51 protein-coding genes (1 of these 51 running past the window's edge) are annotated in these 56,720 nt (G+C 68.9%); 24 read left to right on the forward strand and 27 right to left on the reverse strand.

What is annotated here, in order from left to right; genetic code table 11:
* On the forward strand, positions 1-1,227 hold a 1,227-nt coding region (locus tag AC5Y6Y_RS22570; protein WP_499930445.1), incomplete at its 5' end, for a tetratricopeptide repeat protein.
* A 121-nt stretch (positions 1,228-1,348) separates the two neighbouring features.
* On the opposite strand, the gene AC5Y6Y_RS22575 is transcribed toward AC5Y6Y_RS22570, so the two are convergent.
* The 4 genes from AC5Y6Y_RS22575 to fgd all read right to left on the reverse strand — a co-directional run bounded on the left by AC5Y6Y_RS22575 (position 1,349) and on the right by fgd (position 6,527).
* On the reverse strand, positions 1,349-2,224 hold the full coding sequence (locus tag AC5Y6Y_RS22575; RefSeq protein ID WP_473139453.1) for a putative endonuclease domain-containing protein: 876 nt from the start codon (positions 2,222-2,224) through the stop codon (positions 1,349-1,351).
* 79 nt (positions 2,225-2,303) lie between these two features.
* Positions 2,304-3,452, reverse strand: coding sequence for an acetate kinase (locus AC5Y6Y_RS22580; protein WP_473139454.1), 1,149 nt, complete (start codon positions 3,450-3,452; stop codon positions 2,304-2,306).
* Positions 3,449-5,524: a phosphate acetyltransferase gene (gene pta, locus AC5Y6Y_RS22585; protein ID WP_473139455.1), complete on the reverse strand. Its 2,076-nt coding sequence runs from the start codon at positions 5,522-5,524 to the stop codon at positions 3,449-3,451. The genes AC5Y6Y_RS22580 and pta overlap by 4 nt, the downstream gene beginning before the upstream one ends.
* Positions 5,517-6,527 carry a glucose-6-phosphate dehydrogenase (coenzyme-F420) gene (gene fgd / locus AC5Y6Y_RS22590; protein ID WP_463825550.1) on the reverse strand — a complete coding sequence of 337 codons (1,011 nt, stop codon included), beginning with the start codon at positions 6,525-6,527 and terminating at the stop codon, positions 5,517-5,519. The genes pta and fgd overlap by 8 nt, the downstream gene beginning before the upstream one ends.
* Positions 6,528-6,606: 79 nt before the next feature.
* Between fgd and AC5Y6Y_RS22595 the strand changes: the two genes are divergently transcribed.
* Positions 6,607-7,344 carry an MBL fold metallo-hydrolase gene (locus tag AC5Y6Y_RS22595; RefSeq protein ID WP_473139456.1) on the forward strand — a complete coding sequence of 246 codons (738 nt, stop codon included), beginning with the start codon at positions 6,607-6,609 and terminating at the stop codon, positions 7,342-7,344.
* On the opposite strand, the gene AC5Y6Y_RS22600 is transcribed toward AC5Y6Y_RS22595, so the two are convergent.
* From AC5Y6Y_RS22600 to AC5Y6Y_RS22625, 6 genes are read right to left on the reverse strand one after another with little or no spacing between them, the layout of a single operon-like run.
* Positions 7,341-8,651: an NtaA/DmoA family FMN-dependent monooxygenase gene (locus AC5Y6Y_RS22600; RefSeq protein ID WP_499930449.1), complete on the reverse strand. Its 1,311-nt coding sequence runs from the start codon at positions 8,649-8,651 to the stop codon at positions 7,341-7,343. The two genes, AC5Y6Y_RS22595 and AC5Y6Y_RS22600, sit on opposite strands and share 4 nt — an antisense overlap.
* Positions 8,648-9,763, reverse strand: a complete 1,116-nt coding sequence (locus AC5Y6Y_RS22605) for an LLM class flavin-dependent oxidoreductase (protein ID WP_473139458.1) — start codon at positions 9,761-9,763, stop codon at positions 8,648-8,650. Before AC5Y6Y_RS22605 ends, AC5Y6Y_RS22600 begins: the two co-directional genes overlap by 4 nt.
* A complete protein-coding gene (locus AC5Y6Y_RS22610; protein WP_473139459.1) occupies positions 9,760-10,806 on the reverse strand; it encodes an LLM class flavin-dependent oxidoreductase in 1,047 nt (348 codons plus the stop codon). The genes AC5Y6Y_RS22605 and AC5Y6Y_RS22610 overlap by 4 nt, the downstream gene beginning before the upstream one ends.
* A complete protein-coding gene (locus tag AC5Y6Y_RS22615) occupies positions 10,803-11,300 on the reverse strand; it encodes a GNAT family N-acetyltransferase (protein ID WP_473139460.1) in 498 nt (165 codons plus the stop codon). The genes AC5Y6Y_RS22610 and AC5Y6Y_RS22615 overlap by 4 nt, the downstream gene beginning before the upstream one ends.
* An 11-nt stretch (positions 11,301-11,311) precedes the next feature.
* Positions 11,312-12,175, reverse strand: coding sequence for an SAM-dependent methyltransferase (locus AC5Y6Y_RS22620; RefSeq protein WP_473139510.1), 864 nt, complete (start codon positions 12,173-12,175; stop codon positions 11,312-11,314).
* Between the two features lie 60 nt (positions 12,176-12,235).
* Positions 12,236-12,601, reverse strand: a complete 366-nt coding sequence (locus AC5Y6Y_RS22625; protein WP_463825544.1) for a DUF3054 domain-containing protein — start codon at positions 12,599-12,601, stop codon at positions 12,236-12,238.
* A gap of 35 nt (positions 12,602-12,636) precedes the next feature.
* Here AC5Y6Y_RS22625 and AC5Y6Y_RS22630 point away from each other — a divergent pair, with 35 nt between their 5' ends.
* Both AC5Y6Y_RS22630 and AC5Y6Y_RS22635 read left to right on the forward strand, forming a co-directional pair.
* Complete coding sequence (locus tag AC5Y6Y_RS22630) at positions 12,637-13,824, forward strand: acyl-CoA dehydrogenase (RefSeq protein WP_463825543.1); 1,188 nt, start codon at positions 12,637-12,639, stop codon at positions 13,822-13,824.
* Positions 13,821-14,417, forward strand: a complete 597-nt coding sequence (locus AC5Y6Y_RS22635; RefSeq protein ID WP_473139461.1) for a hypothetical protein — start codon at positions 13,821-13,823, stop codon at positions 14,415-14,417. Before AC5Y6Y_RS22630 ends, AC5Y6Y_RS22635 begins: the two co-directional genes overlap by 4 nt.
* On the opposite strand, the gene AC5Y6Y_RS22640 is transcribed toward AC5Y6Y_RS22635, so the two are convergent.
* Positions 14,414-15,964 carry an HNH endonuclease signature motif containing protein gene (locus tag AC5Y6Y_RS22640; RefSeq protein ID WP_473139462.1) on the reverse strand — a complete coding sequence of 517 codons (1,551 nt, stop codon included), beginning with the start codon at positions 15,962-15,964 and terminating at the stop codon, positions 14,414-14,416. The two genes, AC5Y6Y_RS22635 and AC5Y6Y_RS22640, sit on opposite strands and share 4 nt — an antisense overlap.
* A gap of 64 nt (positions 15,965-16,028) precedes the next feature.
* On the opposite strand from AC5Y6Y_RS22640, the gene AC5Y6Y_RS22645 reads away from it, so the two are divergent.
* The 7 genes from AC5Y6Y_RS22645 (at position 16,029) to AC5Y6Y_RS22675 (ending at position 25,840) form a co-directional block, all read left to right on the forward strand.
* Entirely contained in the window at positions 16,029-16,403 is a 375-nt protein-coding gene (locus tag AC5Y6Y_RS22645; RefSeq protein WP_473139463.1) for a hypothetical protein, read from the forward strand.
* A gap of 15 nt (positions 16,404-16,418) precedes the next feature.
* The gene (locus AC5Y6Y_RS22650; RefSeq protein WP_473139464.1) at positions 16,419-17,540 is read left to right on the forward strand and encodes an FAD-dependent monooxygenase; all 1,122 of its coding nucleotides are present in this window, start codon (positions 16,419-16,421) and stop codon (positions 17,538-17,540) included.
* 72 nt (positions 17,541-17,612) lie between these two features.
* The gene (locus AC5Y6Y_RS22655; RefSeq protein WP_473139465.1) at positions 17,613-18,287 is read left to right on the forward strand and encodes an ABC transporter ATP-binding protein; all 675 of its coding nucleotides are present in this window, start codon (positions 17,613-17,615) and stop codon (positions 18,285-18,287) included.
* Complete coding sequence (locus AC5Y6Y_RS22660) at positions 18,284-20,773, forward strand: ABC transporter permease (protein ID WP_473139466.1); 2,490 nt, start codon at positions 18,284-18,286, stop codon at positions 20,771-20,773. The genes AC5Y6Y_RS22655 and AC5Y6Y_RS22660 overlap by 4 nt, the downstream gene beginning before the upstream one ends.
* 3 nt (positions 20,774-20,776) lie before the next feature.
* Entirely contained in the window at positions 20,777-21,844 is a 1,068-nt protein-coding gene (locus AC5Y6Y_RS22665; RefSeq protein ID WP_473139467.1) for a UbiA family prenyltransferase, read from the forward strand.
* The gene (locus AC5Y6Y_RS22670; RefSeq protein ID WP_463825535.1) at positions 21,841-22,890 is read left to right on the forward strand and encodes a pyridoxal phosphate-dependent aminotransferase; all 1,050 of its coding nucleotides are present in this window, start codon (positions 21,841-21,843) and stop codon (positions 22,888-22,890) included. Before AC5Y6Y_RS22665 ends, AC5Y6Y_RS22670 begins: the two co-directional genes overlap by 4 nt.
* Positions 22,883-25,840: a thiamine pyrophosphate-binding protein gene (locus AC5Y6Y_RS22675; RefSeq protein ID WP_473139468.1), complete on the forward strand. Its 2,958-nt coding sequence runs from the start codon at positions 22,883-22,885 to the stop codon at positions 25,838-25,840. Before AC5Y6Y_RS22670 ends, AC5Y6Y_RS22675 begins: the two co-directional genes overlap by 8 nt.
* 1 nt (position 25,841) lies before the next feature.
* Here AC5Y6Y_RS22675 and AC5Y6Y_RS22680 read toward each other — a convergent pair whose 3' ends face one another.
* Positions 25,842-27,350 carry a cytochrome P450 gene (locus AC5Y6Y_RS22680; protein ID WP_473139469.1) on the reverse strand — a complete coding sequence of 503 codons (1,509 nt, stop codon included), beginning with the start codon at positions 27,348-27,350 and terminating at the stop codon, positions 25,842-25,844.
* A gap of 28 nt (positions 27,351-27,378) precedes the next feature.
* Positions 27,379-28,698, reverse strand: a complete 1,320-nt coding sequence (locus tag AC5Y6Y_RS22685) for an aminotransferase class I/II-fold pyridoxal phosphate-dependent enzyme (protein ID WP_473139470.1) — start codon at positions 28,696-28,698, stop codon at positions 27,379-27,381.
* 109 nt (positions 28,699-28,807) lie between these two features.
* On the opposite strand from AC5Y6Y_RS22685, the gene AC5Y6Y_RS22690 reads away from it, so the two are divergent.
* The 3 genes from AC5Y6Y_RS22690 to AC5Y6Y_RS22700 are packed head-to-tail and all read left to right on the forward strand — an operon-like array spanning position 28,808 to position 31,668.
* Entirely contained in the window at positions 28,808-29,710 is a 903-nt protein-coding gene (locus AC5Y6Y_RS22690; RefSeq protein ID WP_499930466.1) for a Rieske (2Fe-2S) protein, read from the forward strand.
* Complete coding sequence (locus AC5Y6Y_RS22695; protein WP_463825530.1) at positions 29,707-30,192, forward strand: hemerythrin domain-containing protein; 486 nt, start codon at positions 29,707-29,709, stop codon at positions 30,190-30,192. Before AC5Y6Y_RS22690 ends, AC5Y6Y_RS22695 begins: the two co-directional genes overlap by 4 nt.
* Before the next feature lie 48 nt (positions 30,193-30,240).
* Positions 30,241-31,668, forward strand: a complete 1,428-nt coding sequence (locus tag AC5Y6Y_RS22700; RefSeq protein WP_463825529.1) for an NAD(P)/FAD-dependent oxidoreductase — start codon at positions 30,241-30,243, stop codon at positions 31,666-31,668.
* Here the strand turns inward: AC5Y6Y_RS22700 and AC5Y6Y_RS22705 are convergent.
* The 3 genes from AC5Y6Y_RS22705 to AC5Y6Y_RS22715 are packed head-to-tail and all read right to left on the reverse strand — an operon-like array spanning position 31,665 to position 34,399.
* Positions 31,665-32,858, reverse strand: a complete 1,194-nt coding sequence (locus AC5Y6Y_RS22705; RefSeq protein ID WP_463825528.1) for an O-succinylhomoserine sulfhydrylase — start codon at positions 32,856-32,858, stop codon at positions 31,665-31,667. The genes AC5Y6Y_RS22700 and AC5Y6Y_RS22705 overlap by 4 nt on opposite strands.
* Entirely contained in the window at positions 32,859-33,278 is a 420-nt protein-coding gene (locus AC5Y6Y_RS22710; protein ID WP_473139472.1) for a rhodanese-like domain-containing protein, read from the reverse strand. It abuts the gene before it with no gap.
* Complete coding sequence (locus AC5Y6Y_RS22715) at positions 33,275-34,399, reverse strand: ATP-grasp domain-containing protein (RefSeq protein WP_473139473.1); 1,125 nt, start codon at positions 34,397-34,399, stop codon at positions 33,275-33,277. The genes AC5Y6Y_RS22710 and AC5Y6Y_RS22715 overlap by 4 nt, the downstream gene beginning before the upstream one ends.
* A 123-nt stretch (positions 34,400-34,522) precedes the next feature.
* Here AC5Y6Y_RS22715 and AC5Y6Y_RS22720 point away from each other — a divergent pair, with 123 nt between their 5' ends.
* Positions 34,523-34,834 (forward strand): PE family protein, encoded by a 312-nt coding sequence (locus AC5Y6Y_RS22720; RefSeq protein WP_473139474.1) that lies wholly within the window; start codon positions 34,523-34,525, stop codon positions 34,832-34,834.
* Positions 34,835-34,847: 13 nt separating this feature from the next.
* Positions 34,848-36,107 carry a PPE family protein gene (locus AC5Y6Y_RS22725; RefSeq protein ID WP_473139511.1) on the forward strand — a complete coding sequence of 420 codons (1,260 nt, stop codon included), beginning with the start codon at positions 34,848-34,850 and terminating at the stop codon, positions 36,105-36,107.
* Between the two features lie 3 nt (positions 36,108-36,110).
* Here AC5Y6Y_RS22725 and AC5Y6Y_RS22730 read toward each other — a convergent pair whose 3' ends face one another.
* Complete coding sequence (locus AC5Y6Y_RS22730; RefSeq protein WP_473139475.1) at positions 36,111-36,749, reverse strand: PaaI family thioesterase; 639 nt, start codon at positions 36,747-36,749, stop codon at positions 36,111-36,113.
* On the reverse strand, positions 36,746-38,044 hold the full coding sequence (locus AC5Y6Y_RS22735; RefSeq protein WP_473139476.1) for an adenylosuccinate synthase: 1,299 nt from the start codon (positions 38,042-38,044) through the stop codon (positions 36,746-36,748). Before AC5Y6Y_RS22735 ends, AC5Y6Y_RS22730 begins: the two co-directional genes overlap by 4 nt.
* A gap of 89 nt (positions 38,045-38,133) precedes the next feature.
* Here AC5Y6Y_RS22735 and AC5Y6Y_RS22740 point away from each other — a divergent pair, with 89 nt between their 5' ends.
* The 3 genes from AC5Y6Y_RS22740 (at position 38,134) to AC5Y6Y_RS22750 (ending at position 40,599) form a co-directional block, all read left to right on the forward strand.
* Positions 38,134-38,787, forward strand: a complete 654-nt coding sequence (locus tag AC5Y6Y_RS22740; protein WP_473139477.1) for a peptidase M50 — start codon at positions 38,134-38,136, stop codon at positions 38,785-38,787.
* A gap of 9 nt (positions 38,788-38,796) precedes the next feature.
* Entirely contained in the window at positions 38,797-39,576 is a 780-nt protein-coding gene (locus AC5Y6Y_RS22745; protein ID WP_473139478.1) for a site-2 protease family protein, read from the forward strand.
* A 129-nt stretch (positions 39,577-39,705) separates the two neighbouring features.
* Positions 39,706-40,599, forward strand: a complete 894-nt coding sequence (locus tag AC5Y6Y_RS22750; protein ID WP_473139479.1) for a cation diffusion facilitator family transporter — start codon at positions 39,706-39,708, stop codon at positions 40,597-40,599.
* On the opposite strand, the gene AC5Y6Y_RS22755 is transcribed toward AC5Y6Y_RS22750, so the two are convergent.
* A complete protein-coding gene (locus AC5Y6Y_RS22755) occupies positions 40,600-41,013 on the reverse strand; it encodes a DUF3151 domain-containing protein (protein WP_463825519.1) in 414 nt (137 codons plus the stop codon).
* A gap of 70 nt (positions 41,014-41,083) precedes the next feature.
* On the opposite strand from AC5Y6Y_RS22755, the gene AC5Y6Y_RS22760 reads away from it, so the two are divergent.
* Positions 41,084-41,884 (forward strand): Rv0361 family membrane protein, encoded by an 801-nt coding sequence (locus AC5Y6Y_RS22760; RefSeq protein WP_463825518.1) that lies wholly within the window; start codon positions 41,084-41,086, stop codon positions 41,882-41,884.
* Here the strand turns inward: AC5Y6Y_RS22760 and fbaA are convergent.
* The gene (gene fbaA / locus AC5Y6Y_RS22765) at positions 41,881-42,915 is read right to left on the reverse strand and encodes a class II fructose-bisphosphate aldolase (RefSeq protein WP_463825517.1); all 1,035 of its coding nucleotides are present in this window, start codon (positions 42,913-42,915) and stop codon (positions 41,881-41,883) included. The two genes, AC5Y6Y_RS22760 and fbaA, sit on opposite strands and share 4 nt — an antisense overlap.
* 84 nt (positions 42,916-42,999) lie before the next feature.
* Here fbaA and AC5Y6Y_RS22770 point away from each other — a divergent pair, with 84 nt between their 5' ends.
* Positions 43,000-43,689, forward strand: coding sequence for a VTT domain-containing protein (locus AC5Y6Y_RS22770; RefSeq protein WP_463825516.1), 690 nt, complete (start codon positions 43,000-43,002; stop codon positions 43,687-43,689).
* Here the strand turns inward: AC5Y6Y_RS22770 and AC5Y6Y_RS22775 are convergent.
* The 6 genes from AC5Y6Y_RS22775 to ttfA are packed head-to-tail and all read right to left on the reverse strand — an operon-like array spanning position 43,672 to position 48,559.
* Entirely contained in the window at positions 43,672-44,784 is a 1,113-nt protein-coding gene (locus AC5Y6Y_RS22775) for a glycoside hydrolase family 76 protein (RefSeq protein ID WP_473139480.1), read from the reverse strand. The two genes, AC5Y6Y_RS22770 and AC5Y6Y_RS22775, sit on opposite strands and share 18 nt — an antisense overlap.
* A 16-nt stretch (positions 44,785-44,800) precedes the next feature.
* The gene (locus tag AC5Y6Y_RS22780) at positions 44,801-45,445 is read right to left on the reverse strand and encodes a TrmH family RNA methyltransferase (RefSeq protein WP_473139481.1); all 645 of its coding nucleotides are present in this window, start codon (positions 45,443-45,445) and stop codon (positions 44,801-44,803) included.
* Positions 45,442-46,350, reverse strand: coding sequence for a hypothetical protein (locus tag AC5Y6Y_RS22785; protein ID WP_473139482.1), 909 nt, complete (start codon positions 46,348-46,350; stop codon positions 45,442-45,444). Before AC5Y6Y_RS22785 ends, AC5Y6Y_RS22780 begins: the two co-directional genes overlap by 4 nt.
* Positions 46,351-46,359: 9 nt before the next feature.
* Complete coding sequence (gene pyrE, locus AC5Y6Y_RS22790) at positions 46,360-46,899, reverse strand: orotate phosphoribosyltransferase (protein ID WP_463825512.1); 540 nt, start codon at positions 46,897-46,899, stop codon at positions 46,360-46,362.
* The gene (locus AC5Y6Y_RS22795) at positions 46,886-47,698 is read right to left on the reverse strand and encodes an SDR family NAD(P)-dependent oxidoreductase (protein WP_473139483.1); all 813 of its coding nucleotides are present in this window, start codon (positions 47,696-47,698) and stop codon (positions 46,886-46,888) included. The genes pyrE and AC5Y6Y_RS22795 overlap by 14 nt, the downstream gene beginning before the upstream one ends.
* Positions 47,699-47,704: 6 nt before the next feature.
* A complete protein-coding gene (gene ttfA, locus AC5Y6Y_RS22800) occupies positions 47,705-48,559 on the reverse strand; it encodes a trehalose monomycolate transport factor TtfA (RefSeq protein ID WP_463825510.1) in 855 nt (284 codons plus the stop codon).
* A 290-nt stretch (positions 48,560-48,849) separates the two neighbouring features.
* Between ttfA and AC5Y6Y_RS22805 the strand changes: the two genes are divergently transcribed.
* Together AC5Y6Y_RS22805 and AC5Y6Y_RS22810 are read left to right on the forward strand one after the other, a co-directional pair.
* Positions 48,850-51,756, forward strand: a complete 2,907-nt coding sequence (locus tag AC5Y6Y_RS22805) for a PE family protein (protein WP_473139484.1) — start codon at positions 48,850-48,852, stop codon at positions 51,754-51,756.
* An 11-nt stretch (positions 51,757-51,767) separates the two neighbouring features.
* Positions 51,768-52,577, forward strand: coding sequence for an enoyl-CoA hydratase/isomerase family protein (locus tag AC5Y6Y_RS22810; RefSeq protein ID WP_463825508.1), 810 nt, complete (start codon positions 51,768-51,770; stop codon positions 52,575-52,577).
* On the opposite strand, the gene clpB is transcribed toward AC5Y6Y_RS22810, so the two are convergent.
* On the reverse strand, positions 52,543-55,089 hold the full coding sequence (gene clpB, locus AC5Y6Y_RS22815) for an ATP-dependent chaperone ClpB (protein WP_463825507.1): 2,547 nt from the start codon (positions 55,087-55,089) through the stop codon (positions 52,543-52,545). The two genes, AC5Y6Y_RS22810 and clpB, sit on opposite strands and share 35 nt — an antisense overlap.
* A gap of 246 nt (positions 55,090-55,335) precedes the next feature.
* Between clpB and AC5Y6Y_RS22820 the strand changes: the two genes are divergently transcribed.
* Positions 55,336-56,720: the 5' end (the start) of a PE family protein gene (locus AC5Y6Y_RS22820; protein ID WP_499930460.1), read on the forward strand. Its footprint extends 5,737 nt past the window's final position; 1,385 of the gene's 7,122 nt are visible here — the first part of the coding sequence; the start codon lies at positions 55,336-55,338; its stop codon lies off the right edge, out of view.

A 56,720-nucleotide genomic window follows, 5' to 3' on the forward strand; every position in this document is an offset into this window, starting at 1 on the left:
CGCACCCGCAACGGCCGCTACGTGGACGGCCTGCCCGACGACGACCCGGTACTTGCCGAGTACGACTCGTTCGGCCGGTTGTTGCGCCGCGCCATCGACCCGGACCCCCGGCGGCGATTCGCCAGCGCCGAGGAGATGTCCGCGCAGCTGATGGGGGTGTTGCGGGAGGTGGTCGCGGCCGACACCGGGGTGCCGCGACCCGGCCTGTCCACCATCTTCAGCCCGAGCCGCTCCACCTTCGGGGTGGACCTGCTGGTCGCCCACACCGACGTTTACCTGGACGGACAGGTGCATTCGGAGAAGCTGACCGCCAAGGAGATCGTCACCGCGTTGTCGGTCCCCCTGGTCGATCCGGCTGACGTGGCCGCACCGGTGCTGCAGGCCACCGTCTTGTCCCAGCCGGTGCAGACGCTGGATTCGCTGCGGGCGGCGCGCCACGGTTCGCTGGACGCCGACGGCGCCGACGTCTCGGAGTCGGTGGAACTGCCGCTGATGGAAGTCCGGGCCCTGCTGGACCTCGGCGATGTCAGCAAAGCCACGCGCAAGCTCAACGACCTCGCCGCGCGGGTCGGCTGGCGGTGGCGGCTGGTCTGGTACCGGGCCGTGTCCGAGCTGCTCACCGGCGACTATGACTCGGCCATCAAGGACTTCACCGACGTGCTGGACACCTTCCCGGGCGAGCTGGCCCCCAAGCTGGCGCTGGCCGCCACCGCTGAACTGGCCGGCAAACCGGACGAGCAGAAGTTCTACCGGACGGTGTGGAACACCAACGACGGCGTGATCTCGGCCGCTTTCGGATTGGCGAGATCGCTGTCCGCGCAAGGTGATCGGAGTGGGGCGGTGCAGACGCTCGATGAAGTACCGCCCACCTCGCGGCACTTCACCACCGCGCGGCTGACCAGCGCGGTGACGCTGCTGTCCGGGCGGTCGCAGAACGAGATCACCGAGGAGCAGATCCGCGATGCGGCGCGCCGGGTGGAGGCGCTGCCGGCCACCGAACCCCGCGTGTTGCAGATCCGCGCGCTGGTGCTCGGCGGCGCGATGGACTGGCTGCAGGACAACGAGGCGAGCACCAACCACATCCTGGGTTTTCCGTTCACCGACCACGGCCTGCGGTTGGGTGTCGAGGCGTCGCTGCGCAACCTCGCCCGCGTCGCGCCCACCCAGCGGCACCGGTACACGCTGGTGGATATGGCCAACAAGGTGCGGCCCATCAGTACTTTCTGAAGCCCGGGCGCCGAGCGTGAACCCTGGGCGCCGGGTGTGAACCCTGGGCGGGAATTCGCCGGCCGGAATCCCGCCCTCCGCTCACTTTCAAAACCACTGTTGCACAACGGACGCCACCAGCTCACACCCAACGCTGTAGCTCCGAATCCGGCGCAGGCCACCCGCGCTCTACCATCGCCACCCGCACTCGCCGAGTAATGCTCGCCGGGCGGTCCTCGGCGACTACCCGCACCATCAGCCAACCCTGCTGCTGAACGTCCTCCAGTCGGTGGATGTCGTAGACGTAGCGCCCCCGCACGGTCTGATGGTGCATGCCCTCGTATTCGACGCCGACCTTGAACTTCTCCCACCCGACGTCGATGTGAGCGAACGGAATCCCGTTGGCGCCCAATACGGGTATCTGGGTCTGCGGCCGGGGAAACCCGGCTTCGATCAGCAGCATCCGTAGATAGCTCTCCCTGGGCGACTGCGCACCCGCGTCGACGAGTTCGAGCGCCGTCTCCAACCGTCGCAGGCCCGGCGACCCGGGGTGCCGTTGCGCGATGTCCAGGACATCGTCGACCGTGAAAGACGTCGCGGCAGCCAGTGCGTCCAACCGCGCGACCGCCGAATGCAGGGCGCCACCCCGACCGATGTCGAAGGCGGTGCGCGCCGCGGTGGTGACGAAGCGGCCGTCGATCAGCTGCACCTCACCCTCCAGCAGCCGGCACCGCCGAGTCACGACACCGCGCGGTGGCCGGGAGTTGTTGCAGACCAGTTCGATTGGCACGGCACGCGGAACCCACCCGGCACCGTGCAACCCTGCCGCGGCCGCACCCGCGATGACGGCGGTACCTTTCGCCCATAGCCAGGCCGCCGCAATGCGCTGCTCAAACGAAGGTTCGCCGGCCGCAGGCAGATAGATTCCGGGCAGCACCGCCCGGTATCGCGTGCGCAATTGATGACGGTTCAACACTCCGCGCTGCAGCGCGTCGCTGCCGACGAATGGTTCCTGCACGCCGCGAAGAATCGCACGACCGGCGCATCCCCCGAATACGTTGATCCACAGCTGCTCCGCAGGCGGGCACCGCCCACGTCTATCCGTTCAGCAGGCCGATGCAGTCGCGCGCAATCGCCAACTCCTCGTCGGTCGGCACCACCAGCACCGCGATCCGCGAACCGTCGGCGGAGATCCGCCGCGCGCCGCTCCCGGTCGTGTTGCGCTCGTCGTCCAGCTCGATCCCCAACTCGCCGAGTCCGGCCAGCGCCTCCCGGCGCACTACCGCGTCGTGCTCGCCGATCCCGGCGGTGAAGCTGATGACATCGCAGTGCCCGAGCACCGCCAGATAGGCACCGATGTATTTGCGCAGTCGGTGGATGAACACGTCGTAGGCCAATTTTGCTGCGGCATCGCCGGATTCGATCATGGACCGCAGCCGGCGGAAGTCGCGTTCGCCCGCCAGGCCCTGCACCCCGGACTGCTTGTTCAGCATGGTTTCGATCTCCTCGACACCGAGGTCCGCCGCGCGCCACAGATAGCTGAACACGCCCGGATCGATATCACCGCTGCGGGTGCCCATCACCAGGCCCTCCAGCGGGGTCAGGCCCATCGATGTCTCGACCGGCCGGCCGCCCACCACCGCCGAAGCGGACGCGCCGTTACCCAGATGCAGCACGATCTGGTTCACATCGGACCACGGCCGGCCCAGGAACTCAGCGGCCTGCCGGCTGACGAATTCGTGTGAGGTGCCGTGGAATCCGTACCGGCGGATCTGCCACCTCTCGGCCAGCTCGCGGTCGATCGCATAGGTCTGCGCCGCCGCGGGCAGTTCGTGGAAGAAGGCGGTGTCGAACACGGCGACGTGCGGCACGTCCGGTAGCAGTTTGCGGGCCACCCCGATACCCGCCAGCGCGGGCGGGTTGTGCAGCGGAGCCAGCGGCGAAAGTTTCTTCAGCTCCGCGATCACCTGGTCGTCGAGCCGCGTCGGCTCGTGAAACCGGTTGCCGCCGTGCACAACCCGATGACCGACCGCGACCAGCCCACAGTCGTGCAGGTCGATTCCGTCGTCGTCCAGCATGTCGAAGGCACGACGCAGCGCAGCTTCGTGGTCGGGGACTTCGGCGGATTTCTCCCCGATCTGTTCGACGACGCCGGCGGCCCGGGAGACCCCGGAGTCGGGATCGACGAGCTGGAACTTCAGCGAGGAGGATCCGGAGTTGATCACCAACACCGACCGGTCACTCATCGCTGCCCCTGCCCCTGAATCGCCGTGATTGCCACGGTGTTGACGATGTCTTCGACCAGCGCACCCCGGGACAGGTCGTTGACCGGCTTGCGCAGGCCCTGCAGCACCGGGCCGATCGCGATGGCGCCCGCGGAGCGCTGGACCGCCTTGTAGGTGTTGTTGCCGGTGTTGAGGTCCGGGAAGATCAGCACCGTGGCGCGACCGGCCACCGGCGAGTCGCGCATCTTGGTCGCCGCGACCGACGGGTCCACCGCGGCGTCGTATTGGATCGGGCCCTCGACCAACAGCTCCGGTTCTCGGGAGCGCACCAATTCCGTTGCAGCCCTGACTTTTTCCACGTCTGCGCCAGAGCCGGAGTCACCGGTGGAGTAGGACAGCAAGGCCACCCGCGGGTCGATGCCGAACTGGGCTGCGGTGCGCGCCGAGCTGATGGCGATGTCGGCCAGCTGCTCGGGTGTCGGGTTGGGGACGATCGCGCAGTCTCCGTAGGCCAGCACCTTGTCCGGCAGACACATCAGGAAGATGCTGGACACGGTCGACACGTCCGGCACCGTGCGGATGATCTCCAGCGCCGGACGGACGGTGTGCGCCGTCGTGTGCACCGCGCCGGACACCATGCCGTCGACCATGTCGTGATACACCAGCATGGTGCCGAAATACGTTGCGTCATTCATGATTTCGCGTGCCTGCTCCAGGGTGACGCCCTTGGCCTCGCGCAACTCGGCGTACTTCTCGGCGAACTGCTCGTGCAGGTCGCTGGTGCGTGGGTCGATCACCTGCGCATCGTCGAGGCTGACGCCGAGTTCGGCGGCGCGCCCCCGGACCTGCCCCTCGTCGCCCAGGATCGTCAGCTCGGCGACCGAGCGCTGCAGCAGGCGTCCCGCAGAGCGCAGGATCCGGTCGTCCTCGCCCTCGGGCAGCACGATGCGCTTGCGGTCGGCTCGGGCCCGCTCCTGCAACTGGTGGGTGAACATCTGCGGCGTGGTGACCGTCGGGATGGGCAGGGCGAGTTGCTCGAGCAGATCGGTGACGTCGACGTGGCGGTGCATCATCGCCAGCGCGGTGTCGATCTTGCGCTGCGAGGCGACGGTGACCCGCCCGCGTGCCGAACCCGCCGCGCTGGCGGTGTCGTACGTGCCGAGCTTGGTGGCGATGATCGGCAGTCGCAGCTTCAGGCCGGCCACCAGCGCCGCGATCGAGGGGTGCAGGTCGAAGCCACCGTTGAGCACGATGCACGACAACGACGGAAAGCCTTCGGCCGCATGGGCACTCGCAACGGCGAGCACCACGTCCGAGCGGTCACCGGGGGTGATGACCGCCATGCCGTCGCGCAGCCGCTCCAGCACGTGGTCTGCCGTCATTCCGGCCACCATCACCCCGGTCACCTCGCGCTGGGCCAGCTGTTCGTCGCCGCGCACCGGCGTCCCGCGCACGGCGGTGGTGAGCTCGGCCACCGTCGGCGCGGCCAGCAGCGGCTCCTCGGGCAGCACGTAGCTGCGCGGGGTGAACCGCCGCAGCGCGTCCGACACCGCCGCCAGCTCGGCCGGATCGCAGCGGTTGGCCACCACCGCCGCGGTGTGCGCGCGCTGCGCGGACAGCTCGGCCAGACACACCTCGACGACGGCGGCGATCTCGGCAGGTGTGCGCCCCTTGCCGCGTACCGCAAGCAACACCGGGGCACCGAGATTCACGGCGATGCGCGCGTTGACGGAAAGCTCGGCCGGACTCGCCACGTCGGAGTAGTCACTGCCCACGATCACCACGACGTCGCATTTCGCGGCCATCGCGTGGTAGGTGTCGACGATGGTGGCGATGGCGGCGTCGCCGTCCTCATGCAGCTGCTGGTAGGTGACGCCGGCGCATTGTTCGTACGGCAGTCCCGCACTGCTGTGCGCCAGCAACAGCTCCAGGATGTAGTCCCGGCCGGCCTCGGCGCGCGTGATCGGCCGGAACACACCAACTTTGGCGACGGTGGCCGCCAACCGGTGAATCAGTCCGAGCGCGATCGTCGACTTACCGGTCTCCGACTCGGGCGCCGCGATGTAGATCGCCCTCGACGCGGTGTCAGCCAAGTTTGCGCAGCCTGGGCGCGAGGTCCTTGTCGAACAGCTCCAGGAAGCGGCGCTGGTCGTGACCGGGAGCGTGGAAAACCAGGTGATTGAGACCCCAGTCCACGTAGTCCTTGACCTTGGCGACGGCCTCGTCGGGGTCCGAGGCCACGATCCAACGCTTGGCGATCTGCTCGATCGGCAGTGCGTCGGCGGCCTTCTCCATCTCGATCGGGTCGTCGATGCTGTGCTTCTGCTCGGCGGACAACGACAGCGGCGCCCAGAAGCGGGTGTTCTCGCGGGCCAACTCCGGGTCGGTGTCGTAGGAGATCTTGATCTCGATCATCTTGTCGATGTCGTCGAGGTTGCGGTCGTTGATCTGCGCGCCTTCTTTGACGGCCGGGATCAGCTTCTCGGTGTAGAGCTCCTCGCCTTTTCCAGAGGTGCAGATGAAACCGTCGCCGGCGCGTCCGGCGTACTTGGCCACCGCCGGGCCGCCGGCGGCGATGTACACCGGGACGCCGCCCTCGGGTACGTCGTAGATCGAGGCGCCTTTGGTGCGGTAGTACTCGCCGTCGAAGTCGACGCGATCCCCGCGCCACAACTCGCGCATCAGCCGCACCGATTCCCGCAGCCGCGCGAACCGCTCTTTGAACTCCGGCCAGTCGCCCTCGTACCCGGTGGCGATCTCGTTGAGCGCTTCCCCGGTGCCGACGCCGAGGAACACGCGGCCGGGGTATAGGCACGCCATGGTCGCGAACGCCTGCGCGATGACGGCCGGGTTATACCGGAAGGTGGGGGTGAGCACCGAGGTGCCCAACTGCAGCCGCTCGGTGCGCTCGCCGACGGCGGTCATCCAGGCCAGCGAGAACGGGGCGTGCCCGCCCTTGTGCCGCCACGGCTGGAAATGGTCGCTGACGGTGGCGCTGTCCATGCCGTGCGCCTCGGCGAGAACGGCGAGTTCGACGAGCTCTCGGGGTGCGAATTGTTCGGCGGACGCCTTGTATCCGAGTTTCAGTTCAGCCACTAGTTCTTTCTACTCCTGACGGTCGCGACCCGCTGCGCCCGGCATCGCCGGGCTTGCGATCGCTCCTAGACTCACGACCATGACGGAGCTGGTGCAGATCACCGACAAGGTCCACCTCGCCCAGGGTCCCGCGGTCAACTGGACACTGGTCGCCGACGACACCGGCGTCATGTTGATCGATGCCGGTTACCCCGCCGACCGGGCGGAGGTGCTGGCCTCGCTGCGCAGGCTGGGCTACGAACCCGCCGACCTGCGCGCAATCCTGCTCACCCACGCCCACATCGACCATCTGGGCAGCGCGATCTGGTTCGCGCGCGAGCACGGCACCCCGGTGTACTGCCATGCCGACGAGGTCGGTCATGCGAAGCGCGAATACCTGGAGCAGGTGTCGATACCCGCGCTGGCTTTACGGTTGTGGCGGCCCCGCTGGGCGGTGTGGACCGCGCATGTGGTGCGCAGCGGTGGCCTGATTCGTGCGGGCATCCCGACTGCCAGGCCGCTGACGGCCGACATCGCCGCCGGGCTGCCGGGTCGCCCGGCAGCGGTCTTCAGTCCCGGCCACACGAACGGCCACTGCTCGTATCTGGTCGACGGCGTCCTGGCCAGTGGTGACGCGCTGGTCACCGGGCATCCGCTGCTCCCGCACGACGGCCCCCAGTTGTTGCCGGCGATCTTCAGCTACAGCCAGCAGGAGTGCATCCGCACCCTGTCCGCGCTGGCCCGGGTGGAGTCCGAGCTGCTCGCCCCCGGTCATGGCCCGCTGTGGCGCGGCCCGATCCGCGAGGCGACCGATGCCGCGCTGCGCAAAGCGGGCTAATCGGCCAGCTGCTCGCGCAGCGTCACGCCGGTGTATTCGGTGCGGTAGGCGCCGCGCTCCTGCAGTAGCGGCACCACCCGGTCGACGAACTCGTCGAGGCCGTGCGGGGTGAGGTGCGGCACCAGGATGAATCCGTCGCAGGCGTCGGCCTGCACGTAGCGGTCGATCTCGTCGGCGATATGCGTTGCGGTGCCGACGAATTGCTCACGGCTGGTCACCGCGATGATCAGTTCGCGGATCAACAGGCCGTCGGCAGCGGCCCGCTCCCGCCAGCGACGTGCCACCGCGACCGGGTCGCCGTGCCGGACGCGCCCCTGGGAGATGTCGCTGTCGACGACGGGATCGACGTCGGGCAGCGGACCGTCCGGGTCGTAGTCGGAGAGTTCGCGGCCCCACACCTGCTCCAGCATCGCGATTGCGGTGGCGCCGCTGACCTGTTGGTGGCGGATGTGGTGAGCCTTATCGCGGGCGTCGTCGTCGGAGTCACCGAGCACGAACGTCGCGGCCGGAAAAACCTTGAGCTCGTCCGGGTTTCGGCCTTGCTTGCGGGCCCGGTCTTTGACGTCGAGGTAGTAGCGCCGGCCGTCGTCCAGGGAGCCGTGCAGGGTGAACAGTGCGTCGGCATGGCGGGCACCGAAGTTGCGGCCTTCATCGGAGTCGCCGGCCTGCAGCAGCACCGGATGCCCCTGCGGGCCGGCGGGCAGTGTCGCGAACCCCGTTACGTCGAAGTGGGATCCGGTGAATTCGACGCTGTGGATTTTGTCCGGATCGACGTAGGCGCCGTCGCGGCGCACCACCGCATCCGGGGCCCAGCTGTCCCAGAATTTGCGGGCCACGGTGACGAATTCCTCCGCCCGAGCGTAGCGCTCGGAGTGCGCCAGGAAACCGCCGCGGCGAAAGTTGGCCCCGGTGAACGCATCTGAGGAAGTCACGATGTTCCAGCCGGCCCGTCCCCCGGACAGGTGATCCAGGGTGGCGAATTGCCTTGCCACTTCGAATGGTTCGTTGAAGGTGGTGTTGATGGTTCCGGTCAGGCCGATTCGTTCGGTGACACCGGCCAGTGCCGCCAGCAGGGTGAACGTGTCCGGCCGGCCGACCACGTCCAGGTCGTAGATCTGCCCGCGATGTTCGCGCAACCGCAACCCTTCGGCCAGGAAGAAGAAGTCGAACAGACCGCGTTCGGCGGTGCGGGCCAGGTGCACGAACGAGTCGAAGTCGATCTGGCTTCCGGACGCGGGATCGCTCCACACGGTGGTGTTGTTGACGCCGGGAAAATGCGCGGCCAGATGAATGGGCTTGCGACTCATGGCGTCAGCCCCCAGCGTCGGGCGATCAGTTCGTGGGACCGCAACCGGTCTTCGTGCCGGTGGGTGACCGAGGTGACGACGAGTTCGTCGGCGCCGGTCACCCGCTGCAGTGCCGCCAGGCGTTCGGCGACCTCGTCTGGGTTGCCGACGAATTGTGTTGCGAGCCGATCCTTAACCAGGTCGAACTGCGCTGCGGTGAGCGTTGGCAGGTGGTCCGATTCCGGGTAGGGCATGGCGCCCACCCCGGTGCGGATGGAGTACACCCAATGCCCGTAGCCGGCCGCCAGCCGCTGCGCGGTCTCGGTGTCGTCGGCAACCACGATATCGGCCGAGACCACCACATACGGCTTGTCCAGTGCCGCCGACGGCACGAACGTTTCGCGGTAAGCCTCGATGGCCTCCAGCGCGGTGGCCGGCGTGATGTGGTAGCTGGCGACGAACGGCAATCCCAACGCGCCGGCGACGCGCGCGCTCTGCCCCCGGGTGCTGCCGAAGACCCACGGCCGCAGGCCGCTGCCCTCGCCGGGCACCGCGTGCACGTCGAACCCGCCGGCGCGGTAGCTTCCGTCCAGCAGCGCGAGAATGTCGTGGATCTGCTCGGCGAAGTCCGGCGAAATCGCTTCGGGCTGCTGCAGGATCGCCATGGTGGCCTGCAGCCGGTCGACATCGAGCAGTCCGCGCAGATCGAACGGGGTGGGGATCACGACGCCGTCAGTCTCATGCCAGACGCGCGGGGGCCGCGGCTGCCGGGGGCGCTTCGGTTTGCCTTCGTCGGAGCGACGTTGCCCGGACCGGCCGACGCCGAGATCGATGCGACCCGGGTAGAACGCATCGAGCATGCCGAAGTTCTCGACGACCGCGACCGCGGTGGTGTAGCCCAGCTGGACCGCCGCCGCGCCCACCCGAATCGTGTTGGTGGCAGCGGCAATCTGGCCGATCAGCACCGCCGGCGACGAACTGGCGACGCTGACGAAATGATGCTCGGCGACCCAGTAGCGGCGAAAGCCCCACCGCTCGGCCCGCTGCGCCAGGTCGATGGTGTTGCGCAGCGCGGTGGCTGCATCGCTGCCGGCGCTGATCGGCGCCAGGTCCAGGATCGAGAGCGGAATCATGTTGTCAGACCGATCCTTTCGCGCAGGGATTCGCCGTCGCGGTAGTGGGTGCGGAACCGGTCGGCGCGCTGCAGCAGCGGCACCACCTCGTCGACGATCACCGCCAGGTCGGTGGCATGCACCGCCGGGCGCAGTCGCACGCCGTCGAAACCCAGGCGCTGCCAGCCGAGCAACATGTTTACCAGTTCGGCCGGAGTGCCCGACCAGACCCAGGTATCCGAGCGGAAATCGTTCTGGCCGTGAAACGAAACCACAATGTCGGCAAAGACTTTCAGGTGTGCGCCGATGCCACGCACCTCATCGTGCAGTGCGCCCGCGGCGGCGTCGTCGCTGGGCGTGACGAACACGACATCGGCGGTAGCGGCCGCGAACTCATAGACGGGGGTCGCGTGGGCCAGCACGGCCACCACCGGCTGTCCCTGCGGCGGGCGCGGTGTGATCGAGGGCCCCTTGACCGAGAAGTACTTGCCGGTGAAGTCGATGTAGTGCAACTTGTCCCGGTCGATGAAACGACCGGTGGCCACGTCGCGGATCACCGCGTCGTCCTCCCAGCTGTCCCACAACCGGCGCACCACTTCGACGTAGTCGCGCGCCTCGTCGAACAGCTCATCGGGGTTGATGCTGCGTCGGCCGAACAGTGCCGCCTCGTGCGCGGTGCCGCTGACCCGCGGTTGCCAGCCCGCCCGCCCGCGGGACACAAAATCAAGGGTGGCAATGGCTTTGGAGATGTGGAACGGCTCGGTGTGGGTGACGGTGGCGACCGGGATCAGGCCGATGTGTCGGGTGGCCGGGGCGATCCGGGCGGCGGTCAGCACCGCGTCACCGCGTCCGGTCAGCCGGTCGGGATGGATACGGGAGCTGCGCCCGATCTGCGGCATCAGTGTGTCGTCGATGGTGAGGAAATCGAGCAAGCCGCGTTCGGCGGTGACAGCGAGATCGGCCCAGTAGCCACCGCTGAGCACCGAACGCGATTCGGCGACCAGCGCCCACGCCTGCGGGTGCCAGCCATACCCGTCGAGCGCAACCCCCAGGTGCAGGGTCACTGCAACGCCTTCAAGAAGGCGATCGGGAGTACCGGCCCGCGCGTCGGCAGCGGCTCGGACAGCTGGGTGTAGCCCAGCGAGCGGTACAACTGCACGGCCTCTGGCTGACGGTCGCCGGTGACCAGATACACGCGGCGGTAACCGCTGGCCGCGATGTCGGCCTCCAGCGCAGCCACCAGCGCGGCCGCATACCCTCGGCGGCGGTGGTCGCGGTGCGTCCAGACCCGTTTGATCTCGGCGGTCTGATCGTCGTAACGACAGAACGCGCCCCCGGTCACCGACCGGCCGTCCACCAGGCCGACGAGCATGCCGCCGTCCGGGGCGGCGAACTCCCCGGCCGGCCCGTCGACCAGCCAGTTCCGGATCAGCGGGCGTTCCATCCCGTACCGAACCGAGTACTCGTCGGCCAACTCCTCCAGCAGCGGCTGCGCGTGCGGATCGTCGAGCGTGACCGGCACGAAGCGCAGCCCGGGGCGGGTTGAGGGGGTGGGCATCACGTAACTGTCTAACGCTTGTCGCGAGAAAGCATTCCGGTGAGATATCGGGGGCTGGCCGCGACATCGCGCGGACTCATCCGTCGGCGTCCCGCAAAGCCGCCGGCGGCGAGCAGCTCGAGGATGCTGCGATCGTTGACCACCCAGCGATGCGCCGCCAGGTTCTCCGGGACCGAGCGGAATTCGGCTGTGTAGGTCAATTTGGTCAGGTCGACATCCAGACCCTGATCACGCCACTGGTCGATGAACGCCCGCCCCTCGGTGAGCTGGACGGGGGTCCAGGGCAGATGGTCCGCGGCGAACCAGCTGCCCGGGGCGCTGACCTCACTGGCCTCGCGCAGCAACCGGTCCTGCGCGTGCGGCGGCAGATAGCCCACGAGCAGGTTCTCGGCGACCCAGACAGTGCGCTGGGCCGGGTCGAAGCCGGCGCGGCACAGCGCCGTCAGCCAGTCGCAGCGCAGATCGACGCCCAGCGCGCGCCGGTGCGCGGCCAGCTTGACGCCCATGTCGCGCAGTACTTTCCCCCCGAACTCGACCACGTCGGGCTGGTCGAGTTCGTACAGCGTGGTCCCCGGTGGCCACCACAGCCGGTACGCGCGAGTGTCCAGACCCGAGCCCAGGTTCACCACCTGGCGGATGCCGGCCCGCGCCGCGCCGGTGAGGAACTCGTCCAGGAACCGGCCGTGTATCGCGAGGACACTGATCATCCCGGACATCACCGGGTCGCCGCCGTCGGCCGCGTACTGCTCGTCCCCGATCAACCGGATGAAGTACTCCACCCCGGCGGCGCGGACCAGCGGCTCAGCGAACGGATCGTTGATCAACCCCTTGTTGGTGGCCACCGCCCGAGCGGTCGCCCCGAACGTCGCGGTCATCCCGACGCCGGTCGCCGGATCCCAGGTGTCGTTGTCCTCGCGTACCACGTGTCGGACCTGTCAGCCGCGACGACGTGCGACCGATTGGACGGCGGCCCGCCATCCGAGCAGCAACACCGCGGTCACCGTCGAGGCGACCGCCACGAAGGCCAGGGCCACACTGGCCGAACTTGCCTTGCGCAACAACATCCCGACCAGCACGGTCGACACCCAGACGAGCACCCCGGTGGGCGCCACCTCGGTAGGCCGCCGCCAGGCCCGGGCCACCAGCCAGCCCAGCACCGTCCCACTCAGAAACGGCCACGCCGTGCCGGCCAGGCCGCTGACGGTGACGCCTTCGTCGTGGCTGCGCCGGCCGAGGGCGCAGAAAACAAGCACGGCCACGACGTCAATGCCCAGCCAGACGGGCCCCCGCCGCGGTTGCATGCAGCGAGACTACCGGTCCCGGGCAGGATTGAGGCATGAACACCGACGCGCCGCCGACCTTTGATCCCACCGACCCGCTGGGGCTGGACGCATCCCTGTCCAGCGACGAGATAGCCGTGCGGGACACGGTCCGCGCATTCTGCGCCGAGCACGTGACCCCGCACGTGGCCGGGTGGTTCGAGGACGGCGACCTGCCGGTGGCGCGGGAACTGGCCAAGCAGTTCGGCGAATTGGGCCTGCTGGGGATGCACCTGGACGGTTACGGCTGTGGCGGGGCGTCGGCGGTGCACTACGGGCTGGCCTGCCTGGAACTGGAAGCGGCCGACTCCGGCATCCGGTCGCTGGTGTCGGTGCAGGGGTCGCTGGCGATGTTCGCGATCTGGAACAACGGCTCGGAGGAGCAGAAGCAACAGTGGTTGCCCGGCATGGCGGCCGGGGAGCTGATCGGCTGTTTCGGGTTGACCGAACCCGATGCCGGCTCCGACCCGGCCGCGATGAAGACCCGGGCGCGCCGCGACGGGTCGGACTGGGTGCTCAACGGCCGCAAGATGTGGATCACCAACGGCTCGATCGCTGACGTCGCGGTGGTGTGGGCCGCCACCGACGACGGGATTCGCGGGTTCTTGGTGCCGGCCGAGACCCGCGGTTTCTCCGCCAACACCATCCACCACAAGTTGTCGCTGCGCGCCTCGATCACCAGCGAGCTGGTGCTGGACGACGTGCGGTTGCCGGCGTCGGCGATGCTGCCCGACGCCACCGGGTTGAAGGGCCCGCTGGCATGTCTGTCGGAGGCGCGGTACGGGATTGTGTGGGGCTCGATGGGTGCGGCCCGCTCGGCGTGGCAGGCCGCGCTGGACTATGCCCTGCAACGCACTCAGTTCGACCGGCCGATTGCCGGATTCCAGCTGACGCAGGCAAAGTTGGTCGACATGGCGGTGGAATTGCACAAGGGGCAGTTGCTGTCGCTGCACCTGGGCCGGCTCAAGGACAGTGTGGGTCTGCGGCCCGATCAGGTGAGCTTCGGCAAGCTGAACAACACCCGAGAGGCCATCGAGATCTGCCGGACAGCGCGAACGATATTGGGCGGCAACGGCATATCGCTGGAGTACCCGGTGATCCGGCACATGGTGAACCTGGAGTCGGTGCTGACCTACGAGGGCACCCCCGAGATGCACCAGCTGGTCCTGGGCCAGGCGTTCACCGGTCTGGGAGCATTCCGATGATGGTCGCGTTTCGCGTTCTGATTGCCGTTGCGTTGTCGCTGGCTTTGGCGCCGGCAGCGCACGCCGATGCCGCGCTGCCCCCGATGACGTCCACCGGCAGCGGCCCCGTGGTGGGTGGCGGCGCCAACGCGGCAATCGCGCAGCAGCTCTTCAGCTTTCGCGATGCCAACATCCAAGAGGTCGACGGCTCCGACGCAGCCCAATTCATCACGGCCGCAGCCGGTGTCGCGAATCGCGACGTTGCGACGGTGTTCCAGCCTTTGCAGCGGGCGTTGGGGTGCCAGGTGAACGGGACCGGGTTCGGAGCACGCGCCTACCGCCGCAACGACGGGCAATGGGGTGGCGGCATGCTGGTCATCGCCAAGAGTGGCGTCACCAATATCGAAGCCCTGACAGCGTGCGCAAAGTCGAGTTGGCGCCGGGCGACGGTAGGCACGCCGACGTCGATGTGCAACAGCGGGTGGAGTTATCCCCCGTACAGCGACATCAAGCGCGGCGAGGGTTATTTCGTGCTGCTGGCCGGAACCAACTCGGATTTCTGCTCTGGTCCGAACGCGAACTTCCGGACGAACGCGAGTTCCTGGCCCACCTAGAACGGTGGGGGGTCGTCGTCTGGGTTGGGTGGTGGGTTGTCCTCGGTCCACCAGCCGGTGACCACTGCTTGGCGGGCTTGGGTGCGGGCTTGGTGGTTCTGGCGTCGTTCGGCGGCGACGCGGGCGGTGCGGTTTTGCGCGCGGGTGCGGCGGCGTTTGGGCATCATCGCGGCCCGGTCGCCGCAGTGGTCGTTTGGCGGTGTGGTGTCGGGGGTGGGCATTCCCCCGACCGGAGCGCACAAGCTGGGGAACAGCAGCGCGCTGCCGGGGGTGGTGACATAGATGTCCCCGGCGGGGGAGGTGAGTATCAGGGTGGCGTCGGCGAGTTGTGTGTCGGTCCAGCCCCAGAACGTCTTTACCAGATGATGCTGGCGGCAGTAGCACTTGAGGTTGGCGGCGTGGGTGGGACCACCCTGGCTGTAGGGGATGCTGTGATCGAGGTCGCAATCGGTGGCGGGGACGTCGCAGCCGGGCCAGCGGCAAGTCAGGTCTCGGGCGCGGACGAAGTCGGCCAGGATTTTGGACGGTGTGTAGCGGGGTTCGGGGTCGCAGCAGCCCGGGTGTGTCAGCGGTGTCAGCGTGGCTGTCTGGGCCAGTTCTCGCAGTAGTTCCGCGGTGACGAGTCCCTCAGCGCCGATCTGTACGGCCGGGGCGTCGTTGTGGCCGGTGAGAGTGGCGTGCTCGGCGATGAGATGGATCACCGCCGGGGAAGCCGGTTTGCGGTCGGCGGCGGTGCAGTCCGGCCGCGCGCAGCGACAGCTCAGCCGGTCGGCGCCGGCGGCTAACGCGCCGACCGCGTCGGCGCGGCGTTGTTCACGGGTGCGCGGGTCGTGCGGGCAGACGGTGGCCGCCAGTTTCGTCAGCCGGCTGTCCAGGGCGTGCGCATCCGTGCTGGCTAACTGCCCTCGAATCTCACAGATCCCGTCGCAGTCGTCGCCGATCGAGATGTCGCGATCCTGGCGGCGTTTCTTGCGGCGCCGCACGGCGTCGATGTCGATGCGGGTCACGATTTTGTCGACTTGGGCTGACAGCCGCCAGGTGCTCAGGGAGGGCCAGCGCAGGATCTGGGCCGCGACCAGTGCATCAACCCGGGCGAGCACCTGTGGTTCCACGATCAAATCGGTGCGAGAGACGACGGTGGTGAACGCCGAGATGTCGATGTCCCCGCTGCAGAACAACGCCGCAGTGCGGGGCAGGCGTTCGCGCATCGCGCGGGCGTAGTGGACCTTGCCCGCGGCCCAGGACTGGCTGATCTTGAGGCCCGCTGCGACCTCGGCGGCCACGGCTGCCATGGTGTCCATCGCCCAGTCTTCGGTGTCAGCACTGCGCGAAAGCCGGTAGCTGAACAATTCCCCGATCGCCATCAACTGCGCAGCCTCGCCCTGGTTGGCCACCCGACCCGACTCCTGGATACGACTCATCCAACTCGTGGCCGCCGGAGTGGTCGCTATCAGGCCCTCCCGGTGCGCGAACGCCGCCCCCATCGACCGGTCAAAGCGCGCCAACTTCTCCGCGGCGGTAACCTCCGATTGGGCGTATTCGCACATATGTTCGATAGTAGCACAGATCGGCCCTGGTGTAGCGGCCCGCGTCCAGCTAACGTCAACGCCTATGAAAGGCGTGGTCGCAGCTGCCGTCGCAATCGCGGCCGGTACCGTCCTGGCAACCCCGGCCACCGCCGATCCGGGCAGCCAACCCGTCCCCAACATGGCGGACAATGCCGTCCTGGGCCAGCCGTGCTACTCGAACACCGGGCGCTACATCTTCGGCTGGGACGCCAATGGCAAAGTTCTCAGATGCAGATCCGGAGTGTGGGCGAACGCCGGGACACTGCTCGGAGTGCGGCAAATCGGGGCGAAGTGCGTCGCGGAAGTTCACACCGCGTTCCCCGACGACACCGGTGGCCCCGTCGCTGCCCAATCGCCCGACGGCGTCGCGCTGTTCTGCGCCTATCCGACCGACTCCTGGGAACCGAACCGTTCCTGACTACGCTTTCGGCGCATGAAAGCTGTCGTGGTCGGCGCCGGGATCGCAGGGCTCGCGGTCGCCAACGGACTGCAACAGGCGGGATGGGACACGACCGTGCTGGAACGGTCGTCCGATTCCCAACCGCCGCGGGCCGGATTGTCCTTGTTCGGCAACGGGTTTCGCGCGCTGGACCAACTCGGTCTCGGCCCGGCCGTCCGGGCGATCTGCGCCGACGCGCCCCCGTACACCCGGTCCGGAATCCGCAAGCCGAACGGCCGCTTCCTGGTCACCTTCGCCCCGGCCACGTATGCGAACCTGCGCGCCGTGGACCGCACCGAATTGCACGCCACCCTGTTCGCCGGCCTCGCCGCGGGCACGGTGCAGTGGGGTCATCGGGTCGCCGCGGTCACCGACGGCGCCGTGCACACCGACCACGGCGACGTGACCGCCGGCGCCGACCTGGTCATCGGAGCCGACGGGATCCGCAGCCGCGTGCGCGCCAGCCTGCCGCAGGACCGTCCCACCCGCCGCAGCGGCTACGGCGTGTGGCGGGCGATCACGTCCCGGCCGGTAACCGTCGAGGCCGGCGGGGAAACGTGGGGCGCCGGGCAGAGATTCGGCCTGGTTCCACTCAAAGACGGCCGGGTGTACTGGTTCGGCGTGGTGGCCAGCGCCCGCAACGAAACCGGTGTCGCTGCGCTGCAGGAGATCCGGGCCCGGTTCGGTGGCTGGCACGAGCCCATCGCCGAGCTGCTCGACGCGACAGATCCCGAAGCCGTTCACTACACCCACAGCGAGGAACTCGAGGGCCCCCTGAGGTCTTACGTGCACCGCAACACCGTGCTGATCGGTGACGCGGCGCACGCGATGTCGCCGAACCTCGGCCAAGGCGCCAATCAGGCCCTGGAGGACGCCGCCACGCTGTGCGCCCTGATCACCAGGCACCGCGACCTGAGCGCGGCGTTACGGGAGTACGACCGGGTGCGCCGCCCGCGCACCCAGCGCATTGCGCGGGAATCACGCGGCATCGGCGTCGCCGGCCAGTGGGGTCATCCGCTGCTGGTCTGGGCGCGCGAGACAGGCCTGACCCTGGCGCCGAACTGGATTTTCAGCCGTCGCACCAGCCGGCTGCAGGAATGGGAAACGCCCGCGTAAGAAATTGACGGTGTGTAAGGTTAGCCTGTCCTGCACTCAGTCTGTGCACCGCTAGCGCCCAGGGGCTTTCTCATGCTGATCGAGATCACTGCTGTGAGCAGGACTTATCAGCGGGGTCAGGAGCTGGTCAAAGCGGTCGACGATGTCACCCTGTCGTTGGGCAACGAGAAGCTGGTCGCCATCACCGGACAGTCCGGGTCGGGCAAGAGCACCCTATTGCACCTGATCGGCGGGATCGACCGCCCCGACCAGGGTTCGATCAAGGTCGACGGCGAAGAACTGTCCCAGAAGAGCGACGACGAACAGTCCGAGTACCGCCGGCGCAAGGTCTCCTTCATCTTTCAGTTCTTCAACCTGCTGCCCACCCTGACCGCCTGGGAGAACGTGGCGATGCCCCGGGTGCTCGACGGGTCGTCGATGAAGCTCGCCCGCCGGGACGCCTGCGAGTTGCTGGAGATGGTCGGCCTCGGCGACCGCATCGACCACAAGCCTTCGCAGCTTTCCGGTGGCCAGATGCAGCGCGTCGCCATCGCCCGCGCGCTGATCATGAAGCCGGGCGTGGTGCTGGCCGACGAGCCGACCGGGAACCTGGACTCAGAGTCCGGCAAGAACATTCTTACGCTGCTCCGCAAAATCGCCGACGACGGCGACTGCTCGGTGATCATGGTCACGCACGACCCGTCGATCGCGGCCGCCGCCGATCGCGAAATCGTCATGCGCGACGGCAAAGTCGTCGAAGACCCATGATCGCCCCCGCCGTCCGGTTCAGGCTGCTCAATCTGCGCTACGCGATCGCGCACTGGAAGCGATCGCTGAGCTGCGTGGCAGCCGTGATGATCGCGACCGCGCTGCTGGTGGCCATCGCCGGCATCTACACCTCGATGACCGAATCGGTGGCGACGATGGCCGAAGACCTCTACGGCAGAGCCGCTTTCGAGGTCACCGGTGCCGCCGACAGCGGAATGCCCGAATCGTTGGTCGCCGAGTTGCGCAGCGTCGACGGGGTGGCCGCTGCCGAACCGATCGTGAAGGCGACAGTCAACGCTCCGCGTTCCGGCACCACGCTTTTGGGGGTCAGCCCCAGCATCCGGGTGCTGGACAACAGGGTGGGCAACGAGCTGGTGCAGCAGGCCGACAAGGACAAGCTGGCCGGCGGGGCGATCGCCGGCCCGGGCCTGGGCACGGGCCCCGGCGGATCGGTGGAAGTCAACAACACCCGCGTCAACGTGGTGTTCGTACCCACGGGTGAGCTTGCCGAGAAATACAACGCGGGCGATTACCTGATCGTCCCGTTGCCGTTGGCGCAGCAGCTGTTACATCAGCCCGGTCGGGTGAGTTCGGTGTTCGTGGTGGCCAAGCCCGGGGTCGATCTGAGATCCCTGGGTGCCGATCTGGTGCGGGTGGTCGACCACCGTGCGGTGGTCGCCGAACCGCAGTTCCGGGTCGCCCAGACCGACAACTCCGTCTCGCTCACCCGCGACACCCTGCTGCTGGTCGGATCGATCGCGCTGGTAGTGGCGATGTTCATCGTCTTCAACACCATGAATATGGCTGTGGTGCAACGTCGTCCGATGATCGCCACGCTGCGGGCCCTGGGCGCCGAGCGGGGGCAACTGGCCAGGGACCTGCTGCTCGAGGTGTCCCTGCTGGGGCTACTCGGCGGCCTGCTGGGGGCACCGCTGGGCGCGGCCATGAGCTACCTCGCAATCAAGCGGCTGCCGCCGCTGATGCTGCAGTCCGTCGACGTCAAGCCAGACTATTTCTTTCCCGGCACCGCGATCGCGGTGGTGGTGACGGTGGGCGTCGTCGCTTGCGTCTTGGGCGCCGCCTGGCCGGCGATGGTGGTGTTCCGGGCGTCACCCATCGCGGCGATGCGGCCGGTGGAACTGGAGAGCCTGGGCACCGACCGGACCCGACCGCACTGGCTCGGGGTGGTGGTCGGTGCGCTGCTGATGTTCGCGGCGTTCTTCATCGCGCTGCGGTTGCACGACGAAAAGACTTTCGCCGGAGGCATTTTGGTGCTGGTCGCGGTGCTGACCCTGTGCTGGGCGCTGGGGCCGACGCTGGTGGCGCTGGCCAGCCGGATCGCGGCGCTGATGGGGCCGAGCGGGCAGGTCAGCAGGTCGACGATGACGGCGGCCGCCAAACGCACCTGGGCGAGTCTGATGATCGTCACAATCGCGGTGGCGCTGGGCAGCGTGACCAGCGGGGTGCTGACCGACGTGGTCGACTCCACCGGTAACGCCTTCTCCTCCCTCGCCGGTGCGGACATGTACCTGTCCGCGGCGTCCAAGGAAGTGGTGCCGATCAGCCCGCTGATCCCGAAGGGAACAGACGAACAGGTGCGGGCGATCCCGGGCGTCGTCGCCGTCCGGCCGGTCCAGTACGCCTTCGTCAACGTCGGCAGCGACCGGGTTCTGGTGGTGGGATCCGACCCGCAGACAGTGACGCCCGCCTTCGCCGCCATGCCGCCGTCGGTGCGGGCCGAGGTCGAAGCCGGTGCGGGTGTGGTGGTCTCCCGGCAGCTGGCCCGGCACCTGCACCGTGGGGTCGGGGACCAGCTGACGTTGAGCACCCCGTCCGGTGAGCAGACCGTGCAGATCCTCGGCATCGTGGACTACCTCACCACTGAACGCGGCATGATCGCGATGTCGCTGACGCACATGAAGACGTGGTTCCAGCGCGACGGTGCCACCTACCTGGAAGTCCACGTCGACAACCCGGCGAACGCGCCCGCCGCGTTGGACCAGCTCGAAAAGCTCGCTGCGGCAACGGGTTTGTATGCGTTCAGTGGGCAGGACGCCGTCGACTCGGGCAAAGGCGCGGTCGCCCAGATCGGGTCGCTGGCGGTGTTCGTGCAGTGGATCGTGGCGCTGTTGGCGGCGATGGCGCTGTTCAACGCGTTCATGATCTCGGTGATCGAACGCACACGGGAGATCGGCGTGCTGCGCGCGATGGGGGCCTCGCGCAACTACATCACTAAGTCGATCCTGGTCGAATCGACCAGCATCGCGCTACTGGGCGGCGTGATCGGGATGCTGACCAGCGTGGTGGTGCACCGGCTGGGCACCCTGATCATGAGTTCGGTCACCGCCATCACGGTGCGGTATTCGTTCTCGCCGCTGGACTTACTCACCGTCGCAGTGGCGGTGATTCTTTGTTGGAGCGGGGCTTTGCTCCCCGCGTCTCGCGCCGCGAAATCGACAATCGTGGACGCATTGGAAGTGGAGTAGGCCATGGAGGAGCGTCAACTGAAGACCGACACCCGCCCATTCCTGGAACTGCCCAGCGAGCAACGGCTGGAACTGGTGCGCACCTCGCCGGGTATCGCCGCGCCGGCCAGCTGGCGGATCGCACAGTTCGTCGCGTTCTCCCGGCCCCGGACGTGCATTCCGGGCATGTTGGGTTTCTATCTGGCCAGTGTCGTCGCCGGCGAGGTGAGTTCGCTGGCCCTGGTCGTCGGAATGGTGGTGTCCTACCACATCGCAGCGATCGCGAACCTGTACAACATCTACACCGACGTCGCGGAGGACAACGAGAACATCCCGTCGCGGGTGTACGAACTGAGCCGGTACGGCCGGGACCGGCTGCTGCGCCACACCCACCTGCTGGCCGTGTTCAACTTTGCGCTCTCGTTGCTGGTGAATCCGTGGTTCGCCGGCTTGACCCTGCTGGCTTTGATTGGCTGCCAACAGTATTCATTCCGACCGCTGCGGATGAAGGCGCGGGCACGGATCGGGATCCTGTACTTCGCCAATGCGGTGGCCTATCCGTATGTGAGCGCGGTGCTGGCCTCCGATCTGAGATGGGACGTGCTGACCGATCCGCAGTACTGCGCGCTGGCCCTGTACCTGTTCGTCTGGTTCTGCGCCAAAGGCCTGACCAAGAACGTGCCCGATTACGAAGGGGACAAACGAGTCCACGTCACCACCTCGGCGACGTTGAGCGCCACCAGACACCGTGCCGCGTTGATCGCCGCGGTGGCGACGGTACTGGTGTATGCCGCCGTCGTGGTTCCGGTTGTGCTCGGCTTCCTGGCTCCCACGTACCTGATTGCCCTGATCTGGCTTCCGGTGTCGTGCATCCAGGCGTGGCGCCTGGTGCGCACGGTTGACCAGAAGTCGTCCAACGACATGCTGCGCGACGACATGTTCGTCTCGGTGGGCTATCTGTCGACTCTCATCCTGATCGAGCGGATCTCGGTGGTGTCGGTCGCGGTGGTGGTTGCCGGATTCGCGGTCATGCTGATCACCGACCGGTTGCGTCTGGATACCAGACGAGCCGAAGACTTCGAATTGCCATGAGGGCCAAGCGCATTTCGATGCACGACCACGCCAGGAACCCGCTGCGGATCAGGTTCGACCTGTCCCGCAACGAGTTGGCGTTCGACCCGCTCCCGGAGGTGCGGGAGATCCTGTCCAGCAGTGCGGCCACCCTCTGCCACTACCCCCACAATCACCATGTCGCCGAACTGACCGCGGAGATCAGTGCCCTGCACGGAGTTTCGCGAGACCGGGTCGTCATCGGTCCCGGCAGCGTCGGCGTCCTGGACGCCGTCCTGCACGCCGCACCGGTACGGGGGTCGACGGTCTTCGGGCTACCGGCCTTCGACGAATACGCGGTGCTGGTGTCGCGGGCCGGCGGTGTCCCGGCCGGGGTGGCCAGCGACCCGCCGGGAAACCAATCGCTACAGGGCATCTTGTCGCGCGCCGATGCGTCGACCCGTCAGGTGATCGTCGGCGCGCCGCACAGCCCGACCGGCGCCACGGTGAGCGTGACCGACCTGACCGCGCTGCGCGACGCGCTGCCCGAAACCGTGCTGCTGGTGGTCGATCAGGCGTACGCAGAGTTCGACGAGACGTTGCCGGACGACGCGGTGCGGCGCCTAGTGAGCGGTCCGGACGACGTGGTGGTGCTGCGCAGCTTCTCCAAGGCCTACGGACTGGCCGGGCTGCGGATCGGATACGGCGTGTTCAGCAGCGCCGCCCTGGCCGCGCGCGCCCGGAACGCCGTCCCGACATACTCGGTGAACTCGATCGGCATCACCGCGGCCGCAGAGTCGCTGCGACATCAACACCAGCTGCAGCGCCGGGTGGCCGGCGTCATCGAGGACCGGAACAGGTTGGAAGAGTTCCTGATTCGTCACAACCTGCACTGCGGGACGCGGTCGCAGGGCAACTTCGTATGGGTACCCGCGCCGGATGCGCACGCCCTGTTTCAGCGGGCACTCAGCGACGGCATCCTGGTGCGCGAGTATCCCGGGCTGGGGGTGCGGATCACCGTTCAATCCGGCGCATCCGTGGACGCCGTGATCCATTGTCTGACCGAACACAGCCGGATCCATGCATAACCGGCACCTGTTCTCCAATGCGCTCGGGCGGCAACGCTTCGCCGACGAGCTGGTGGACTATCTGATCGCCCTCGGCGTGGAATACCTCTTCGGCATGCCGGCGGAGTCGGTGAACTCGCTGGTCCATGCGGCGAGCAAGCGCACCGAGATCCGGGTCGTCACCACCCGCCACGAGACCGCCGCGGCACTGATGGCGGTGGGGTACGCCAAGGCATCCGGCCGGCTGGGCGTGTGCTTCGGCACCGCCGGGCCCGGCGCGACCAACCTGGTGGCCGGAGCCTACGAGGCCTTCGTGAGCCGGGTTCCGTTGCTGGCCATCACCGGTCAGGTTCCGGTGGCCAACATCGGCCGGGACTCGTTCCAGGAGATCGACTCCGAGGCGCTGTTCAGGTGCTGCACCTCGTCCTCGGTGCAGATCCATGCGGCCAGTCAATTCGAGCGATTCGCCCGCTCCGCGGTGCTGGCCGTACACGAGTCCACCGCCTGTCACGTCGCGATCCCCGGGGACGTGCTCTACGCGCCGATCGCCGCCGACAACACGAGCCTTTTCGTTCCGCGGCCGCCGGCACCGGCCCTGCCGAGCAAGGAGGAGTTCAGCTCGATCGCCGAGTTCCTGGAATCCGACGACCTGGCCATCCTGCGGTCCTGCCCGGACGCCACCTATGACGAACTGGCCCAACAGCTTTCGGTACGACTGGGCTGTCCGTTACATGACGTGCGGGATGCCGGTGTGATCCCGTCCGGCGACGTGCTGGTGCTGGGGCGATCGAGTCCGTTGCTGCGCCGGCGCGTGCAAGCGCACGCGAACCTGTTGGAGCTGACCGACCGGCGTTTCACGGCCAAGCAGATGCCCTACACCCGTCAGATCGTCTGCGACGTCGCAGCCACCCTGAATACCCTCCTGGAATCGGAACCTGCACCGGACGACGACGCCGCCACCGCCCCCGAATCAGTGTTCACCGACCTGGCCGACGTGGCTGGATCATCCAGCCTGGCAGGCATTCCCGGTGCCGCCCTACCCCTGGGTATCGGCGCGGCGCTGGCCGGCCGGTCGCGGTGCAAGGTGGTCACCGACCGTGCGCAACTGAGCCAGTTCGCCCCGGATCTGTCCAGCCTGGCCGGTGCCGATCTCGACGTGGTCTGCACCGACGCCCCTGCGAATCTGGCCGGGATATCGCTGCTAGGCCAGGCGTTCTCATTGCCTGGCGGCATCACTGCGGCAGTTCGGGAGACCCGCCCGCCGGATCGGCCGCCGCGCCCCGGCGAGCGGTCACTGGCCGCCAGTCTGGCGGCGAATCTGGCTGCACCGGTGCAGATCAGCGAATTCTGCGCGCCGCTGCTGCCCGCGTTCGGCAGCGCACAGCGCAGCGCCAACGCCCAGGCGCCGTCGATGAGCGCGTCCGCCCTGCGCAAGGCCGGCAGCCCGTCAGCCGGGACCGTCGCAGCCACCGGTCCGGCGCTGCTGTTGCAGCTCAACGGCATCTATGACGCGGCGCTCGACCACGCCCGAATCCTGGTCACCACGGTGGAAACCGAGGAGTGGCTGGTCGATGCGGGCCGGGTGCTCGACGAGGTCAGTGTCGCGCGCTACGTCGTCGACAACCCGGCGACGGCCGCAGCCATAGTGCGGCGGGCATGTGCTACTGCAGCGGACTCCGGCACCGGCGTGGTGCACCTGCAGGTGCGGGCCGCCGCGCTCGCTGCGGAATGGCACGAAACCGGCGCTGCCCCAGTCGAATCAGTGCCGTTGCGGCCCACCGCGCCCGACGAATCGGCGCTCGCCGCGGCGATTGCTGCACTGCGCGGCGCACAGCGGGTGGCCATCGTCGCGGGTCGCGGCGCGGCGGGCTGTGCGGAGTTGCTGACCGCGCTGTCCGGGGCGCTGGGTTGCTCGGTGCACCTGACGATGGGCGGCGATTCGGTGGTCGACGACCCGGCACTGCGCACGCCGGGACGGGTCGGCGGATCCGGCGACCTGCGGGCATTCCGCGACGTCGCCCAGGCCGATGTGCTGCTGCTGGTCGGGGTTTCGAATCGGGGTTCGGCTTTCGATCTGGGCGCTACCGGTCGAACCGTGGTGGTGAATGTCGATCCGAACGCGATGCTGCGCCTCGGCGAGCAGGACGTCTGCGTCCTCGGTGACGCCATGGCCACGTTGGAGGCACTGGTCGGTGCGCTCCGCGGGGAGGCTACCAACCACCAACGGCCACAACGCAAGCCGCGCACCCGTCGGCGTCGTCGGCGCGCCGAGCGTGCTCCACTTCGGGCGTCCGCACTGACCAAGGCGATCAACGAGGAACTGGCCCGCTTCGGCGGCTCGGCCACGGTGTGCGCGGATGTCGGCGTCAATACGCTGTGGGTGTACCGCTACATCACCGCGATGACGCGCAGCATCTGGTCAGCGTCCTTCGGCACCATGGGATTTGCGGTGCCCGCGGCGATCACGGCGGCGCGCAACACCGAAACCCAGCTGGCGGTGGCGGTGGCCGGTGACGGCGGCACCTCGGTGACGCTCAGCCAGATCCGGTCGGCAGTGGGCCTCACCAAGCCGGTGGTGTTCGTCGTCGTCAACAATCTGGCGCTGGCGGCGATCAAGTACGAAAGCGAGATCATGGGCTGGCCGGACCGCGGTTCGGCGATCCCGGACATCAACTTCGCGGACTACGCCGCGTCCGTCGGCGTCGCGTCGCGGCGCGTGCACACCCTGGGTGAGTTCCGGGCCGCGTTCACCGAGGCCATCGGCGCACCCCGGCCGTACCTGATCGACGCCCGCTGTGTGCTCAACGACGCCCCGGTGCAGGCCGGCCGCAAGCACTGGCGCCAGGTCGCCGGGTTCTTCGTGGCGTGGACGAAGGAGGGGCGCCAGGCCGGCGGTGCGTCGTTCCGCGAAGTACTGCGCGCCGTGGTGCGCGGCAAGCTGTACGAGGCGGGCCTGCGGCGCGTCGGGTGATTCACACTCGCGAAACCGTGGCCGGCAGACCGCCCTTGACCATCACCGAGAAGGTGAACTGCGGCTCGGGGTGCCAGCCGTCGGGCACGCTCAGCCGGTAGCGCTGGAACAGGATCGTCAGGAAGAACTGCGCGGCCAGGTAGGCCATGCTGGTGCCCAGGCAGAAGTGCTGCCCGGAGCTGAACGGCATGAACGCCAGCCGCGGCCGCTCCCGCACCTGGTCGGCATCGATGAACCGCATCGGGTCGAAGCGGTCCGGTTCCGGCCACCACCGCGGGTCGCGGTGCACCACCGACATCGACGCGCCCACCAGGGTGAACTTGGGCAGCCGGTAGCCGCCGAGCTCGTTGTCGGTCATGCAGAACCGCGGGAAGAACGGGTGACCCTGCATCCGCTGGCCCTCGTCGAAGCACGCCTTGGCCCAGGTCAGGCGGGACAGGTCGTCGAACGTGGGCAGGGCGCCGCCCAACGCGTCGACCTCCGCGTAGAGCCTGGCCAGGCTGTCGGGGTTCTTCAGCAGCAGCGCCACCGTCCAGGTCAGCGCCGCACCGGTGGGGTCGTATGCACCCCCGAGCAGGCCGACGATCTCGGCTGCCAGGTCGGCCCGGTTGATCGGCGAACCGTCCTCGTAACGCGCGTCCAGCAGGGTGTCCAGGAAGTCCGGCGTCTCCAGGGGGTTCTTCCTGCGGTCCTTGATCAGCCGCCCGACCAGCCGGTAGATCCGCGCCAGCGCCGGGAACAAGCTCGACTTACCTTTGCGCGGAAGCACATTGGGGAACGGCACCATCAGCGTGGTCAGGCCGAGCAGGCCGGTGATCGCCCGCATGTCGGCGTCCAGCCGGCGCAGTTCCTGCTCCCCGATCGAAGCGGAGAACAGCGTCTTGAGGTACACCTTCAACGTCAGCAGAGTGATCTCGTACTGCAGGTCCACCGGACGCCCGGCGCCGACGAACGACGACCAGCCGGCCAGGCGCTCGTCGAACTCGCTGCAGAAGATGTCCGCCATGGTCGTCATGTGCCGACGGGTGAACATCGGCATCAGCATCTTGCGTCGTTCCCGCAGCTTCGGGCCTTCCAGCATGATGCTGTTGGCCCCGATGACCTTGAGCAGCGGACCGAGCAGGTCGTAGCGGCTGTACCGGCCGTCCTGGTCGTCCATGAACTCGCGCAGCAGGTCCGGGTGGGTCACCGCGACCATGTCGAGCAGCGGCATCGGGATCCGGAACATGTCGCCGTAGCCGGCCGCGCCACGACTGATCAGCTCGAACGGGTCCCGGCGCAGCTCGAAGAAGGAGCCGACGACGGGCAACCCCCTGGGCCCCGGCGGCAGCGGCAGGGGGCGGCCGTAGCCGCGGGCCGCGCCGAGCAAGGTGGGCACCGAGAGCCGGGTGGGCCAGAGGGGGTCTTCGCGCAGCGCGCCGACCGCGCTGAGCCGACCGGACGCCAACTTCCCGGCATCGCCATCCTGCGGCTCGACCGGCCGGTACAGCGGCTCTTCCGCAGCGGTCAACGCGTCACACCCTTTCGGTTAGGCAGGCCTAAGTTACCGCGCTGGCCAGGTCGGTCGCGAATCGCGTCGCCATCCTGCTGGTGACGGTCGACGAGGTGATCCGGATGCCGTACCGGGGCCGGTACGGGTCGACGGCGAAGATGTCACCCGGCTGCACCGCCCACCCGGCCCGCGTCAACCGGCCCACCGTCGCATCCACCGCCTGCGCATCGGCAAGGTCGACCCAGAGGTTCAGACCGTCCGGACTGCCCAGCGGCGAAATACCTTTGGCCACCAGAGCTTCCGCCAGAATAAGGCTGCGCCTGGCGTAACTGCGCCGGGCCCGGCCGAGTTGCGCGGCCGTCCCCGGATCGGTGAGCAGGTGCGCCGCGGCGGCCTGCAGCAGATGACTGACCCAGGTCTTGCCCGCGCGCAGCCGGGCACCGATCAGTTGAGCGGTCTGCGGATTCGCGGCCACCATGGCTACCCGCAGGTCCGGACCCAGGAATTTGGCGACGGAACGTACCAGCGCCCAGTTGTTCGTCGACGGCGGAGTCACCCGGCAGTACGGCGCCGACGACACCAGCGAGAAGTAGTCGTCCTCGATCACCAGCACCTCGGGATAGTCGGCCAATACCGCGCGCAACGCGGCGGCGCGGCGGTGGTCGATGCTCACTCCGGTCGGGTTGTGCGCCCGGGGGGTGACGATCACGGCACGGGCACCCCGGTTGGCGATCGCGTTGCGCAGCCCGGCCACCGTCATGCCGCTTTCGTCGACCGGGACGGGTACCCGCTGGTAACCGTTGAGCCGCACGGTGCCGATGCTGGCCAGGAAACAGGGATCCTCGACAGCGACCGCGTCCCCGCGGGCCAGACAGGTACTCAGCACGCGCTCGACGGCGTCGACGGCGCCGTGTGTCACCACGATCTGCACCGCGCCGGTTCCGCAAGCGCCGACATCCGGCGTGAGCAACCGCTCGGCCACCGTCATCAACCGGTCTTCGACGGCCGGCGCCCCGTACATCGTCGGGTGGTAGCGGGCCCGGCGAATCGCCGCGAGCGGGTCCGGCAGCAACCGGGGGTCGGGATTTCCACTGGCCAGGTCGACCAGCCCGGAACCAGGGGTCTGCTCGGCGCCGAGATCGGGGATCTCGGCGATCGCCGTGCCCCGCCGGCCGCCGGCCTGCGCCACCCCCGCGGAGACCAACTGCCGGTACGCCGCGGCCACGGTGTTGCGGTTGACCTGCAACTCGGTCGCCAGCGTGCGGATCGGGGGCAGCAGCGCACCGGGAGCCAGGTCGCCGCGCGACACCAGGTCACGCACGCTGTCGGCGATGGCACTGGCGGTCGACCCGGATATCGGCGGCACGGCAGTCAATGTACCGGCCGACCGGTGATCAACAGCGTGATTTTGTCCTATGACAAACGATGCTAGATTTAATTTCACGATGAGAGGAAAGCTGCCAATGGTGGATCAACTGGTGCGGCCCCACGAGGGGATCGGGAAACGAGTTCTTACGTTCATCGGACGCCAGGAGTGGCTGGACAGACCCAGCTACCGTCTCGAGAACGTGCTCAGCTTCGTGTTCAATTCCTTTGGCGCGGCGCGCAATCGGGTCACAAACCTGCTCAACGGCGTCTGGCTCGGGCATCCCGCCCATCCGCCGCTGGCGTCGCTGGCCAGCGGCGCGATCGGCACGACCGTGGCCCTCGACGTCCTGCATGCGCTGCCGAGCCGGCCCGCCACCGAACGGCGCGACTCGGCACGATTCGCCCAGCGCGCGCTCGGCATCGGCATCCTGGCCAACCTCGGCTCCGCCGTCACCGGCGTCACCGACTGGCAACACACCCATGAAGAAGACCGCCGGGTCGGACTGGTGCACGGCGTGCTGAACCTGCTCGCCACCTCGCTGTACATCGCATCGTGGCGCGACCGGCAGCAGGGCCGGAATCTGCGCGGCATGGTGGTCAGCGCGGTCGGCTACGGCATCGCATCCGGCAGCGGCTACCTCGGCGGGTCGCTGGTGTTCGGCTCCGGCATCGGCATCGACCAGTCCGGCCCACGACTGGACCTGCCCGACTGGACACCGGTGCTGGCCGAGACGGAATTGCCGCAGGGAGCGCTGCAGCGCGTCGAGGTGGACGGTGTCGGCGTGATCGTCTGCCGCACCGGTGACGACGAGGTGTCCGCAGTCGGCGAGTTCTGCCCGCACCTGGCCGCACCGATGTCCGACGGCTGGCTGGACCGCGGCCGGATCGTCTGCCCTTGGCACGGTTCACAATTCGACGTCGAGTCCGGACACGTGGTGCGCGGGCCCGCGGCCGCGTCGCTGCCCTGCTACCAGGCTCGGCTGAACGAGGGCAAGGTCGAAATCCGATGAACGCCTACGACGTACTCAAAGACCACCACAACCTGCTCCGCTCGTTGGGCTCCCGACTGCGCGAGGCCCCGGTGGGCACGCCCGAGCGGCAGAAGTGCATCGACGATCTGCTGCTCGAGTTCGACATCCACATGCGCATCGAGGACGACCTGTACTACCCCGCGATGGCGGCCGCGACCACCCTGATCGCGATCGCGCACGCCGAGCACCGGCAGATCTACGACCAGCTGGCCGTGGCGCTGCGCACCTCGCCCAAATCGCCGGACTACGAAGCGGAATGGAACTCCTTCTTGACCGTGCTGGAGGCGCACGCCGACGAGGAGGAAAGGGACCTCGTCCCGCCGCCGGCACCGGTGGATCTGAGCGACGAAGAACTCGATCGGCTGGGCCGCGACATGTCCGAACGGATGCGCCAGCTCCGCAACTCCAAGATCCAGCGAATGCACGTCAGAGGCAGGGCGGCACTGTTGCGGGCGTTCTGATCGCACCGATAACGTTTACCGGATGGAGTCGTACGGTATAGGAGGACCATGACGCCATCCAGCGAGGCCTCGACTGCCGACAAGCGCCACCACGTCGTCATCATCGGAAGCGGGTTCGGCGGCCTGAACGCGGCCAGGAAGCTCAAGCGGGCCGACGTCGACATCACCCTGATCTCCAAGACCACCACCCACCTGTTCCAGCCGTTGCTGTACCAGGTGGCCACCGGCATCCTCTCCGAAGGCGACATCGCCCCGACCACCCGGTTGATCCTGCGCCGGCAGAAGAACGTGCGGGTCCTGCTGGGCGAGGTCAACGCCATCGACCTGAAGGCCCAGACGGTCACGTCGAAATTGATGGACATGGAGACGGTGACCGGGTACGACAGCCTCATCGTCGCGTCCGGCTCCCAGCAGTCCTACTTCGGCAACGACGAGTTCGCCACCTTCGCGCCCGGTATGAAGACCATCGACGACGCGCTGGAATTGCGCGGCCGCATCCTCGGCGCGTTCGAAGCCGCCGAAGTCAGCACCGACCACGACGAGCGGGAACGCCGGCTGACCTTCGTGGTGGTGGGTGCCGGGCCCACCGGCGTCGAGGTGGCCGGGCAGATCGTCGAACTCGCCGAACGCACGCTGGCCGGGGCATTCCGGACCATCACGCCCAGCGAGTGCCGGGTGGTCCTGGTCGACGCGGCGCCGCTGGTGCTGCCCCCGATGGGCGAGAAGCTGGGCGGCAAAGCGCAACGCCGGCTGGAGAAGATGGACGTCGAGGTGCAGCTCAATGCGATGGTGACCGCCGTCGACTACAAGGGCATCACCATCAAGGAGAAGGACGCCGGCGAGCGCCGCATCGAATGTGCGGTCAAGGTGTGGGCGGCCGGCGTGCAGGCCAGTTCGCTGGGCAAGATGGTCGCCGAGCAGTCCGACGGCACCGAGACCGACAAAGCCGGCCGGGTGGTCGTGGAGCCCGATCTGACCGTCAAGGGACACCCCAACGTCTTCGTCATCGGCGACCTGGCGTCGGTCGAAGGTGTGCCCGGCATGGCCCAGGGCGCGATCCAGGGCGCGAAGTACGCGACCACGGTGATCAAGCACATGGTCAAGGGCAAGGACGACCCGGCCACCCGCGAACCGTTCAAGTACTTCAACAAGGGCAGCATGGCCACCATCTCGCGGTACAGCGCGGTGGCGCAGGTCGGCAAGCTGGAGTTCGGCGGTTTCATCGCCTGGCTGGCGTGGCTGGTGCTGCACCTGGCGTATCTGGTCGGCCACCGCAACCGGATCGCCGCGCTGTTCTCCTGGGTGATCTCGTTCCTGGGCCGCACCCGCGGGCAGATGGCCATCACCAGCCAGATGATCTACGCCCGAGTGGTGACCAAGTGGATGGAGGAGAGCCAGGGGCTCTCCGCCGCCGAGAGCCAGGGCGCACTGGCCGCCGCCGAACAAGCGGAGAAAGCCGAGCAGAAAGCCGGTTAGCTCAGGGCCTGGTCGATATCGGCGATCAGATCGTCGGTGCCTTCCAGTCCGACCGAGATCCGCACCACGCCGTCGCCGAGACCGATCGCGGCGCGGCCCTCCGGTCCCATCGCCCGGTGCGTCGTGGTCGCCGGGTGTGTCACCAGTGATTTCGTGTCGCCCAGGTTGTTGGAGATGTCGATCAGCCGCAGCTTGTCCAGCACCTCGAAGGCCCGCTGTTTGGCGGCATCCGCTGCGGCGTCCAGTGCGAACGTGACAACCGTTCCGCCGCCGGTCATCTGGCGCTTGGCCAGATCGTGCTGCGGGTGCGACGGCAGGAACGGGTAGCGCACCCAGCTGACCGCGGGATGACCCTCCAGGAACTCGGCGATGCGCTGCGCCGAGGAATTGCTGTACTGGACCCGGACCGCAAGTGTCTCAAGGCCTTTCAGCATGACCCAGGAATTGAATGCACTGAGCGCCGGGCCGGTGTGCCGCATCAGCTTCTGCACCGGGCCGTCGATGTACTCCTTATCGCCCAGGATCGCCCCACCGAGCACCCGGCCCTGGCCGTCGATGTGCTTGGTGCCCGAATACACCACCACGTCGACGCCCAACGGGAAACCCTGCTGCAGCAGTGGGGTCGCAAAGACGTTGTCCAGCACCACTTTTGCCCCCGCCGCGTGGGCCAATTCGGTGACCGCGGCGATGTCCACCAGCGACTGCATCGGGTTCGAGGGGGTCTCGAAGAACACCGCCTGGGTGGGCACCGACAGCGCCTCCTCCCACTGGGACAGGTCGTCACCGTCGACGAAGACGGTCTCCACCCCCCAGCGCGGCAGGATCTCGTTGCACACCACGAAGCAGGAACCGAACAGGCTGCGGGCGGCGACCAGCCGGTCGCCCGCGCCCAGCAGCGCACCGAGTGAGACGAACACCGCGGCCATGCCGCTGGCCGTCGCGAACGCCGCCGGGGCGCCCTCGATCAGGCGCAGCCGCTCCTGGAACATGCTCACGGTCGGGTTGCCGTAGCGGGAGTAGACGTAGTGCTCGACCTCGCCGGTGAACGACTGCTCGGCAACCGCCGCCGACGGGTAGACATAGCCGGACGACAGGAACAGTGCCTCGGAGGTCTCCTCGAAGCCGGTGCGCGTCAGGCCGCCGCGCACCCCCAGGGTTGCCGGGCCGACACCGTCGGGCAGCTCAGCCATCTAACCCTGTCTCCAGGGCAGCCCGACCGCGCGCCAGCCCGTCGCACCCCGGTGGCCCTGGGCGTCGAGCTGGCCTTCGAAACCGTCCAGCACGTTGTAGGACGGCGTGATGCCGGCCTCGGTGGCGACCTCCGCGGCGCCGATGGACCGGTTGCCCGACCGGCACAGGAAGACCACCGGGCGATCTGGCGCCCCGGCGGACGGGAGCTGGTCGCGCAGCTCGGTCAGGAAGTTCTCGTTGTGCTGGCCGTTGAATTTGTTCCACTCGATGAACAGCACCTCGCGGCCCAGACTGGACAGATCGGGGACGCCGACGAAACTCCACTCGGCGTCGGTGCGCACGTCCACCAGCACGGTCTCGGGGTTCTGCACGATCATGTCCCAGGCCTGGAGGGGCGTGATGTCTCCTGCGTAACTCACCCGCGAGAGTCTCGCATATTCAGCCGGGTCGCGACCTGCCGGGCGCGGTCGCGGGCGGCGGCCACCTCGGGCGCGGTGGCCAGCGCCAACACCCGATTCGGCGTGGCAATGCCGGGTGCGTCGGCGGCGGCCGGATCGAATATCCGCAGGTCGCTTTCCGGGACACTGAGCGCTGCGGCGAGCACGTCGGCACCGGGGGCCGCGGGCCCCCGGTCGAGCAGAACGGCAGCTCCCGGCGAGACCATCATGGTGTCGACCGCCACCCCCAGAATCGCGCGGGCCTGCAACTCGAACACCGAGAGTCGCTGACTGCGCAGGGTGACCCAGGCGCTGTCCGGCGGACCGGTCGTGACCTCGGCGAAGTACACCTCGTCCCCGTTGATCATCAGTTCGACGCTGAACACGCCGCGCCCGCCCAGCGCCTTGACGATCCGCGCGGCGATCGACTTGGCCGCGTCCAGGGCGGCGGTGGTCAGCTGCTGGGGTTGCCAGGATTCCAGTTCCCCGGCCTGCCTGCGGTGCCCGATCGGTGAGCAGAACTCGATGACCGGCCCGTTCGGGCCTTCGGTCCGGACCACGATCAGGGTGACCAGGAATTCGACGTCGACCACCGTCTCGGCCCAGACCCGGCCGACACCACCCTCGGTGGCGCGTGCCCACGCAGCTGCGATCTCGTCGCCGGCACGAACCAGGGACCGCCCGGTGCCGGCGGCGGACTTGACCAGGATCGGGAACCCGGCGTGGGCGCCGACCGCTTCGAGTTCGGCGAGCGTTTCGACGAACCAGAACGGCGCGGTGGGCAGGCCGAGTTCGTCCGCGGCCAGCCGGCGCAGACCCTCCCGGTCGGAGGTCAGCTGCACGGCCTGCGCCCCGGGCACCAGCTCGATGTCCGGATCTGCCAGACCGGTCACGGCTGCCCCGGTGAGCGTCACCACGAAATCCGGCGCCAAGGCCTGCGTGGTCGCGGTGAGCTCCTCGGCGTCGGTCCACGTCTCGGCATCGGCGGTGAACACTTCGGCACCCAGCCGCTGCAACGCGACGGTCAGCTCCTGAGCCGCTTCGTCGGCACCCAGCAGCAGAACTCGCGGCGGCCCAGCCTCCTCGGCCTGCTCTGTGGTCACGGGTCAAGGATAGGGGCGGCCGCCGCAACCACGCTTCTCGCCTCATATTTTGAATTTTCGTGAAACTCTTGTGAAACTCTGCTGAGTCGCTGTGAGTTCTGGCCGAGGGCCGAGGGAGGGTGCATGTCGTTCGTGACGACCCAGCCGGAGGCGCTGGGCGCAGCCGCGCACGACCTGGCGTGTATCGGGGCGGCCATGCGTGCTCTCAACGATGCATCGGCCGCCCTCACCACCGCGCTGCCGCCCGCGGCCGCAGACGCGGTGTCGGCAACGACGGCACTGCGGTTCGCCTACCACGCGAACATGTATCAGCTGGTCAGTGCGCAGGCCGCGGCCGTGCACGAGCAGTTCGTCGCCGCGCTGGCATCCGGCGGTGGCTCGTATGCGGCCACCGAGACCGGCAACGCCGCCGCGACCGGTTCGGCCGGGGTGTAACGCGATGCAGGGCCTGGACTTCGGCGAGCTGCCCCCCGAGATCAATTCGGCCCGTATCTACGCCGGACCCGGATCGGGGCCATTGATGCAGGCCGCGGCTGCCTGGGAGCGGCTGGCCGGCGAACTCAACGCGGCCGCGGAGTCGTACGCCGCGGTGATCTCCGGCCTTACCAGCCAGGAGTGGTTGGGGCCGTCGTCACTGTCGATGGCGGCCGCGGTCACGCCGTACCTGACGTGGATGCGCGGCACTGCCGTCCAAGCCGAACAGGCCCGCGCCCAGGCGCTGGCCGCTGCGAACGCCTACGAGGCGGCCTATGCGGCCACGGTGCCGCCCGCGGCGGTTGCGGCCAATCGCAGCACGGCGATGTCGCTGGTCCGGACCAATATTTTCGGGCAGAACACCCCCGCCATCGCGACCACCGAGGCCAACTACGGCGAGATGTGGGCGCAGGACATCGTCGCGATGGACGGTTACGCCGGCAACTCCGAGGCCGCCTCGCAGTTGGATCCGTTCACCTCGCCCCCGGCCACCACCGACGCCGCTGCCGCTGCGGCCGCGCCGGCAGCCACGGTGGGTGACGTGATCGGCGACCTGATCGCCGGCCTACCGAACCCGTTCGAGGACCTCGACCTGCTGGTGCTCGGCACGCTGGGCCTCTCGGCTGCCAGCCTGGTCGTCGCGCTGGGGCAGTTCAGCGAAGAGGTTCGCAGCGACGAGGTCGAGGAGCAGGAGCTGCAGGCCGGCAACGAGCTCGAACAGAACGAGCTCCAGGCCGGCCAGGCGGGGTTTGCCGAGGAGCCGTACCTCGGGCGGGCCGCATTGGCGCCGCGACCGATCGCAGCGGGGGCCGCCGCGATCTCCGGCAATTCGGCCAGCCTCAACGGGCTCTCGGTGCCGCAGAGCTGGTTCCTGCCCCCGGCGGTGCGTCAAGTCGCCGCGATGTTCCCCGGCACCACACCGCTGTTCACCGGCGGCGAAGGTGGCGGCTATGTGGGCTTGGCCGCGGCCGGTCTGGCCGGCACCGGTCTGGCCGGGCTGGCAGCGCGCGCCGGTGCGTCGTCGACGCCGACCCAGGCGGCCCCGGCCGCCGGTGCGGCCGCCACCCGGCCCGCGGCCAACACGCCCGCGATCCCGGCCGCCGCTGCGGGCGTGCAGTTTCCGGGGTTGCCGTCCGGGCTGCCGCCCGGCGTGGTGGCCAATCTGGCGGCGACGCTGGCCGCCATCCCCGGGGCGACCATCATCGTGGTGCCGCCGGATCCCCAGCAGCAGTAGCGATCAGGGCTGACCGGGCAGCAGCCGCACCATCAGCCCGTTGCCGTCCGCGAGCAGGTTCTCGTCGGCATCCACCAGCTCCGCGGACACGAACGCTTTGCGCCCCTCGGTGCGGGTGACCCGCCCGCGGATGGACAGCGGCTCATCGATCGGGGTGACCTTGCGGTAGTCGACGTGCAGGAAGGCGGTCCGGCTGATCGGCCGGCCGGCTGCGTGCGAGATCATGCCGAACGTGTGGTCGAACAGCAACGGCAGCACTCCCCCGTGCACCGCCATGTTGCCGCCGACGTGGAAACGGCTGAAATGACCGGTCATTTCCACGCTGTCGGGACCGTAACGGGTCAGGTCCCACGGCGGCAGCAGCAAACTGCCCATGCCGGGCAGATCCGGCGTCCGGCCGGCAGGTGAGATACCTTCGGCGGCCTGAAACGGTCCCAGCAACTCGACCAGCGCGGCGGCATGCTCGGCGGCCCTGTCCCACACGTCGTCGTCGGGCGCAGCGGACACCGCAAGATCCTGGACCCGGCGCATGGCGGTGACGAAGCGCCGGAAACCCGCACCGGGATCGGCCGGCCCGAATTCCGGGAAGCCGCCGTGGTGCTCGTATTCGGGGTCGAGGTCCTTGGGGTCCGGGTCGGTCACGGACGCGCCGCCAGGACGTCCCGGCGCACGATGGTCTGGTCGCGCCCGGGACCCACGCCGATGCACGAAACATGCGCTCCGGCAAGCTCTTCCAGCCGCAGCACATAGTCGCGGGCCTTAGCGGGCAGGTCGTCGAACTCGCGGGCGGTCGAGATGTCCTCCCACCAGCCGGGCAGCTCCTCGTACACCGGGGTGGCGTGACACAGGTCGCTCTGGGTCATCGGCATCTCGTCGGTGCGTTTGCCGCCGACCTCGTAGCCGACACACACCGGCACCGTCTCCAGGCTGGACAGCACGTCGAGCTTGGTCAGGAAGTAGTCGGTGATCCCGTTGACCCGGGTCGCGTATCGCGCGATGACGGCATCGAACCAGCCGCAACGGCGACGCCGGCCGGTGGTGACACCGAACTCGCCGCCCGTCTTGGACAGGTATTCGCCGTTCTCGTCGAACAGTTCGGTCGGGAACGGGCCCGAGCCCACCCGGGTGGTGTAGGCCTTCAGGATCCCCAGCACCGTGCCGATGCGGGTCGGGCCGATGCCCGAACCCACCGCCGCGCCACCGGCCGTCGGATTCGACGAGGTGACGTAGGGGTAGGTGCCGTGATCGACGTCGAGCAGGGTGCCCTGCGAGCCTTCCAGCAGCACCGTCTCGCCCGCGTCCAGTGCGTTGTTGAGCAGCAGCCGGGCGTCGGCGATGCGGTGCCGGAAACCTTCGGCCTGCTCCAGCAGTGCCTCGACCACCTGGCCGGGTTCGAGCGCTTTGCGGTTGTAGATCTTGACCAGCACCTGGTTCTTGAACTCCAGTGCCGCCTCCACCTTGTGGGTCAGCTGGTCGGGGTCCAGCACATCGGCGACCCGGATTCCGATCCGGGCGATCTTGTCCTGGTAGCAGGGTCCGATGCCGCGGCCGGTGGTGCCGATCTTCTTGCTGCCCATGTAGCGCTCAGTGACTTTGTCGATGGCCACGTGATAGGGCATCAGCAGGTGGGCGTCGGCGGAGATCAGCAGCCGGGAGGTGTCGACACCGCGGTCTTCCAGGCCTTTGAGCTCGTCGAGCAGGACGCCCGGGTCAATCACCACGCCGTTGCCGATGACGTTGGTGACCCCCGGGGTCAGCACGCCGGACGGGATCAGGTGCAGCGCGAAGTTCTCACCGGTCGGCAACACGACGGTGTGCCCGGCGTTGTTGCCGCCTTGGTAGCGCACCACCCACTGCACGCGTCCGCCGAGCAGATCTGTGGCCTTGCCTTTGCCTTCGTCGCCCCATTGGGCGCCGATCAGCACGATTGCCGGCATGACGTGCTCCCACCTCGTCTGGCGGGTTATGCCCGCTTATTGTGGTCCAGCCGGTGACCTACCCTATCCTGCGGTGCGCAAGGAGTGTCATGAACGCGCCTATTAACCGAGCGGAAACCGCGGTCAGCGTGGCGGTTCTGCCGTTCGACGAGGGACCGCTGCCGCCCGCGTTGCGAGGTCTGGATGTCGGCGGAACCGACATCAGTACCCTCCCGGGCCGCTATCGGCGGCTCGTTGTCGTCGGTGCCGACGCCGACCTGGCCGCCGTACTGACCCGGCTGTTGCGCGTCGACCGGCTGGACGTCGAAGTGGCGTACGTCCCGCGCGGGCGCACCCGCGCCAGCCGGGCCTACCGGTTGCCGACGGGATCCCGGGCGGCGCGACGGGCCGTCGGTGGCACCGCGCGCCGGGTCCCGCTGATCCGCGACGAGACCGGGACGGTGCTGGTGGGACGGGCCAGCTGGGTGCCGGCCGAGGGGTCGCCGGCGATCCGTGGCGAGGCGATCGTCGACGACACCGTGCTGTTCGACGGGGACGCCGCCGAGGTGTGGATCGAGCCCACGGCGGCGATCCCGGGTCTGCGGGCGGGGTTGGCGGGCCGCTGGCCGCGCTGGGTGAGCGGGCGTGCCGCCCAGCTGGGCACCCCCGGCGCCCGCGTGCTGCGTGACGGTGTGCCGGCCAAGCGTCCGGTGCGTCGATCGACGTTCTACCGCAACGTCGAGGGCTGGTTGCTGGTCCGGTAGCTTCGACCGGTGAGCGATCGGCGGGTGCACGAATCGGTGCGGCCTAGCCCGATCTTTCTCGGCCTGGTCGGGTTGACCGCAGTCGGCGCCGCGCTGGCCTGGGCGGCCGGATCCACGGTGCGGCCGCTTGCTTACGCTGGCGTGTTCGTCTTCGTCATCGCGGGGTGGCTGGTGTCGCTGTGCCTGCACGAGTTCGGGCATGCCTACACCGCCTGGCGATTCGGTGACCACGATGTCGCGGTGCGCGGTTACCTCACGCTGGATCCCCGCCGCTACAGCCATCTCGGCCTGTCACTGGTGTTGCCGATGGTGTTCATCGCCCTGGGCGGTATCGGGCTGCCGGGGGCCGCGGTCTATGTGCGGACCGGGTCCATGTCTCCGGCGCGGCGCACCATGGTGAGCCTGGCCGGGCCGGCGATGAATCTCCTGCTGGCCGTGTTGCTGTTGACGACGGTCCGGTGGTGCTACCAGCCGTCGCACCGGGTGCTGTGGGCCGGAGTTGCGTTTCTGGGGTTCCTGCAGATCACCGCGGTGCTGTTGAACCTGCTGCCCATCCCGGGCCTGGACGGCTACGACGCGCTGGAGCCGCACCTGAGCCCGCAGACCCAGCGCGCGGTGGCCCCCGCCAAGCAGTGGGGCGTCTTCTTTCTGCTGTTCGTGCTGTTGTCGCCGGTGACGAGTCAGTGGTTCTTCGGGCTCGTCTACGAACTCTTCAGCTTGTCGGGGGTGTCGCCGCGGCTGTCGGGGATGGGCGCCGGGCTGACCCGGTTCTGGGGTTCGTTGTTCTAGGTGTGCCGGCGTGCTGGCCACCGAGCCGGTAAGCACGCCCACCCCGTCCGGCGTGTCGGGTGCGTGGATTCAGTGTCGCGGCGCTGGCACTGTTGCGATATATGCGTGATTGCGCATATATTACTCGCCATGGGCGCCGGACACAGTCACACCCCCGCCGAGGCGGACGCCTCGCGGATGATCCCCAAGATGATCGGCGCCGCCGCGATCCTGGCGACGTTCTTCGTCATCGAGCTGACCACGTCGTTGCTGATCAACTCCATCGCGCTGCTGGCCGACGCCGGCCACATGCTCACCGATGTGGTGGCCGTCTTCATGGGATTGGCCGCCGTCGTCCTCGCTCGCAAAGGCAGCTCGTCGCCGAACCGCACCTACGGCTGGCATCGTGCCGAGGTGTTCACCGCGGTGGCCAACGCCGCGCTGCTGGTCGGGGTGGCGGCGTTCATCCTCTACGAGGCGATCGACCGGCTCGGCGGCGCACCGACCGTGCCAGGCCTGCCGATGATCGTGGTGGCGCTGGCCGGAGTGGCCGCCAATTTCGCCGTGGCCATGCTGCTGCGCTCGCACTCCGAGGACAGCCTGGCCGTCAAGGGCGCCTACATGGAGGTGGTGGCCGACACCGTCGGCAGCATCGGGGTGCTGATCGCCGGGATAGTCACCGTCACGACGCACTGGCCCTACGCCGACGTGGTGGTCGCGGTGCTGGTCGCGCTGTGGGTGCTGCCGCGGGCGATCGCGCTGGCCCGGGCGGCACTGCGCATCCTGTCCGAATCGTCTCCCGCGCACATCGACGTCGACGAGTTGCGGTCGGCGCTCGGTGCGGTGGACGGGGTCACCGAGGTGCACGACCTGCACGTGTGGACGCTCTCCCCCGGCAAGGACATGGTCACCGCACACCTGACCAGCGCAAGCGACTCGGGCCGGGTGCTGCACGAGGCACGCGCGGTGCTGTCGGCGCGCGGGTTGGAGCACGCCACCGTCCAGATCGACTGCCCGGACGGCCACTGCGAAGAGACGTTCTGACTACAGCCCCAGGGCGGGCCGCGCGCCGGGGTCGCAGTCGTCGAGCAGATCCAGGCAGCGCCGGAACTCGTCGGTCTCCCCGATGGCGTCGGCGGCGCGCGCCAACGCGGCCACGCAGCGCAGGAAACCCCGGTTCGGCGGGTGCTGGTAAGGCACCGGCCCGAACCCTTTCCAGCCGTTGCGGCGCAGCTGGTCCAGGCCCCGGTGATAGCCGGTGCGCGCGTACGCGTAGGCGGTGATCGCCCTGTCCTCGGCCAGCGCCTCTTCGGCGAGTGCAGCCCAGGCCACCGACGCCGACGGGTGCGTCGCGGCGACGATGCCCGGCTTCTCGCCAGCCAGCAACTCGGCTTCGGCTTCGCTGTCGCCGGGCAGCAGGATCGGATCAGGTCCCAGAAGGTCACCCATCGGTGTCATGCGGCCCATTCTGCCAATTCGGCTGCCGCGGTGAGCACACCAGCCGCGGTTGGGTCGCTAAGCTCCTTCTATGCCCAACGCACCCGAGCCAGGCCGCGACCGCACCGGTTTCCGCGGCAAACCGGGCAGCCAGCGCGACCCCGGCGAAACCCAGAACCCACCGCCGGCATCCGGTGAGGCCGAAACCGAGACGCTGAAACTCGCCAAGCAGCAACCGGTGGCGGCCAGCGAACCGGCCGAGGCCGAAGAACCGGAACGGCGCTTCACCGCACCCGGCTTCGACGAGAAGGAAACCCAGGTGATCGCCACGGCGCCGGAGGCGGCCACCGAGGCGTTCCAGACCCAGCCGCCCGCCGCCCAGCCGACGCCACCCGCCAAAGCGGCCGTGCCCCAGTCGATCCCCGGGCGGACCGGGGGCAAGGCGTCGTTCAAGAACCGCAACTGGGGCTGGGTGCTGGCCATCGTGGTGATCGTGCTGGCACTGGCGGCGATCGCCATCTTCGGCACCGTCCTGCTGACCCGCAAGGACCATCCGAAAGCGTCGCAGGAAGACCAGGTCAAGCAGACCATCCAGAATTTCGACATCGCGATCCAGCGGGGCGACCTGACCGCGCTGCGCAGCATCACCTGCGGGACCACCCGCGACGGTTACGTGGAGTACGACGAGAAAGCCTGGTCAGAAACCTACCGGCGGGTCTCGGCGGCCAAGCAGTTTCCGGTGATCGCCAACATCGACCAGGTGGTCGTCAACGGCCAGCACGCTGAGGCCAACATCACCACGTTCATGGCCTACGACCCGCAGACGCGCTCGACGCGCAGCCTGGACCTGCAGTTCCGCGACGACCAGTGGAAGATCTGCCAGTCCAGTTAGCCCGCGAGGGACTTGCCCGCGCAGTGCAGGTCGTTGCAGGCCTCCACCACCCGCTCGGCCATTGCGGCTTCGGCCTTCTTCAGATAGCTGCGCGGGTCGTAGACCTTCTTCGAGCCCACGTCGCCGTCGACCTTGAGCACGCCGTCGTAGTTGGTGAACATGTGGCCCGCCAGCGGGCGGGTGAACGCGTACTGGGTGTCGGTGTCGACGTTCATCTTCACCACGCCGTACCGCAGGGCCTCCTCGATCTCGGACTTCTCCGAGCCGGACCCGCCATGGAAGACGAAGTCGAAGGGTTGGGCGTCGTCGGACAACCCGAGCTTGGCGGCCGCCACCTTCTGCCCCTGCGCCAGGATGTCGGGGCGCAGCTTCACGTTGCCCGGCTTGTAGACGCCGTGCACGTTGCCGAACGTCGCCGCCAGCAGGTAATGACCATGTTCGCCGTGCCCCAGCGCGTCGATGGTCTTCTCGAAGTCCTCCGGCGTGGTGTACAGCTTGTCGTTGATCTCGTTGGCGACGCCGTCCTCCTCGCCGCCGACCACCCCGATCTCGATCTCGAGGATGATCTTGGCCTCGGCCGCGTGCTTGAGCAGCTCGCGGGCGATTTCCAGGTTTTCGTCGATCGGGACCGCCGAGCCGTCCCACATGTGCGACTGGAACAACGGATTGTTCCCCGCGCGCACCCGTTCCGCGGAGATCGCCAGCAGCGGCCGCACGTAGGTGTCGAGTTTGTCCTTGGGACAGTGGTCGGTGTGCAGGGCCACGTTGATCGGGTACTTCGCCGCGATGACGTGGGTGAACTCGGCGAGCGCCACCGCGCCGGTCACCATGTCCTTGACCCCGAGGCCGGACGCGAACTCCGCACCGCCCGTCGAGAACTGGATGATGCCGTCGCTGCCGGCGTCGGCGAACCCTTTGATGGCGGCGTTGACGGTCTCCGACGAGGTGCAGTTGATGGCCGGGAACGCGTAGGCGTTCTTCTTGGCGCGGCCCAGCATCTCGGCGTAAATCTCAGGGGTTGCGATGGGCATGGAACGGCTCCTCCTACAGAGACTCTTCTCAAGACCTAGAGACTGGGCCTACTCAGTATTACAACGCCGGTATGTTGAAGCATCATGAGCACTACCGTCGTAGCCTCCGGCAGCATCCTGGACCCGATGTTCTGGATCGGCCCGGAGGGTCTGTTCGCCTCCGCGGTACTGCCGACCATCCTGGTCATCGTCTTCGTCGAGACGGGTCTGCTGTTCCCGCTGCTGCCCGGCGAGTCGCTGCTGTTCACCGGCGGATTATTGGCCGCCAAAGGGACGCTGGACATCTGGGTGCTGGCACCGGCCGTCGCCGTGGTCGCGATCCTCGGTGACCAGACGGGATATTTCATCGGTCGGCGCATCGGCCCCGCGCTGTTCAAGCGGGAGGACTCCCGCTTCTTCAAGCAGCACTACGTGACCGAGTCGCACGCGTTCTTCGAGAAGTACGGACCGTGGGCCATCATCCTGGCCCGGTTCATGCCGTTCGTCCGGACGTTCACCCCGGTGGTGGCGGGCGTGTCCTACATGCGCTACCCGGTGTATCTGGCCTTCGACATCGTCGGCGGCGTGCTGTGGGGCGGCGGCGTCACCATCGCCGGTTATTTCCTGGGCAACGTGCCGTTCGTGCACCAGAATCTGGAAAAGATCATCCTGGGCATCCTGTTCGTGTCGATGATCCCGGCGTTCATCGCGGCGTGGAAAGGCTTTCGCGGCCGACGCCGGGCCGCTGCGGCGGCGCCCGAAGACGAGGCCGATCCGCTAGTGCTTCCCGACTGACGCGACGCTGTGGGCGGCTTCCATCAGCATCCAGCCCGACAGTTGCACCGACAGGTCCCGCTCCGGGATCTCCGAGCTGTTCACCGCGCCCGCCACGAACTGCGCCTCTTTGCCGGCGGCGACGGGTATCTCGGCGTCGCGGTCCCAGAACGCGCCGAACACCGGTAGCCCGTCCACCGTCTGGCGGTTCTCCCACGCCGACTTCGCCGAGGACAACACGATCTTGGCAGCGGTGTCCCGGGCCGCCACATCCTCGGCGGCGTCCCCCGGCAGGTCGGTGGCGACCAGCGCCAGATAGCGCGCGGTGATCCCGGCGAACAGACCGCCGTCGCCACCGCCGGCCCCCCGCAGCACACCGGCGGGCGCCATCTCGTTGTCAACCGCGGCAACCAGGCGGTGCACCCGCGGCCGGTGCCGGTCGTCGTGGGTGCGTTTGGCCAGTTCGGTCTCCAGCCCGAGCACCACACCCTGGCAATAGGTGTATTGCGCGCGGACCAGTGAACCTTCTTTGATGCCGTCGAACACCAGGTGGTTGTCAGGGTCGATCAGGGTCTCGTCGATCCAGTCGGCCAGCTGCTGCGCCCGCCGCAGGTGCCCTTCGTAGCGGGCCAGGAAGATGCCCGCCGGACCGTTGGCGGGTGCGTTGAAGAACCGGTCCTGTTTGCGCCACGGGATGCCGCCGCCATGCTCGGGCATCCAGGCGTTGACGAACTGCCTGGCCAGCTTGGGCAGCGCGCGGCTGCGCTCCACCCCGACCAGGCGGGCCGCCCGTTCCAGCGCCAGCGCCAGCCAGGCCATGTCGTCGTAGTAGCTGTTGGTCCAGCGCAAGTTGTTGCGCAACCGGTGCGAGCGGACCTGCCGGTTGATCCGGGTGTGCCGCTCCGGCTGCGGGTCCCGCAACTGCGCGTCGATCAGGCAGTCCAGCAGGTGGGCCTGCCACCAGTAGTGCCAGGTGCCGAACAGCCGGTCTTGCCGATTCGACGGCCAGGCCACCACCCCGAGCTGGGTGGCGGGCAGACCCCACAGCCGGGTCAGATTCCGTTGCGTGACGGCGGCTTCGGAGCTGGCGGCGCGGTTCGCCCATACCTGGTCCATACCTGTCGATCCTGCCCTACCAAGCCTGGGAGAGATCACCGTGCTGGCGGATCCAGGTGTGCATCGCGATGCCCGCAGCCACCCCGGCGTTGATGCTGCGGGTCGAGCCGAACTGGGCGATCGACACCGTGAGCGCCGCGCCGCCGCGGGTGTCGTCGGTGATGCCCGGCCCTTCCTGGCCGAAAACCAGCAGACAGCGGCGCGGCAGGGTGGTCCCTTCCAGCCGGGCGGCACCGGGGACGTTGTCCACCGCGACGACGGTCAGCCCGGCGCCCGCCGCGAACTCCATCAACTCGGCGGTGCTGTCGTGGTGGCGCAACCGCTGGTAGCGGTCGGTCACCATGGCGCCGCGCCGGTTCCAGCGCCGACGGCCGACGATGTGCACGGTGTCGACGGCGAACGCGTTCGCGGTGCGCACCACCGACCCGATGTTGGCGTCATGGCCGAAGTTCTCGATGGCGATGTGCAGGCTGTGCCGGCGCCGGTCGATGTCGGCGACGATCGCCGCCCGGGTCCAGTACCGGTAGGCATCGACGACATTGCGGGTATCGCCGTCGCGCAGCAGCTCCGGGTCGTATCTGGGATCGTCGGGCAGGTCCCCGGACCACGGTCCGACTCCGGCGGCCGGCACACCCCATTCGGTGGGCCCCGGCTCGGTCACTTGGTGGTCCACACCGCGGCGTGGGTGCCGACGATCGCGACCGTCGCGTACAGCAACGCCTGGTTGATCTCACCCTGCGTGCACAGGGATGCGTTGACCTGCACCGCATCCCGTGAGGCGTCCGGCAGCAGCAGCACCGAGGACCCGTAGGCCGTGCACCCCGGGTTCAACCCCTTGCCGGGTAGCGTCGGCGCGGCCGTCAGCATCAGCGGCCCGCCCCGCGTTGCGGAGTCGTCGCGATACCGCGACCCTTCGGCGTCGGCCTGCAGGCCCAACAACATGTAGCCGTTGCCGTTGAACGCCGCGGGGTTGCTCAATTGGGCCTGATTCACCGGTACGCCGTCGGCGCGCCAGGCCGACACGCTGGTGGTCTTCACCACCAGGCCGGTGTCGCTCTCCTTGGTCGGCAACAGGCCCACCGGGAACGCCGCCGGGTAGGCGGCCGCGGTGCCGGCGATGCGGTCGTGCGGCGAATACAGGTACACCCCGCGCACGGCGCTGCGGTCCTTCGTGGATCCCAGGCACGCGGTGCCGGTGAGCCGGTCCGGTGGCGCTCTCAACGGCGAGACGATGTCGGACACCTTGGTGACCGCTTCGTCGCAGCTGCCCAGCCCGGTCGACTCCATCGGATGCGACAGCGCGCCGTAGAGGCCGAAACGCAGTTCTTCGGCCTTGGCGTGCGGCTGGTGCGGATCGGTCGGCGACGCGTCGACGTCGAACAGCACATAGTCGTCGGACCAGCGCAGGTTGGTGACCGACACGTTCCAGCCCAGCACCGCCTGCGATTCTCCGACGTGGGCGCGGAACGCGCCGTAGATGCGACCGGAATGATCCGAGCCCGAACAGCCGAGCACCGTGGCCAGCACAGTGGTCAGCACGAAGGCCAACACCACCGGGACGCGCACGCAGCGACCCTAGCCCAGCCCCAGGTCAGCTAGGCCCAGCACACTGCGGTACGGCAACCCCTCGGCCCGGATGGCTTCCGCGGCACCGGTTGCCCGGTCCACCACGGTGGCCACGCCGACCACCTCACCGCCGGCATCCTGGACGGCGCGCACCGCCGTCAGCGCCGAACCGCCGGTGGTGCTGGTGTCCTCGACCACCAGCACGCGTTGACCGGACACCTCGGAACCTTCGATAAGCCGTTGCAGGCCATGGGCTTTCGCCGACTTGCGGACCACGAATGCGTCGATCGGGCGGCCCGGCGCGTGCATGACGGCGGTGGCCACCGGATCGGCCCCCAGCGTCAGGCCGCCGACCACCGCGTAGTCCCAGTCGTGGGTGAGCTCGCGCATCAGCCGGCCGATCAGCGCGGACGCGCGGTGGTGCAGGGTGGCGCGGCGCAAATCGACGTAGTAGTCGGCCTCCTTGCCCGACGACAGCGTGACCCGACCGTGCACCACCGACAGCCGGCGCACCAGGTCGGCGAGTTCGGCGCGCTCAGGTGCGGCCACGGCCGCCGCCGATCCGTCGGTTGACCGCGGCGATCACCCTGCGGGGTGAATACCGCCCGGTGCCGGCCCGCAGAACACCGCGCGGCACCACGCCGCTGGCACCGATCAGAGCCTTGTACCGCAGGCTGGGCACGCTGACCACTTTGCCGCGGGCGATGTCGGCGAGACTTTCGCGCACCACCTCGTCGACCTCGAGCCACAGGAACGACGGAACCCTCGTCACGTCCGCCCCGGCCCGGGCGTGGAACTCGGTGTGCACGTATCCCGGACACACCGCGTGCACCCCGACGCCGGTGCCGCGCAGGGCGTCGGCCAGGCCCTCGGTGAACGAAACCACCCAGGCTTTGGACGCGGCGTACATCGATCCCCGGCCGGGCAGCAGCCCGGCCACGCTGGCGATGTTGATCACGGTGCCGGCGCCGGCGTCGAGCATGGCCGGCAACGCGGCCCGGGTCAGGTGCATCACCGCGGTGACGTTGACGTCGAGCTGCTGTTGCAGGACTGCGGGGTCGGCGTCGCAGAATTCGTCAGACGTGGCGAAACCGGCGTTGTTCACCAGCACCCGCACCCCGGCGGCCAGCCGTTCGGCGACCTTGGCACGGTCGTCGGCATCGGCCAGGTCTGCTTGCAGGATCTCGACCGCGCCCGGCTGCGCGGCCAATTCGTCGGCGAGTTGCTCGAGGCGCACCGCGTCGCGGGCAACCAGGACCAGGTCGTAGCCGTCGTGGGCGTACCGGCGCGCGTAGCCCGCACCGATTCCGGACGTGGGCCCAGTGATCAACGCAACAGGTCGAGGCATGAACTCTCAGTGCTGGTAGTTGCTGGCCTGCTGGCCGTTGCGTCCCGCTCGCGGCGGACGCGGAGCGCCTTCGGGACGGCTCTCCTCGCGGCGGACGGGCTCCGCCGCCCGCCGTCCCAGATCAGACATGATCCCGGCGGCCGGGTCGGCTTGCGTACGCCGCGACGGCAACTCCGCGCGGGCGGCCGAAGCCAACGGACGGCCCGGAGCACGCAGATTCTCGGGTTCGCCGGGCTCCTCGGCTGCGTCGGCGGGCAGCGGCGGCAACACCCGCAGCAGGTCGTTGAACTGGCGGACGGTGCGCAGGCCCTCGTCCCACTGGGCACGGGTGCTGGCGATCGGCATCGCGACCAGCGTCCAGTGCTGCTCGTTCCACATGATCTCGGCGCAGTCGGGGGCAGTGTGGGCGAAAGTGACCATCCGCCGGTCGCAGGCCCGCCGGGCCGCATCGAGGTTGGTGGAGTAGACCATCCGCGGCCCGATCGCACCGAGCAGCCAGATGTCGCTTTCCCGTGGCTCCTTGAGTCCCTTGAGTCGCAGGTCCACCACCACGTTGGTGCCGACCTTGCGGTGCAGCGCGATCACGGTGGCGACCTCTTCGAGGTCGAAGATGTACACCGCTTCGCCGCGGATCTGGCCCAGCACGACGTTCTGGGCCGGGACATCACCGACCGTCGACATCACGCCGCGCTTCCACCGGTGCAGGATGTCGGTCGATTCGCGTTCGTAGTCGAACCCGTGCGATCTGGCCCACGACCTGCGGCGTCTGCTGCGTCCGCGACGTCGATCGATATCGACGTACAACAACACCGCCGCACCGACGAAGCACAGTGCGGACAGTGTGAACCAGAGCGGGACCATCGCAGCACAGCTTATCTGTTGTGCGGGTGGAACACAGAATCCGAGCAGGTCACAACCGCGTCACAGGTGCGGTGACCGGCGTGGCGGAACGGTGCGGCGGGCGGGCAGCAGGCGAATTGCACGGCCATTTTCATTGATTCGTATTTCATGAAATTCATTTGGCCAATAGCCGAAATACGTCAGGCCTACCGATTCGGCAAAAGCCCGACGAACCAGTGGCGGGCTGAGTAACGTCGTTGCAGCTCACCTGCCGTCAGCGAACAAATTCCCCGCTCTTGAATGGATTCACCATGGCACTATTGGTCACCCCGCAAGCTCTGCAACAAGCGGCCGACGAATTGGTCGGCATTCGCTCGACAGTCACGCAGGCCAGCACGGTCGCCGCGATACCGACCACCGGCGTGCTTGCCGCCGCCGGGGACGAGATCTCCGCGGCGATCGCCGCCCTGTTCGGCAACTATGGCCGCGACTACCAGCTCCTGGTGGCCCGGGCGGCGGCGTATCACGACCAGTTCGCCGCGGTGCTTGGCGGGGCGGGACGGGCATACGCCGCAGCTGAAGCCGCGAACACCGCTCCCCTTCAGCTGGTCGAACAGCTCATCAACGCACCTACGCAAACCCTGCTGGGACGCCCACTGATCGGCAACGGTGCCGGCGGCACGGCGGCCAGCCCCAACGGTGGCGCCGGGGGTCTGCTGTGGGGCAACGGCGGCAACGGTTACTCGCCCAGCACACCGGGCGTTGCCGGCGGCGCCGGTGGTGCCGCCGGTTTGATCGGCAACGGCGGCAACGGTGGCACCGGTGGGGCCGGCGCCGCGGGCGGTGCCGGCGGCAGCGGTGGCTGGCTGCTGGGCAACGGCGGGGCCGGCGGGGCGGGTGGTGCCGCCGCGATACCCGGTGGCGCCGGGGGCGACGGCGGAGCCGGCGGGGCGGCCCGACTGATCGGTACGGGCGGCGTCGGCGGCAACGGTGGGGCCGGCGCGACCGGGGCGAGCGGCGCGGACGGCATAGCCGGCGCTCCGGACGGCGCCACTGGCGGCCAGGGTGGCAGCGGGGGCAACGGCGGTGCCGGCGGAGGCGGCGGCCTGCTCGGCAGCGGCGGTATCGGCGGCGCAGGTGCGGCGGGCGGCGCGGGTGGTGCAGGCGGTTTGGGGCACGACGGCGCCGTCGGTCCCGTTCGCGGCGCCGACGGCACCGACGGCGGCAACGGCGGATCCGGCGGTCAGGGCGGCAACGGTGGCGCGGGTGGCGCGGGCGGCACCAACGTCCTGGGCCAGACCGCCGCCCAGGGAGTCGGTGGCGCAGGTGGCACCGGCGGGGCCGGCAACGCACCCGGTGACGGCGGGGCGGGCGCCACCGGCACCTGGACCGTCAATGCCGGCGTCGGCGGTGCCGGCGGCAAGGGCGGCGACCCGGGGCTCGGCGGTGGCGGCGGTGCCGGTGGCGCGGGTTCCACCCGGGGTGCAGACGGAGCTGCCGGGTCCTCCCCGACCACCGGAGGTGACGGCGGAGCCGGCGGCACCGGCGCCGACGGCACCATCCCGGGCGCCAACGGCGCGGACGGCGGCGACGGCGGCGACGGGGGCAAGTACGGCAACGGTGGGGTCGGGGGTATCGGCGGCGACGGGGCCGACGGGTCGGCCGGTTACACCGCCGTGACCGGAGACGGCACCGATGGCGGCAGAGGTGGCGATGGCGGCAGTGGGGGCGACGGTGGAAACGGTGGCACCGCAGGCGGCGTCGGGGGTATGGGCGGGACCGGCGGAAATGCCGGCCACGGCGGCACCGGCGGCAATGGCGTTGAAGGAGCCACCGCCGTCCTCGCCGGGCAAGACGGCGGCGACGGCGGCGACGCGGGTGCCGGCGGTGACGGCGGCCGCGGTGGCGACGGCGGGACGGGTGGGACCGGAGTGGGTGGGCAGGCGCTCAGCGGTGCCGGCGGTGACGGCGGTGACGGCGCAGATGCCGGCGTTGCCGGCAAGGGCGGAAACGGTGCCATTGGAACCTCGGCAACCTTCGCCACCCCGATCGGCGGCCCCGGTGGCGACGGCGGCGACGGGGGCAACTCCGGGACGGCGGGAACCGGAGGGCACGGCGGGCTGGGCTCTTCGGCAGGCGACCAGGGCAGTGACGGCGTTACCTTCGCCGCGGGCGACGGTGGCAGAGGCGGTAACGGTGGCACGCTGACGACCAGCAACGGCAGCGGGGGCGACGGCGGGAACGGCGGCGCCGGCGGCCAGGGCGGCACCCAGGCTGCGGGCGGAACCGGCGGTGACGGCGGAGACGGCGGTCGCGCCATATTCTTCTCAGCCAGCGGGTCGGGCGGCGCAGGAGGCGAAGGCGGTGCTGGCGGCGACGGCGTAACCGGCGGAAACGGCGGAAAGGGCGGCGCAGGTGGCGGCTCGAACGTGCTTGGGGGTGGAGCAGTCAACGGCGGCCTCGGCGGGGACGGCGGAGACGGTGGACGCGGCACGGCAGGCGCGGGTGGTCATGGCGGCGCGGGTGGCGACGGCGGTACGTCGACCGGAACCAGCGCCGGTAACGGTGGCAGCGGCGGCAAAGGTGGCGACGCCGCCAACGGCACCGCCGGTCAGGGCGGGAACGGCGGAACCGGCGGAGAGGGCCGGACCGCAAACGCGGCAGCCGGTGACGGTGGCACGGGCGGTGAGGGCGGCAACGCCACCAACGGCACCGGCGGTAAGGGCGGGGACGGCGGTATCGGCGGTAACGCCGCCGTGCTGTCCGGTGGTGACGGCGGAGACGGCGGCACGGGTGGTGCCGGTGATCCCGGCGGGGCCGGCGGCACTGGCGGGCAAGGCGGCTACGGCGGCACCGTAGGCCAGGGCAACGCGCCCGGGGGTGGCGGCGGCGACGGCGGCGACGGCGGCCAGGGAATCGGTGCCGGCAGCGGCGGAAACGGCGGCATGGGCGGCAATGGTGGCGACGGTGGCCGCGGGACGCCGCTCGAACCGGGTGGCGACGGTGGTAGCGGCGGTACCGGAGGTGACGGCGGCGACTCCGACTCCGGCAGCGGCGGGCCCGGTGGGGACGGCGGCAGCGGCGGCGCCGGCGGACCCGGAATGCTCGAGCTCGGACTCGGGGGTGGACCCGGCGGGCCGGGTCAGCCCCCGAACGGCACCATCGGCGGCAGCGGCGGTACCGCGGGTACCGGCGGAAGCGGCGGCGGACAAACATAGGCGAGGTGTCCATGCACTACCGGGACTATCGGCTGCTGCGTGTGGCCGCCGGGGATGGGATCTGCCGGGCGTCTATCGACAATCCGCCGATCAACCTGCTCGATGTCGCACTGCTCACCGAACTCGACCGGCTGCTCATCGAGGTGGCCGCCGATGACGGGGTGCGGGTGCTGGTACTGGACTCGGCGGACCCGCAGACCTTCATCGCGCACGCGGACGTGGCGCTGATCGCGCACCTGCCACCCGATGACGTCGGGCTGCATGAGGAGTTGTCGCTCTTCCACGCCCTCACCGAGCGGGTGCGGACCCTGCCGAAAGCGACCATCGCCGTCATCGAAGGGGTGTGCCGCGGCGGCGGCTGCGAACTGGTCATGGCTTTCGACATGCGTTACGGGGCAACCGGCACAACGGTTTTGGGCCATCCGGAGGTGTCGGTGGGCATCGTTCCCGGTGGTGGCGGCACCCAGCGGCTGCCGCGGCTGGTGGGCCGGTCGCGGGCTCTCGAAGTGATCCTGGGCGGTCTGGACGTCGATGCCGAGACCGCCCAGGCCTGGGGTTACCTCAATCGGGCGCTGCCGGCCGACGAGTTACGCCGGTTCGTCGACCGGCTGGCCCGCCGGATCGCGGCCGCCCCGGGGACCGCGATCGCGGCAGCCAAACTCGCGGTGGACGCCGCGTCCGCGGACCTGCCGACCGGCCTGCGCATCGAAGACCAACTGTTGCGCCAAACCGTCGCCACCCCGGTGGCCCGCCAGCTGCTGCAGGCGGCGACGGACACCGGGCGGATCAACCGAGGACCAGCGAGTCCCCGTCCGCGCTGACGTTGACCGGCACCACGTCGCCGTCGTGCACGTCGCCCGCCAGCAGCATCTTGGCCAGCTGATCGCCGATCGCCTGCTGCACCAGCCGGCGCAACGGTCGCGCCCCGTACACCGGGTCGAATCCGCGGTGCGCCAGCCACTGCTTGGCCGGTAGCGACACCTCCAGCTGCAACCGCCGCTGGGCGAGTCGTTTGGCCAGTTGGACCAGCTGGATGTCGACGATCTGCACCAGCTCCTCGGGGTTGAGGCCGTCGAAGATCAGCACATCGTCCAGGCGGTTGATGAATTCCGGCTTGAACGCCGAACGCACCGCCGCCATCACCATCTCCTCGGTGCCACCGGAGCCGAGGTTGGAGGTCAGGATCAGGATGGTGTTGCGGAAGTCCACCGTGCGGCCCTGGCCGTCGGTCAACCTGCCCTCGTCGAGCACCTGCAGTAGCACGTCGAACACATCCGGGTGGGCCTTCTCCACCTCGTCGAACAGCACCACGGTGTAGGGCCGGCGGCGCACCGACTCGGTCAGCTGACCACCCTGGTCGTAACCGATGTAGCCGGGCGGCGCACCGACCAGCCGAGCCACCGAGTGCTTCTCGCCGTACTCACTCATGTCGATGCGGACCATGGCGCGTTCGTCGTCGAACAGGAAGTCCGCCAACGCTTTTGCCAGCTCGGTTTTACCGACACCGGTCGGTCCGAGGAACAGGAACGAGCCGGTGGGCCGGTTCGGGTCGGCTACCCCGGCCCGGCTGCGGCGCACCGCGTCGGACACGGCCTGCACGGCCTTCTTCTGCCCGACGACGCGCTTGCCCAGCTCGTCTTCCATGCGCAACAGCTTGGCGGTCTCACCTTCCAGCAGCCGTCCCGCTGGGATGCCGGTCCACGCCGACACCACGTCGGCGATGTCGTCGGGGCCGACCTCCTCCTTGAGCATCACGTTCTCGCGGGCCTCGGCCTGCGGGATCGCCGCGTCGAGCTTCTTCTCGAGCTCGGGGATGCGGCCGTAGCGCAGTTCGGCGGTCTTTTCGTAGTTGCCGTCGCGCTCGGCGCGCTCGGCTTCGCCGCGCAGCGTTTCCAGCTGTTCCTTGAGTTCGCGGACGACGTCGATAGCGTTCTTCTCGTTCTGCCATCTGGTGGTCAGCTCGGCCAGCTTCTCTTTGTAGTCGGCCAGTTCGGCGCGCAGCTTCTCCAGTCGCTCGCGTGAGGCGGCATCCTCTTCCTTGGCCAGCGCCATCTCTTCGATCTCGAGCCGACGGACCAGCCGCTCTACCTCGTCGATCTCCACCGGACGGGAGTCGATCTCCATCCGCAGCCGCGACGCGGACTCGTCGACCAGGTCGATCGCCTTGTCCGGCAGGAAACGCGCAGTGATGTAGCGGTCGGACAGCGTGGCCGCGGCCACCAGCGCGGAGTCGGTGATCCGCACGCCGTGGTGCACCTCGTAGCGGTCCTTGAGGCCGCGCAGGATGCCCACGGTGTCCTCCACGGACGGCTCGCCGACGAACACCTGCTGGAAACGGCGCTCCAGCGCGGCGTCCTTCTCGATGTACTTGCGGTACTCGTCGAGCGTGGTCGCGCCGACCAGTCGCAGTTCGCCGCGGGCCAGCATCGGCTTGATCATGTTGCCGGCGTCCATCGCCGATTCGCCGGTGGCACCGGCGCCGACGATGGTGTGCAGCTCGTCGATGAACGTGATGATCTGCCCGGCGGAGTTCTTGATGTCGTCGAGGACGGCTTTGAGTCGTTCCTCGAACTCGCCGCGGTACTTGGCGCCGGCCACCATCGATCCGAGATCCAGGGAGACGACGGTCTTGTCGCGCAGGCTTTCCGGCACGTCGCCGGCGACGATGCGCTGGGCGAGACCCTCCACGATCGCGGTCTTGCCGACGCCGGGCTCACCGATGAGCACCGGGTTGTTCTTGGTACGGCGGCTCAGCACCTGCACCACCCGACGAATCTCGTTGTCGCGCCCGATGACCGGGTCGAGTTTGCCGTCGCGGGCGCGTTCGGTGAGGTCGGTGGAGTACTTCTCCAGCGCCTGATAGGTGGCTTCGGGGTCGGCGCTGGTCACCCGCGCGCTGCCGCGCACTTTGACGAACGCGTCACTCAACGCCTGCGGCGACGCGCCGTGGCCGGTAAGCACCTTGGCGACGTCGGAGTCACCGGTGGCCAGGCCGACCAGCAGGTGCTCGGTGGAGACGAACTCGTCGTCCATCTCGGTGGCCAGGTGCTGGGCGGTGGTGATCGCCGCCAGCGACTCGCGGGACAGCTGGGGTTGCGAGCTGGCTCCGCTGCTCTGCGGCAACCGGTCCAGCAGTCGCTGGGTCTCAGTGCGGATGGCGGCGGGCTCGACACCGACAGCCTCCAACAGGGGGACGGCGATCCCGTCGTTCTGGGTCAGCAGCGCCATCAACAGATGGGCCGGCCTGATTTCGGGGTTGCCCGCGGACGATGCCGCCTGCAGTGCCGACGTCAGAGCCGCCTGCGTCTTGGTGGTCGGGTTGAAAGAGTCCACGACACCTCCGTTTCTGATACGTAGTTCAAAATCTCGTCGCGTAGTCCAACGCCGTCAAGGTTGAGTCTGTTCCGCTCAACTCTAACTTAATGTCTGCCGGGCCGTCACGGGACCCGTCTTGGGGAGCCGATGCTCCACAAATGAGTTTGCGAAATGCCCTTCCCAAAAACGGTTCGCTGCGTAACGTGTCCGTCGATTCCTGCCTACCTGTCCGCGGAAGTACCTGGTGTTGGAGGGTTTTTCACGATGTCAATCATGGTCAATGCGGACGTTTTGTCCTGGGCGGCGACGGATCTCGCCGGCATCGAAAGTTCGCTGCGCGCGGCCACCGGGTTGGCGGCGGCGCCGACAACCGCGGTGGCGGCGGCCGGACTGGATGAGGTGTCGGCTGCGGTCGCCGCGCTGTTCGGCACCCTCGGGCGCGAATATCAGGAGTTGAGCGCGCAGGCGTCGTTGTTCCACAGCCAGTTCTGCCACACGCTGACCACCGCGGCCGGCGCTTATATGGGGGCCGAGGCCGCAAATGTGTCGCCGCTGCAGGCAGCCCTGAATGCGATCAACGCGCCTGCCCAGCAGTTACTGAACCGGCCGCTGATCGGCAACGGCGCCTGGGGTACTGCGACCAGCCCCGACGGCGGCCCGGGAGGGTTGTTGTGGGGCAACGGCGGCAACGGTTACTCGCAGACCACCGCGGGTCTGCCCGGGGGCGCCGGCGGTGCCGCGGGCCTGATCGGCAACGGCGGTAGCGGTGGCGCCGGCGGCGCGGGCGCATCCGGTGGGCAGGGCGGTAGCGGCGGCTGGCTGTACGGCGGCGGCGGGGCCGGTGGAGCCGGCGGCATCGGGGCGGGCGGGGTGGCCGCCGGCGCCGGCGGGGCGGGCGGTCGCGCCTGGTTCATCGGACCCGGCGGCGTCGGCGGGGCGGGCGGCGAGGGCCAGGCCGGTACCCCGGGTATCTCCGGGTCAACTGCCGGCTCGGGCACGGCGGGCGGGACGGGTGGCAACGGCGGCGCAGGCGGCGCCGGCGGCATGTTGGTCGGGGCTGGCGGGGCCGGCGGGGCAGGAGGCGCCGGCGGCGTCGGCGGCGCCGGTGGCGACGGTGCGGCCGGTGCCAACCAGCTCACCCCTGGCCTCGACGGTGGCACCGGCGGCGACAGCGGCAACGGTGCCTCCGGCGGGAAAGGTGGCGACGGCGGTGCCGGCGGTGCCGGCGGGCTGATCGGTGGCGACGGGATCCAGGGAGCTGGCGGCCGGGGCGGTAATGGCGGTGATGCCGGCACGGCCGGTCGCGGTGGCACGGGCGGCGAGGGCACATGGGCGTATAACAACGGCGTCGGGGGCGCCGGTGGACAGGGTGGCAATACCGGCACGGCCGGCACGGGCGGCGCGGGCGGCGCAGGGTCCCAGCCCGGCGCGCAAGGCCTCAACGGGCAGATTCCCACCGACAGCGGCAGCGGTGGCACCGGCGGCAAGGGTGCCGATGCCACCGCGATAGGCGGGACGGGAGCCGCAGGCGGGCGGGGCGGCAACGGGGGTAACTACGGCACCGGCGGCACCGGCGGCACCGGCGGCGCCGGTGCGCAGGGCGGTCCGGGCGCCGACGGGTCTGCTCCGGGTCAGTCCGGTACCACCGG

This window comes from Mycobacterium sp. NGS24 (assembly GCF_059813065.1).

What these genes read in the sequence shown, in the direction of transcription:
- AC5Y6Y_RS22675 (WP_473139468.1), top strand. Translation starts at nt 22,883, where the DNA reads ATGCATAACCGGCACCTGTTCTCCAATGCGCTCGGGCGGCAACGCTTC.
- AC5Y6Y_RS22580 (WP_473139454.1), bottom strand. Translation starts at nt 3,452, where the DNA reads ATGAGTGACCGGTCGGTGTTGGTGATCAACTCCGGATCCTCCTCGCTG.
- AC5Y6Y_RS22645 (WP_473139463.1), top strand. Translation starts at nt 16,029, where the DNA reads ATGAAAGGCGTGGTCGCAGCTGCCGTCGCAATCGCGGCCGGTACCGTC.
- AC5Y6Y_RS22770 (WP_463825516.1), top strand. Translation starts at nt 43,000, where the DNA reads ATGAGCACTACCGTCGTAGCCTCCGGCAGCATCCTGGACCCGATGTTC.
- AC5Y6Y_RS22750 (WP_473139479.1), top strand. Translation starts at nt 39,706, where the DNA reads ATGGGCGCCGGACACAGTCACACCCCCGCCGAGGCGGACGCCTCGCGG.
- AC5Y6Y_RS22660 (WP_473139466.1), top strand. Translation starts at nt 18,284, where the DNA reads ATGATCGCCCCCGCCGTCCGGTTCAGGCTGCTCAATCTGCGCTACGCG.
- AC5Y6Y_RS22810 (WP_463825508.1), top strand. Translation starts at nt 51,768, where the DNA reads ATGCACTACCGGGACTATCGGCTGCTGCGTGTGGCCGCCGGGGATGGG.
- AC5Y6Y_RS22650 (WP_473139464.1), top strand. Translation starts at nt 16,419, where the DNA reads ATGAAAGCTGTCGTGGTCGGCGCCGGGATCGCAGGGCTCGCGGTCGCC.
- AC5Y6Y_RS22640 (WP_473139462.1), bottom strand. Translation starts at nt 15,964, where the DNA reads ATGTGCGAATACGCCCAATCGGAGGTTACCGCCGCGGAGAAGTTGGCG.
- AC5Y6Y_RS22775 (WP_473139480.1), bottom strand. Translation starts at nt 44,784, where the DNA reads ATGGACCAGGTATGGGCGAACCGCGCCGCCAGCTCCGAAGCCGCCGTC.
- AC5Y6Y_RS22600 (WP_499930449.1), bottom strand. Translation starts at nt 8,651, where the DNA reads ATGAGTCGCAAGCCCATTCATCTGGCCGCGCATTTTCCCGGCGTCAAC.
- AC5Y6Y_RS22735 (WP_473139476.1), bottom strand. Translation starts at nt 38,044, where the DNA reads ATGCCGGCAATCGTGCTGATCGGCGCCCAATGGGGCGACGAAGGCAAA.
- AC5Y6Y_RS22630 (WP_463825543.1), top strand. Translation starts at nt 12,637, where the DNA reads ATGAACACCGACGCGCCGCCGACCTTTGATCCCACCGACCCGCTGGGG.
- AC5Y6Y_RS22655 (WP_473139465.1), top strand. Translation starts at nt 17,613, where the DNA reads ATGCTGATCGAGATCACTGCTGTGAGCAGGACTTATCAGCGGGGTCAG.
- AC5Y6Y_RS22760 (WP_463825518.1), top strand. Translation starts at nt 41,084, where the DNA reads ATGCCCAACGCACCCGAGCCAGGCCGCGACCGCACCGGTTTCCGCGGC.
- AC5Y6Y_RS22740 (WP_473139477.1), top strand. Translation starts at nt 38,134, where the DNA reads ATGAACGCGCCTATTAACCGAGCGGAAACCGCGGTCAGCGTGGCGGTT.
- AC5Y6Y_RS22605 (WP_473139458.1), bottom strand. Translation starts at nt 9,763, where the DNA reads ATGATTCCGCTCTCGATCCTGGACCTGGCGCCGATCAGCGCCGGCAGC.
- AC5Y6Y_RS22795 (WP_473139483.1), bottom strand. Translation starts at nt 47,698, where the DNA reads ATGCCTCGACCTGTTGCGTTGATCACTGGGCCCACGTCCGGAATCGGT.
- AC5Y6Y_RS22720 (WP_473139474.1), top strand. Translation starts at nt 34,523, where the DNA reads ATGTCGTTCGTGACGACCCAGCCGGAGGCGCTGGGCGCAGCCGCGCAC.
- AC5Y6Y_RS22670 (WP_463825535.1), top strand. Translation starts at nt 21,841, where the DNA reads ATGAGGGCCAAGCGCATTTCGATGCACGACCACGCCAGGAACCCGCTG.
- ttfA (WP_463825510.1), bottom strand. Translation starts at nt 48,559, where the DNA reads ATGGTCCCGCTCTGGTTCACACTGTCCGCACTGTGCTTCGTCGGTGCG.
- AC5Y6Y_RS22665 (WP_473139467.1), top strand. Translation starts at nt 20,777, where the DNA reads ATGGAGGAGCGTCAACTGAAGACCGACACCCGCCCATTCCTGGAACTG.
- AC5Y6Y_RS22595 (WP_473139456.1), top strand. Translation starts at nt 6,607, where the DNA reads ATGACGGAGCTGGTGCAGATCACCGACAAGGTCCACCTCGCCCAGGGT.
- AC5Y6Y_RS22625 (WP_463825544.1), bottom strand. Translation starts at nt 12,601, where the DNA reads ATGCAACCGCGGCGGGGGCCCGTCTGGCTGGGCATTGACGTCGTGGCC.
- AC5Y6Y_RS22755 (WP_463825519.1), bottom strand. Translation starts at nt 41,013, where the DNA reads ATGACACCGATGGGTGACCTTCTGGGACCTGATCCGATCCTGCTGCCC.
- AC5Y6Y_RS22620 (WP_473139510.1), bottom strand. Translation starts at nt 12,175, where the DNA reads ATGACCGCGACGTTCGGGGCGACCGCTCGGGCGGTGGCCACCAACAAG.
- AC5Y6Y_RS22635 (WP_473139461.1), top strand. Translation starts at nt 13,821, where the DNA reads ATGATGGTCGCGTTTCGCGTTCTGATTGCCGTTGCGTTGTCGCTGGCT.
- fbaA (WP_463825517.1), bottom strand. Translation starts at nt 42,915, where the DNA reads ATGCCCATCGCAACCCCTGAGATTTACGCCGAGATGCTGGGCCGCGCC.
- AC5Y6Y_RS22805 (WP_473139484.1), top strand. Translation starts at nt 48,850, where the DNA reads ATGGCACTATTGGTCACCCCGCAAGCTCTGCAACAAGCGGCCGACGAA.
- AC5Y6Y_RS22705 (WP_463825528.1), bottom strand. Translation starts at nt 32,858, where the DNA reads ATGGCTGAGCTGCCCGACGGTGTCGGCCCGGCAACCCTGGGGGTGCGC.
- AC5Y6Y_RS22695 (WP_463825530.1), top strand. Translation starts at nt 29,707, where the DNA reads ATGAACGCCTACGACGTACTCAAAGACCACCACAACCTGCTCCGCTCG.
- AC5Y6Y_RS22700 (WP_463825529.1), top strand. Translation starts at nt 30,241, where the DNA reads ATGACGCCATCCAGCGAGGCCTCGACTGCCGACAAGCGCCACCACGTC.
- AC5Y6Y_RS22615 (WP_473139460.1), bottom strand. Translation starts at nt 11,300, where the DNA reads ATGCCCACCCCCTCAACCCGCCCCGGGCTGCGCTTCGTGCCGGTCACG.